Below are 40,932 nucleotides of genomic sequence, written 5' to 3'. Positions count from 1 at the left end.
GGAAAAGCCGCGTCGTCAATCCATCACGACGAAGAATGCGATCGCGAGACCTCCAAGGACAAAAAGAGTTCCGATCGCGACGCCGGTGCAAATATGCCTCGTTTTCCCGTGCGCGTACATCCCGATTGCGCCAGCAAGAAACAGAAGTATGTCGAGGACCAGTCCCGGCGCCCAAAGGAGCGTGTATGCGAGTAGAGATACCGCTGATGCTGCGACAGTGACGAACGGCGTCACAGGTCCGAAGAATCGCTTATCCATCAGTCAAGACTCCAGGACGGTCAACAGAACAGCGCTGGCGAAAACTGTTCCTGAGATGATTGCAGGCCATTCCCGCCACGGCTTCCCGATCGCCAGGAGGGCGCACGAGATAACAAGGGTTCCCGCCAGAAGAAGTAAGCGCGAGGCGACAGCTGGCCATGCCGGGATGACGTTGGGTATCAGGAATGTCACGTACATCAGTAGGACGGCCATGAACGTTTGCACCACGAAGGTGGTTTGGGGTGCGTGACGGTTCGAGTCGTTTTGACTCTCCTCTGGAGTCATCGGCCGAAGGGGTGATAAGAGTCGGAGAAAGAAAACCTCGTCAGACCGAGAACGTCTTGGCGATTCATCGCGCTCCTTCAAGCTCAGGAGGATCGTCCGCGCTACCCAGGTCGGTCATGCCGGTAATGTTGCCTAGGTCAATCGGATACGAGTGATTGCCAGGTGACGTGTACTTCTCCGTCGGAAAGCGATCGAGGTCATTGTCGTAGTCTCCGTAGTCGTGATGGAACTTGAGGTTCAACATAGGTCCGGTCTTGTCGTGGTCGCCCGCGTCGTCGCGGTGAAGGACCTCAGTGCGGCCGTCAGGTAGATGCTGGTACGTCTCCATCGACGGATAGTCTGTGGCCTCGCCTGAAACGCGAGCGCCGCCGGCCTCAGGTGTGACAATGGTCTGGCCATTCACGGACCAACCGAGGTCCGCTGCGATCTCAGGGGCCAGTGGATCTGAACCTTCGTAGACGATTGCGACCGTTCCGTCAGCCAGTTGGCTGGCCTTGACCGAGGGCGTCCCGGTCTTCACATTGCCGTGCTCATCGACAGATGGATTTTGGCGTGCGACGATTACGCCATTCTCATAATCGATGAAGTATGACACGCGGGTGTCTTCGGGTGCGAAGTTGACATCGAATTCGCGATTGTCGCCTAGATTCCTAGGGAGTGGCAGCGGTTTGTCCGCTTTCATGCCGGCGATGACCTCGTCAATAGGAATGAACAATCCAGTGGCTACAACGCCTTGCCCGGGGACAGGTCTTATCTTTATGACACTGATAGCCGGCGGCACGCCCTTGTTCTTCGGGTCGTAACTGTGCGGATCGAGGGCGGCGGCAATGCGCCAGTCGTTCGCCGTGGCGGGCATGTAGCCGTATACCTGCTCAAAGGCCTTCGCCTGATTGGTTGTTCGCGTCATGGTGCCGCTGGCGGTAGCGATGGACGCAGGGGTGATTCCACCGATTTCGCTGAGCGCCGATTCAATCGCGTTTTTGGTGTCGGTAACTGCCTGGTCGGATGCCGTGCCGTGAGCAGGCAAAGCCGTTTGATGTTGGAAGGCGAGATCTGCGCTGTACTCGGCGCCGGACGGGGCCGTGTTCGGGTCGAACGTAACGGTGTACTCGCGGCTTCCGCGGTCGAGGATATAACCTTGGTCGCCCGCCGCCTCCGTAGCGTTCTTGAGTGTGGTAACAGCACTCTCTATATTCGCCGCTCCGGAAGTGGCGGCGGATGCCAGATCGCCATACTCGTCCGCGACGTTCCTCAGCCATCGCGTGACCGATTCTGCTCTCGAATCAGCTGGTCCTCGGGCCTCGCCTGTCCATTCAGCGGGGGTGAGGTCGAGGACTGGGTTCCCGGCTAGAGGTGCTTCCAGGTCGAGGCTCGCTTTGAGCGCGAATATCCCGTTCGCGATGGAGACGAGGTTTGAGGGCTTCCATGACGTGACTTCGTTGTAGCTAGGCGGCATCTAACGTGGCGCCCTCGTGAGTACGTCCATCAGGATTGGCACCGGAACCGGGTGGTCTGTCGCAGGTCCGACACGTGCGGGGTACGCGACCGCGTCGCGGATGAGCTTCCCGCTGCTCTGATCCGTTTCGACGGTGGTGTTTCGGCATGCCATCACCAGCTCTGCGAATGCTGATACAGCATTGGAGGCAGTCGACAAGGAGCTTTGGATTAGACGATCACCGTGCGCAGCGATACCTGACATGTCGTCAGTCGCGCCTCGGAAAGAGCCAGCGAGTGTGCTGAACGTTTGAGTCATAAAGCTGGTTCCGAGGCCAGCATTGAGGCCGAGTTCGCCGATACGGGTCGCACAGTCGTGAATCTGGGTGGCGGCCGAAACCAGCGACGGCGGCTCTACGATCAGTTCTGACATCATCTCCCCCGAATGTTCCGGTCGAAGCTAGCACGCACAACGCAGTCCTGGCGTTTAGCCGTCTTCGACGTCGTTCACACTAGTGGTGACCAGTGGGTTCGCGGGGGAACGATCCACATGCAGCGGCAGGATCGCGGGCACAGGCGCCCCACAAACCCACCCCTTTTCCGTAAATCCGCCCCGTTAGCGAGGGGCGGGTTTACGGAAAAGGGGAGGGTTTGCGTCAGGGGCGGTAGGCGCGACCGTCACGAACCCACGTCGGCGGGGTGGGGTCCGACGCGAGCAGTCGCTTCACGGTCTTGAACGTCGCAGTCTCGGGAAGCGATTCGACGATCCGCACACGGTGCGGCCATTGCTTCGGGCCGAGATCGTCCTGCGCGGAGAGGAACTCGGCGAAGTCGTCGGGGTTCAGGCTTCCGTCTACGACGACCACCGCCTCGATCTCGTCGCCGATCTCCACCGGAACCCCGTGCACCGCGGCCTGTCGGATCGCGGGATGCCGCAGCAGGATTCGTTCGATGGGCCCGGTGCCGAGGTTCTCGCCGTCGACGCGCAGCCAGTCACCGAGTCGGCCGGCGAAGTGCAGGTAGCCGTCGTCGTCGACCCAGGCCAGGTCGCCCGTGTGGTAGATGCCGCCGTGCATGCGTTCGGCGGTGGAATCGGGATCGTTGTAGTAGCCGGCGAACAGTCCCGGCCCGGAGGAGTTCACGATCTCGCCGATCACACCGGTCGGCACGGGTTGTCCGGTCTCGACGTCGACGACGGCCGTCGGTTCACGCAGGGGACCCAGCGCGTCGTGCGGGGTGTCCGGCGTACGCGTGATGGCGACACCGCCTTCGGTGGAACCGAATCCGTCGACGACGCGGCAACCGAACCGCTCGGCGAATCGCTTCCGGTCCACCGCCGACGCCTCGTTGCCGTACATGATCCGCAGTGAACTCGATGCGTCGTCGGGATGCGGGTCGGTGGCGAGGATGTAGTTGAGGGGCTTGCCGACATAGTTGGCGTAGGTCACGCCGTAGCGGTGGAGGTCGGCGACGAAGCCGCGCGCGGAGAAGCTGCGGCGCAACGCGATCGACGCACCGCTGGCCACTGCCACACTCCAGCCCGCGATCATCGCGTTCGAGTGGAACATCGGCATCGACAGATAGACGACGTCGTCGGCGCCGATCTCGAAACGCTCGGCGAGCATCGGTCCGCTGACCGCGAAGGTGCGATGGGTGCAACGCACGGCCTTCGGATCGCCGGTGGTTCCCGACGTGAAGATCAGCATCAGCAGATCGTCGGGTGAAGCCTCGGCAAGCGGCGCCGCAGCAGCGGCAGAGACCGCCGACGACCACTCCCGCCCGTCGACGTCGACGACGCGGACATCGCCGAGGTCGACGTCGGTCAGCAACTCGCGGGTGTCGTTGCCGTACAGCACGATCTGGCAGTCGGCGCGTGCGACATCGGCCGCGAGCGCGGCTCCTCGGCGGGTCGTGTTCAATCCGACGAGGACGAATCCGTGCCGTGCCGCGGCCGCGAACAGGGCGGCGAATTCTGCTGTGTTGGAGAGCAGTACGCCGACGTGTGGAGGTCGCTCCGGCGACAACCACTCGAGCAGGACGCCGGCCCGGACCGCGGCATCGTCCAGATGACGCGCCCAGGGGGTGAATTCGTCCTCGAAGTGCACACCGCGATCGGTCACGGCGGACAGGTCGGCCAGCAGGCCGGCGACCGTGGACCGCTGGGTCACGGCTCCCGAGACGCTCACGCCGGGGTGGCGGCCAACTCGGTGCCGATGGCGCGCACCGACGCGGTCGCCGAACCGTAGGCGAACTCGTTGTGCTTGGCGCGCAGGAAGTACCGGTGGACCGGGTGGCTGGTGTCGAGGCCGACGCCGCCGTGGACGTGCACCGTCGTGTGCGCGACCCGATGACCGGCTTCAGCGGCCCAGAACTTGGCGGTGGCGATCGCATTGTTGATCTCACCGGCATTGTCCGAGTTGGCCAGCAGCCAGGCGGCCTGCGTGGTGGTCAGGGCGAGACCCTGGGCATCGATGTACCCATCGGCCAGACGCTGGGCGACGGCCTGGAACGAGCCGATCGCGCGACCGAACTGCTCACGCTCACGGGCGTATTCGGCGGTCAACTCGAGTGCGCGCCCCACCACGCCCGTCTGCTCGGCGCTGCAGGCCAGCGTCACCCGGACCCGAAGCGCGTCGGCCACGTCCGAACCCGCCAGCACGGCGTCGGAATCGACGGGAACGTCGGCGAACTCGACGTGTGCGGTGGGGATCAGGCCGGTCGCCGGGGTGGCGGTGATCCGGATGCCTTCCGCGGTGGTGGGAACCGCCACCACGACGACTCCGTCGGGGCCGGTTGCGTTGACCAGCAACAGATCCGCTGCCTCGGCGTAGGGCACGCCGACCTTGACGCCGGACAGTCGGGAGCCGTCGGAGGAGAGCGTCGTGGTGGGGGAGTCGGTCGGCGAACCCAGGTCCTCCTCGATGGCCACCGACACGACGAGACCACCCGACGCGGCGGACGCCAGCACCCGGTCGCGCAGACCGGACGAACCGTGTGCGGCGATCACGGGCAGCGCGGCCACCGCGTGCTGGCCGAACGGCACCCGTGCGAGCACCCGGCCGAGTTCGGTTGCGACGAGGGCGTTCTCGATGACGCTCAGGTCGCCACCGGCATCGCCGACGGCCGCCGACGACAGTTCGAGTCCCAGCAGACCGGCGCTGCCTAGTTGCTGCCAGAGATCGGAGTCGATCGGCGCGCGGGTCGACTCGAGGTCGGCGACGCGTTCGGGCGTGCTGACGGAGGTGGCGATGTCGCGGGCCAGGCCGCGGACGTCGTCACCGGATTCGGGGAGGGAGAAGTCCATGGTGGAGAGCCTTTTCGAGGGTGGGGTCAGCGACGCTGGTGCGGCAGGCCGAGGGCGAGCATGGCGATGATGTCGCGCTGGATCTCGTTGGTGCCGCCACCGAAGGTGAGGATCAGCGAGGTGCGCTGGAAGCGTTCGAGGCGACCGTTGATGTGGGCGCCGGGGCTGCCGGCGCGCAGCGTCGCGGCCGGGCCGACGACTTCCATGAGCAGGCGGTAGGCCTCGGTCGCGAACTCGGTGCCGTACACCTTGGTCGCCGAGGCGTCGGCCGGCGACGGCGCGCCGCCGGAACTGGCCGCCGAGGCGATCTTCCAGTTGATGAGCTTGAGGAACTCGACCTTCGCATGCACCCGGGCCAGGTTCTGCTGAACCCACGGGGCGTCGATGACGCGTTGGCCGTCGCCGGTCTTGGTCTGCTGCGCCCAGGCGATCGTCTCGCGCAGAGCGGTCTGGATCGGTGCCGCGCTGCACAGCGCGACCCGCTCGTTGTTGAGCTGGTTGGTGACCAGGGGCCAGCCGCCGCCCACCTCGCCGACCACCGACGATGCCGGCACCCGCACGTCCTGGTAGTAGGTGGCGCTGGTGTCGACCCCGGACATCGTGTGCACCGGCGTGTAGCTGAAGCCCTCGGCGGTCGTCGGCACGATGAGCACCGAGATGCCCTTGTGCTTCTTGCCGCCCTCCTGCAGCGTCGACGGGTCGGTGCGGCAGGCGAGCCAGATGTAGTCGGCGTACGGGACCAGGCTGGTCCACATCTTCTGGCCGTTGATCACGTAGTCGTCGCCGTCGCGGACCGCGGTGGTGCGCAGGGCGGCGAGATCGGTACCGGCGCCCGGCTCGGAGTAGCCGATGGAGAAGTGCAACTTGCCCGCGGCGATGCGCGGCAGGAAGAAGGACTTCTGCTCGTCGGTGCCGTAGTGCATGATCGTCGGCGCCACGGAGTTGATGGTCAGGAACGGTACGGGCGCACCCGCGATGGCGGCCTCGTCGGTGAAGATCAGCTGATCCATCATCGAACGGTTCTGGCCGCCGAACTCGGTGGGCCAGCCCAGGGTGAGCCAACCGTCGGCGCCCATCTGCTCGACGACGTCGCGGTAGGCGTCACCCTCGCCGAGCTCGCCACCGTCGCCGCCGGACAGAGCGGCCCGGCGGTCCTCGGTCATCAGGTTCGAGAAGTACGCGCGGAGCTCCCGCCGGAGCTCGGACTGTTGATCGGTATAGGCGATTCGCATCGAAACTCCATGGGTGGGTGGCTAGCGTCCGGACCCCGCTTGTGGTCAAGTTATGGGGGTAAGGCTCGTCTAGTTTCTGAAACACGTTCTAACCTGTTCTGGCAGCCCCGTCAACAGGCGACGAGCCGGTGAGGAGAAGGTTCTGATGCGTATCAAGGCAGATTTCGACCTGTGCGAGTCCAATGCCATCTGTGTGGGGATGGCGCCGGACTTCTTCGACCTGGACGATGACGATTACCTGGTCATTCTCCAAGAAGAGATCCCCGCGGACCGCGTCGAGGAACTGCGACAGGTGGCGGCGAACTGCCCCAAGTCCGCCCTCACGGTCGTGGAGGACTGACCCAGCTGGAACTCCCGTTCGGTTCCATCCGACGGGGAATCATGCTAGAACAGGTTCTAGTTTCAGCTCAGGAGGAATGTCGGGTGGGTTACTCGTTGGACGGTCGCGTCGCGGTCGTCACCGGTGCAGGTGCAGGTCTCGGGCGGGCGGAGGCCATCGGCCTCGCGGCGGAAGGTGCCACGGTCGTGGTGAACGACCTTCCGGCAGCGCTCGATTCGAGTGATGTCATCGACACGATCACGTCGGCCGGTGGCCGCGCGGTCGCCGTCGGGGGTGACATCAGCGACTCGTCCACCGCCAGTGCCATCATGGCCGCGGCCACCGAGCAGCTCGGCTCACTCGACATCGTCGTGAACAACGCAGGCGTGGTCCGCGACAAGATGCTGTTCAACATGACCGACGACGAGTGGGATCTGGTCATCCGCGTTCACCTGCGGGGCCACTTCCTGCTCAATCGCAATGCGGCGTCGCACTGGCGTGCGGCGTCGAAGGCCGCTGGTGGCCCGGTCTACGGCCGGATCATCAACACCTCCTCGGAGGCCGGGCTGCTCGGCCCCGAGGGACAGGCCAATTACGGTGCCGCCAAGGCCGGCATCACCGCGCTCACGCTGTCCGCGTCGCGAGCACTCAAGCGTTACGGCGTCCGCGCCAACGCCATCTGCCCGCGTGCGCGGACCGCGATGACCGCGGACGTCTTCGGAGACGCGCCGACCGACGGCGTCGATCCGCTCGATCCAGCACATGTGGTCCGGCTCGTGAACTACCTCGCCGGACCCGATTCCGACGGCGTCACCGGCCAGGTGTTCGTCGTATACGGCCCCAAGGTCACCCTCATGGCGGCGCCCACGATCGACGAGGTGTTCACCGCCGACGGCGACGCATGGTCTTCCGACGACCTCGCCAAGACCCTGACCGGCTATTTCGCCGACCGCGATCCGGGACGCACGTTCTCGGCGAGCGCTCTGGTCAACTGAGCATTTCGTCGAGTTTCTGCGTGATAGGTTTCGCGATGGTTCGAGGGTGAAGGGGGTCCGCTGGTGCTGAGCAAACTGGCCACGCCCCTTGGGGGGATCGGCGACTTCGTGGCGCTCGGCGTCGAATCGGCGCGCGAGTTGTTCCATCGCCCGTTCCAGTGGCGGGAAACAGTAGAACAATCGTGGGCGATCGCCCGTGTTTCGATGGTGCCGACGCTGCTCGTCGCCATCCCCTTCACGGTGCTCGTCAGCTTCACGTTGAACATCCTGCTGCGCGAGATCGGCGCGCAGGATCTGTCCGGGGCCGGCGCCGCCCTGGGAACGATCACCCAGATCGGTCCGATCGTGACGGTGCTGATCGTGGCGGGTGCGGGTGCCACCGCGATCTGCGCGGACCTCGGTGCCCGCACCATCCGCGAAGAGATCGACGCGATGAAGGTGCTCGGCATCAACCCGATCCACCGGCTCGTCGTGCCGCGCATCGTTGCGTCGACCTGCGTCGCGCTGCTGCTGAACAGTCTCGTCTGCACCATCGGCATCGGCGGCGGCTTCATCTTCTCCGTCTATCTGCAGGACGTGAACCCGGGCGCCTTCGTGGCCAACCTGACGCTGCTCACCGGCTTCGGTGAGCTGATGATCTCCATGGTCAAGGCCGCCTTGTTCGGCCTCTTCGCCGGCATGGTCGGCTGTTACCAGGGACTCAACGTCAAGGGCGGTGCGAAGGGTGTGGGCGACGCCGTCAACGAGACCGTCGTGTATTCGTTCATGGCGCTGTTCGTGGTCAACGTCGTCGTCACCGCGGTCGGACTCAAAGCGACGGCGGGCTGAGCGATGGTACTTCCTTTCACAACCCGATTCCGGACCGCGCGCGTCGCGGTGAAACGAGCCGGCGAGGACTGGGACCAGATCGGCGATCAGGCACTGTTCTACTGGGACAGCGTCGTGTCGATCCCCCGCGCGATCAAGCACTACAAGAAGGAGACCCTGCGGCTCATCGCCGAGATCTCCATGGGTACCGGCGCGCTCGCCATGATCGGCGGAACCGTCGTGGTCGTCGGCTTCCTGACGCTGTTCACCGGCGGCACGATCGCCGTCCAGGGTTACAGTTCGCTGGCCAACATCGGCGTCGAGGCGCTCACCGGCTTCTTCTCGGCCTTCATCAACGTGCGCATCGCGGTGCCGGTGATCTCCGGTATCGCCCTCGCGGCGACCATCGGTGCCGGAGCCACCGCGCAGCTCGGCGCCATGAGGGTCTCGGAGGAGATCGACGCCCTCGAGACGATGGCGATCTCCTCGATCCCGTATCTGGTCAGCACCCGCATCATCGCCGGCCTGATCGCGATCATCCCGCTCTACGCGCTGGCCTCGCTCGCCTCGTTCCTCGCGAGCCGCTCGGCGACGGTGTTCCTCTACGGACAGTCACCGGGTGTGTACGACCATTACTTCGACACCTTCCTGATCCCGTCGGACATCCTCTGGTCCTTCGTGCAGGCCATCTGCATGGCCGTCGCGGTGATGCTCATCCACACCTATTACGGGTACAACGCCTCCGGCGGCCCGGTCGGCGTGGGCGTCGCGGTCGGCAACGCGGTCCGCGCGTCGCTCGTCGTGGTCGTCGTGATCACCCTGCTCACCTCCCTCGCCATCTATGGCGCGGACGGCAAGTTCAACCTGGCGGGCTAAACCATGAGCAGAAAACAAGAACGGACACGGAGAACCCGTCGCCTGGCCGCCGTCGCGATGGTCGCGGCGCTGCTCGCGCTGATCATCGGCGCCAGCGCGTCGTTCCTCGGCGCGTTCAAGGGCACCCAGCAGATCACCCTGGTCGCGCCGCGTGCCGGCCTGGTGATGAATCCCGACGCCAAGGTCAAGCTGCGCGGGGTCGAGGTCGGTCGCGTCGGCAAGATCGACGAGCAGGGCGGCAACGCGATCCTCACCCTCGACATCGCGAACGACTCGATGTCGAAGATCCCGGGCAACGTGGTCGCCGACATCAAGTCGAACACCATCTTCGGTGCCAAGGCCGTGAACTTCGTCGTGCCGGGCGAGGCCGAGGGACAGCTCAGCGCGGGCGACGAGATCTCGGCCGACCGCGTGGTCGTCGAACTCAACACCGTCTTCCAGCAGCTTGTCTCGGTACTCGCCGACCTGCAGCCGGAGAAGCTCAACGCGACGCTCGGCGCGGTCGACACCGCGCTGTCGGGTCAGGGAGAGGACATCGGTGTGGCGCTCGAGCAGCTGACCACCCTGTTGGGCAAGACCAATCCGCATCTGCCGGCGCTGAACCGGCTGTTCCGCGAGGGCGCGACGGTCACCAACGTCTACGCCGACTCGATGCCCGACCTGATGCGCACCGTCGACAACTTCACCACCGTCGGGAACACGTTGGTGGACAACACCTCCAACCTCGACGCGCTGCTGATCAACGCCACCGGGATGGCCAACACCATCGACGGCGTCATCGCACCGACGAAGAAGACCCTCATCGGTGCGCTGTCGGATCTGAATCCCATTGCGGCGCTGCTCGGTTACAACTCGCCGGGCATCAAGTGCTTCCTCACCGCGGGCGCCATCGCCTCCGAGGTCGCCGCGCCGTTCATGGGCGGCCGCAACGGTATGCTGATGCTCGACGCCGGTCTGCTGCCCGGTAGGGACCCCTACGCCTACCCGTACGACCTGCCCGAGGTCGGGGTCGAGGCACCGCCCACCTGTGCGGGTGGCCTGTCCGACCCGGGCACCACCGATCACGCCCCGTTCTTCGTGGGCGACAATGCACCTCAGCCCTACCAGCCCAGGACCGAGCCGAAGGCGAACTCGAAGAAGCTGTTCCAGATCTTGTTCGGGGAGCCGCCCCGTGGATAACCGCGCACGCGCATTCCGCGCGATCCTCATCAAGCTCGGCGCGTTCACCGTGGTGATGATCCTGGTGTTCGTCGCGCTGGTCGTGGTCTTCAGCCGCTACCGCTCCGGGGCGTCGAACGAGTTTTCCGCGGTCTTCACCAGTGCCTCGGCCATGAAGTCGGGCAGCAAGGTCAAGATCGCCGGCGTCGAGGTCGGGGCCGTCGGCGACGTGGGGCTGAACCGTGCCAACGAGGCAGTGATCACCTTCTCCGTCGACGAGCAGTACCCGCTCCCGAAATCCGTTCGGGCACTGATCCGTTACGAGAACCTCACCGGTGACCGCTATCTCGAGCTCCAGCAGGGGGCCGGCGACACCTCGACCTTCCTCGGCGGCGGCGCGCAGATCCCGGTCACCCAGACCGAACCGGCGCTCGATCTCGACAAGCTCGTCGGTGGCTTCAAGCCGCTGTTCCGCACCCTCAACGCCGACGAGGTCAACGCGCTCACCAGCTCGCTGATCGCGGTGTTCCAGGGACAGGGCGGGGCGCTGAACACCCTGCTGTCCAACACCGCGTCGTTCACCGATGCCCTCGCCGACCGGGATCAGCTCATCGGTGACGTCATCGACAACCTGAACACCACGCTCGCGACGCTCGACGGCGACCGCGCGGGACTCGACACCAGCGTCGACCTGCTGCAGCAGCTGGTGACCGGGCTCGCCGAGCAGAAGGGCACGATCGGCAACGCTCTCACGCAGACGTCTCGGGTCACCAACGGTCTCTCCGACCTCCTCTCGACGACCCGGCCCACGCTGCAGTCGATGGTCACCAACACCGGCCGGGTGTCGGAGGAGCTGCTGGCTGCCGAGCCGTTCGTCCGGAACCTGCTCACGCGCCTGCCGGAGGACTACAAGACCCTGTCCAACCTCGGTTCCTACGGGGCGTGGCTGCAGATCTACTTCTGCCGCCTGCGTCTCCTGCTCCCCGCACCCGGTGGGCAGACGATCATCTACACCTCGAACAACGTGATGGGTGACACCACCCGTGCGGGCGGAAGGTGTGACGGCTCATGAGCCTTCCCTTCGGCGGCATGTTCTCCAGCCGCAGAACAGAATCGGACCAGGCCGACATCGCGCGCGAGGAGAAGCACGGCGGACGCACCCGCGCCCAGGTCGGTGTCATCGGCATCGTCGTCATCGCCTTGGTGGTCATCACCGCGATGCAGATGGACAAGCTGCCCTACCTGGCGCCCATCAGCACCTACAGCGCGTACTTCGACGACGCCGGCGGGTTGGCCAAGGGCGACATCGTGTCGGTCTCCGGTGTGCAGGTGGGGACGGTCGAGGGCATCGAACTCGCCGGCACCGACCAGGGCACCAAGGTGAAGGTGTCCTTCCGGATGGACGACACCATCGAGATGGGCGACGAGACACAGGCCGCCATCCGCACCGAGACCGTGCTGGGCCGCCGCAACCTGACGGTCATCCCGCACGGCGGCGAACGCATCAAACCGGGCGGATCGATCACGCTGGGCAACACCATCGCGCCGTACTCGCTGCAGGACGCGCTCGAAGGTGCCACCGACACGATCTCCGGAACCGACACCGACCAGCTCAACACCGCGCTGAACACCCTCACGGTCACCTTCTCCGAGACCCCGGATCAGGTGCAGGGCGCGGTCGACGGCGTCGCCCGACTGTCGAAGGCCGTCGCCGACCGCGACGACGAACTCCGGGCCCTGCTCGCCAAGGCCAACCAGGTCAGCAAGATCGTCGGGGACCGCAACGACCAGATCAACCGACTGCTCATCGACGCCAACGCACTCGTCGGCGAGATCGAGATGCGCCGGTATGCGCTCGATCAGCTGATCAAGGGGATCGGCGACGTCACCACGCAGCTGCGCGGCTTCATCGCCGAGAACAACGCCCAGCTGACACCGGTGCTCGAGAAGTTCGACCGCGTGGCGAACATCCTCACCGACAACGAGAAGAACCTGAAGGAGACGATCGACCGGTTGGGTCCGTTCGCCAACACCCTCGGTGAAGCCGTCGCATCCGGTCCCAACTTCGATTCCCTGGTCGGCCTGAACACCTTCGGCGACTACACCGCCATCTTCCTGAACGCGCTGCGCGGCCGGTACCCGCAGGTCTGGCAGTCGCTGATGTACTCGGCTTTCCCGCTGATCCCGGACAACTACAAGCTGGGCCCGCCGGACAACACCGACACCCCGCGCGGTCCGCTGCCGTCCCCGACCTATCCCAAACCGGCACCGACCACGAGAGGAGGACGGTGACCATGACCATCGGACGCAAAGTCCTGCTCGGCGTGCTCGCCGTCGTGCTCGCCATCGCCCTGGTCGTCGTCGGGCGGACGGTCTTCCTGAAGTCCACGACCAACACCTTCACCGCCTACTTCGGCTCGGTCGCCAGCCTCTACGAGGGCGACCCGGTGCGGGTGCTGGGCGTCAACGTCGGCAGCGTCTCGAAGATCACGCCGCGCGAGAACGACGTCAAAGTCGAACTGCGCGTGGACAAGAGCATCGACATCCCCCAGGACGCGAAAGCGGTCATCGTCGCGCAGAGCCTGGTGTCGGGGCGGTTCCTCCAGCTGACCCCGGTCTACTCGGGCGGACCGACCATGCCCGACGGCCACGACATCCCGATGGATCGCACCGCCGTCCCGATGGAATGGGACGACATCAAGGCCCAGCTCACCAAGCTGACCGAGGCAATCGGTCCGGAGGGACCGGATCAGGGCTCGGCGGCCAAGGCGGTCAACGTCTTCGACGAGAACCTCGCGGGCAACGGTGCCGCGATCAACAAGTCGATCCGTGAGGTGTCCGATGTGATCGGCACCCTCGCGGCCGGACGCGGAGATCTGTTCTCGACCATCCAGAACCTGCAGAAACTGACCGATGCCCTCGCGGGCAGTCACGAGCAGCTCGTGCAGTTCAACGGCCGGATCGCCTCGGTCAGTTCGGTTCTCGCCGACAACACGACCGAACTCGACGAGGCGCTCAAGGGTCTGGACTCGGCCATGACCGACGTACAGGTCTTCATCGACACCAACAAGGATTCGCTGTCGTCGTCGGTGGAGCGTCTGGCGTCGACGACCAAGATCGTCGCCGACAAGAACGAGCAGGTCGAGGGTGTGCTGCACTCCGCACCCAACCAGCTCGCGAACTTCTACAACATCTACAACCCGCTCTCCGGTTCCCTGTCGGGTGTCTTCGGCCTCGCGAACGGCACCAACCTGATCACGCTGCTCTGCGGCTCGATGGATGCCACCAACCGGCCGGGGACGTCCAAAGTGGACATCGACAAGTGTGTGGAGATCCTCGCGCCGGTGCTGTCGTCGATCTCGATGAATTACCCGCCGTTCCTCGCCAACCCGGTGCAGGGAGCGAATGCGTTGCCGAGCCAGCTGCAGTACCAGAACGCGGACGTGAAGGCCCGCGCCCAGGCCGGTGTGCGTCGCATCGACAACGAGACCCGGCGGGACAACGCCGGCTCTCCGCTCGGAAACCTGCTGGTGCCGTTCGGGGGTGACCGATGATGTCGTCCCGCCTGCGGGGCGGACTCGCGGCGGGCGCGGTGGCGCTCACGACGCTGCTCGCCGGATGTTCCTTCGACGGACCGAATTCGCTGCCCGTCCCCGGTGCGGCCGGAACCGGCAGCGGGTCGTACCAGATCACCGCGCTCATCCCGTCGGCCGCAGGCCTTGTCAACAACGCACCGGTCCTCATCGACGACTCGACCGTCGGCAGCGTCGGCGACATCGAGGTCCAGGACTGGAACGCACTCGTGACGATCCGCCTCAACGAGGGCGTCATCATCCCGCGCGGATCGCATGTGATGGTCGGGATGACCAGCGTGCTGGGGTCGACGCACCTCGAGATCGTCCAGCCCGCCGAACCGGAGGGCGGACGCCTAGAAGAGGGCGACGAGATCCCGCTGACCAAGTGCCCCGAGCAGTCCAACATCGTCACCGATCCGAAGGTGCCGGCGGTGCCCGACATCAACGCCGCACAACAGGTTGCGGCCTGCACCTACCCCAGCACCGAACAGGTACTCAGCTCGCTGTCGGTGGTCCTCAATGGCGGCGGACTGTCGCAGGTCGGCGACATCGTGCACGAGATGAGCGAGGTGTTCGGCGGACGCGAGGACCAGATCAAGAAGCTCATCCCGCGACTGAACACCCTCGTCGCGGATCTGGATGCGCAGAAGGACAACATCATCCGCGCCACCGAAGGACTCGATCGGTTGTCCCGCACGATGAACGAGCAGAAGGACACAATCGAACGCGCACTCGACGCCAGCCCGCAGATCCTGCAACTGCTCGTCGACCAGCGTCAGCAGTTCCTCGACACCCTCGCCTCGGTGTCGAAGCTGTCGAAGACCGCCAACGACATCCTCGACGCCAACACCGAGGACATCGTCACGATCGTCGAGGGTATCGAACCCGCCCTCGACCAGCTGCAGGCCTCGGGACCGGCGATGACGCAGTCGCTGAACATCCTGCTGACCTTCCCGTTCTACGAGCCGACCATCCGGACGATCGTCAAGGGCGACTTCGTGAACTCCGACCTCGTACTCGATCTCACGGTGGACCGCCTGAGCGAGACCATGTTCGCCAGCCTCGGCGTCACCGGACCCGAAGGCGTCTTCGGTAAGCCGGCCGGTGCGGCCGCCCGCGGACTCAATCCGTTCACCGCGCCGCTGATCCCCGGCGGGGAAAAGCTCCCGGACACCGCGGAACCGGTTCCGGCGAACCTCATCCCGCCGGTGCAGGTGCCTTCGCCCACCGCCCCGCCGACGGTGCCCGCCGATCAGAAGGGCGGCCGCTGATGAAGATCACCAGATTCGTCCGGATGCAGCTGATCATCTTCTCGATCGTCACCGTGGTCGCGATGGTCGTGATGGCGCTGTTCTACATCCGCATCCCGTCGATGTTCGGCGTCGGCAGTTATCGCGTGCAGCTGAACATGGAGACCAGCGGCGGGCTGTACCAGAACGCCAACGTCAGCTACCGCGGCGTCTACGTGGGCAAGGTCGACTCGGTGAAGCTCACCGACGACGGCGTGCAGGCCACGCTCGTCATCGACTCCGGCACCGACATCCCGGCATCGGCCAAGGCATCGGTACGCAGCGTCTCCGCGATCGGCGAGCAGTTCGTCGAGTTCACCCCGAACCCGGATCCGCCTGCCGATGCCCCGACCGGTTACCTGCACAACGACTCCGAGGTCACCGTCTCCGAAGTGCCCGTGGAGATCTCGACGATGCTGGACCAGGCCGATGCGCTCCTGAAGGAGATCGGCGACACCAAACTCCGCTCGCTCGTCGACGAGGCCTTCGTCGCTTTCAACGGCACCGGTGAGTCGCTGCAGCGCCTCCTCGATTCGATGACCCTGTTCATCGGCGAGGCCAACAAGAACACCGACACCACGATTTCGTTGATCGAACAGGGTGCACCTCTGCTGGGCACACAGTCCCGCACGGCCGACGACATCCGGGCGTGGACCCGCAACGTCACCGCGTTCACCGATCAGCTCCGGGCCGACCGCCCCGAGATCGGCGACATCCTCCGCAAGGGACCGTCGACGACGTCGAAGGCGCAGGACCTGTTCGAATCGCTCGGCGGGTCATACCCGCTGCTGGTGTCGAACCTGGGCACGATCGCCCACACCCAGGTGGTCTACCTGCCGAACTGGAAACAGATCCTGGTGCTCTACCCGCGCCTGATCAACTCGTTGATCACCGCCCTGAACACCGGCACCAACAACTTCGGGCCGAACGTGAACTTCTCCCTGAGCTTCCAGGACCGGCCAGGGTGCAACATCGGCTTCCTGCCCAAGGAGGAGTGGCGGTGGCCGTCCGAACAGACCGCTCGCGAGCTGCCCCCGGGCATGCTGTGCCGCGTCCCGCAGAACTCCAACATCGCCGTGCGCGGCGCCCGCAACTACCCCTGTGCCGAGTTCCCCGGCCGCCGTGCGCCCACGCCGGCGGAATGCCGGACCGGGTACAAGCCGAACCCCGGCTCGGTGGATCCCTTCCAGAACGGCCTGCCGTTCGGCCTGAAATGGGAGCCCGCGTCCTCCGGTACCGTGACACCGGGCACACCGAAGGACTTCGAGGCAGAGCCTGCGGTGTACGCCACGACATACGATCCGGAGTCGGGCAACTTCATCGGACCCGACGGCAAGACGTACAACGCCGGCACGGGGCGTGAAGGGCAGGGACAGAGCAGTACATGGCAGACGATGATCAGCGGGACGGTCAGTCCGTGACCCCTGAGGGCACCGGCACCACCACCCCGGTCACCAGGAACCCGACCGACACCACACCGAACCGCACCGGCTCCACCGACCGTCGGGCGGCCAAGCGTCCGGTCCGATCGGCACCCATTCGCCGCGGCCGCTCGGGGGGAAAGAAGCCGTCACAGCGCTCAGCGGCAACCCCGGTGACCGAGACGGCCGTCGAGGACACAGCCACCCCGAATGCAGCCGCCCCGGATGCCGTGGAGACCCCGGCCGACCGGAACGCGGAGACCGCGACCGGTGCGGTGTCGCTCACGAAGCCGGACGCCGGGGAGGAGATCGCCCCCGATCCGTCAGAGGTCGAGAAAACCGTCAGCTACCGGGAGCGGCGTCGCAACCGACTGGCGTCGAAGACCCCGGAGAAGACGGGCAAGGGCAAGGTCCGCTACCGCGGCTCCGGCCGGCGGTCGTCGCGGACCGTGGTCGGCGTCGTCGTCGGGATCGTGCTCATCGCCGTCTGCGCGGTGGCGTCGGTGGTGTTCGCCCTCGGCATCGCCCGCCAGGACCAGCAGAACGACCTGCGGGCCGAGTACTCGGCATTCGCCTCGCAGGTGTTGATCAACCTGACGAGCATGAACCCCGACACCGTAGACCAGACACTGAAATCGGTGCAGGACGACACCTCCGGCAAGGTCAAGCAGGAGGTCCAGAACAACATCCAGCAGGTCGCCTCGCTCGTCCGCGACGGGAAGCTCGAGACCAAGTCGATCATCCTCAGCTCGGCGGTCACCAAGTCCGAACCCGACGAGGGATCGGTGATCATGGTGTTCGGCTGGCATCAGCAATCGCTCGACGGCCAGACCCCCGCCCAGGACAAGGTGTTCCGCTGGCGCGTCGACATGACCCGCATCAACGGTGAGCTGAAGATGACCGACTTCGAGTGGGTGGCGTGATGGCCGACAAGAAGCCCGGAACCGACAAGGGACGCCTCGGACTGATCGTGCTCACGGTGCTCGTCGTCGCGGCTCTCGCGGCCACCGCGTTCCTCGGCTACCGGTACATCGAGGGTCGATCGGTGGAGGATGCGCGCGAGTCCTCGCTCGCCGCCGCACGCGACTACGCGAACACCATGTTCGGCTACAACGCCGAGAACGTCAGCGACCACATCGACCAGTCCATGAGCGTGCTGACCGGCCCGGCCAAACCCGAGTACACCAAACTGATCACCGAGAACAACCTCGCCGCGGAGGTCCGCAAGCAGCAGGTCGTGTCCGAGGTGACCATCCAGGACGCCGGCGTGGTCACCAACACCGCCGACACCTCGAACGTGCTGATCTTCATGAACCAGTCGGTCACCCGCGGTCAGAAGGAACTCGTCAGCATCAACCCGTCACGGCTGACCTTCAACATGGAACTCCAGGGTGACCGCTGGATGATCAACAACATCGAGGTCATCACCGACGACACCTTCCGCTCCAAGCTCGAGGTCGTCGAGTCCCTGCCCCCGGACGCCAAGCCGTTGCCCGGGCAGTCACCGGCCCCGTCTCAGGCGCCGTCCGCACCGCCCGCGGCTCCGGCCCCCGAATCGGGCGCACCCGCGGTTCCCGTGCCCTGACACTCCTCCGAAATCCCGTTGCGGGACGCCGGAATCGGGCGTACTTTCGCGGGTACACAGGGAAGGAGGTGGTCTGATAGTGATATCTCATCGGACATGTGAGGTGACCATCCGTTAGCAGCTGACCGTGTGGCATTCGTGTCGCCGGAGGTGGATCCCCGCCTCGTCAGCGCCGACGAATACCAGGTGGTCACCCGGCCCCCGCATCCCGACCCGGTCCGGTCGGCACGAGGCTCGTATGAGCGATGCGGGGGCCGTTCCATGTCCGGGCATCGTGTCCGGACATTGTCGTTCGGGTGGTGGACTACTCGAGAGTTCGGGGTGCGGGCGTTATGAACCGGAGCAGTCCGGCGATGTACCTGTCACGAATACCTGCCACAGGGGACACCCGCCCGAGGAGAGAACGATGGTCGCCACGAACGCAGTCCGCGAACAGTCGGTCGGTCCTGGTCTCGGAGGTGCTGTCGCCGACGACGCCGCTGCTCGCGACGGCCGGTGGGACGATCTGTACTGGGGTCCCGGCGATCCCGACTTCGGAACCACGACGCCGCCCCGCTTCACCTTTGCCGACCCCCACGAGGCCGGACTCTTCCATGCCGACGACGAACACGTGTCCATCCACAACCGGGGTGCCGGCCCCGCGGCCGCGCTGATCTTCTTCGTCGACGGCCGCGTCGAGCTCCGGCGTCTCGGACCCGGCGAGATGATCATCCTGCCCGACGAGGATTCGTTCACCTACGTGCAGGCGCCTCGACGCGCCGACGGTCGTCCGATGGTCTATGGCGGGGTGTGGGTCCAGCAGGGGAAGGCGAGGCCGGTGACCATCCCGATCCCGACCGAGCGGGAGTTCCTCGCTCAGCGTTACCTGACCCCGTGGAGCACGGATTGGGTCGGCGGACTCGCCGGCTGCCGCCTACGGGACCCGGCGGAGGATCGGATCTCATACCAATACCGGTCCGGTGGAACGACTTTCACTGTTCGCAATGCCGGCGACAGCTGGGTTGCGGTCGTTCATCGGGCCGGGACGGAGTACAGCGTCGTCGAATGTGGTCCGCGTGAGCGGGTCGACTTCCCGGTCTCCCCGCACTCAGCGCAGAGCGACGTGTTCTCGGTGGTGGGACAACGGCAGACCGGTTCGCCCGGACGTGGCCCCTACGTCTCGGCGTCGGGAACCGTGCACCCCGGATGGGCGGGTCGCCCCGGAGCCGCCACGGCATACGGATCGGTTGTGGTCATGCTCGGATCGCTGGTGTACAGCGCGCTACCGAAGCGCAACCTGTACGTGGCGTTCTCGGATCGCCGACGCGGCTGCAGCCGGGTGCATCGCTGAGCGACGCCCAGGAAGCGCGTCGAGAAGAGTGCGGCCGGGCTCAGCCGACGTGGCGTCGTAGTTTGGCCGACAGTCGGGGGAAGAGGTCACCGTCGGTGCCGACCCGTTCTTCGACGTAGGCGAGGTCGCCGTCGGGAACCAGACCGTAGAGCCGCTTGGCACCGTCGGCGCGACGTCCGGACTGGGACTTGATGACGACGTCGGTCGCAAGTTCCCACGAGGTCTGATTGAGAGGCGTGCCGTAGAAGAGTTCGACCGACCCTTCGGCGTGGGCGAGGAGCAACTCGATGGTGTCGTCCTCACCGATGCGCCAGAATCCCGATTCGCGAAGGTCGGGCCGCACGAAGGCGGCGTCGTCGTCGATGACCCACGAGCGGGACTCCCAGGTGAGGAAGTTCTGGCCGTCGTGCGAGACGACGATCTGCTGCGCGAAGTGGTAGTCGGTGTCGGCGTCGACGTCGTGGCCTTCGCCCTCGCCGCGCCATACACCGACCAGCGGCAGCAGTGCCAGCAGGCCGGGATGGAGGTCGGCGCCGAGACGGAGGTTCGCGGTGTCCGCGGGCAGCGGGAGGTCGTCCCACGTAGGGATGTTGCGCTCACGGCTACCGGACTCGACGGCGCGTGCCTCGGCCTGGTTGATCGCCTCGTCGCCTGAGCGATGGGCGCCACCGTCGGCGACGACACCGTCGCCAGAAGGCACACCGTCCCCGGAGGAGGCGGCGCCGACTGGCTCGTTGCCGGCGTCACCGGCTCCCGGGTGGGACGTCACGACTCGTCGGTGACCAGGCGGTAGAGGGTGTAGACACCAAACCAGGTGATCAGCACGGCGGCCAGGATCAGCAGGATTTCGAAGAAGAGGACCACGACGCAAATTCTAACCCGGGGATGTCCGGGAAGTTCAGGGGGTCACCCTTCGAAACGCTTCGCTCCTCAGGGGACGGAAGGGGTGGACACCCACCCCTTCCAACCCTCGGAAACGACGAACCCGGTCACCGCAATGCGGTGACCGGGTTCGTCGTGGGGTGTCAGACGCCCACGATCAGGATTGCATCACTTGGAGACGATGATGTCCTGCTCGTGGATGCCGGGACCCTCGGGGCTGATCGACGCATCGCCGTTGCCCACGGAAGACAGGGCGCGAACCGTCCAGGTTCCGGGAGCGGCGAAGAACCGGAAGTCACCGGTGGGCGAGGCGACGACCTCGGCGGTGAATTCACCGGTCGAATCGAGCAGACGCACGAAGGCGCCGGCAACCGGGTTGCCCGAGCCGTCGGTGACCTGTCCGGTGAGGACGGTCTCCTTCTCCACGTCGACGCCCGCAGGCAGCTTCTGTCCCTGCTTGGGTGCAGCACACATAGTTGTTACTTTCCTTCTCCGAGTTCGATCGGGGCGCCGACCAGCGAGCCGTACTCGACCCAGCTTCCGTCGTAGTTCTTGACGTTCTTCTTGCCGAGCAGCTCGGTCAGCACGAACCAGGTGTGGCTCGAGCGCTCGCCGATGCGGCAGTACGCGATGGTCTCGCGGCTGTCGTCGAATCCCTTGTCCGCGTACAGAGCGGTGAGCTCCTCGTCGGACTTGAAGGTGCCGTCCTCGTTCGCGGTGGTCGACCACGGGATGTTGATGGCGCCGGGGACGTGGCCACGCTGCTGCGCCTGCTCCTGCGGGAGGTGCGCCGGCGCGAGGATCTTGCCGGAGAACTCGTCAGGGCTGCGCACGTCGACCAGGTTCTTGGTGCCGATGGCGTCGATGACCTCGTCGCGGAACGCGCGGATGCTCAGGTCGGGCGAGGAGGCCTTGTACTCGGTGGCCGGACGGGTGACCGCATCCGAGGACAGCGGACGGCCGTCGAGCTCCCACTTCTTGCGGCCGCCGTCGATCAGCTTGACGTCGTTGTGGCCGTACAGCTTGAAGTACCAGTAGGCGTAGGCCGCGAACCAGTTGTTGTTGCCGCCGTAGAGGATCACGGTGTCGTCGTTGGCGACGCCACGCTCGGACAGCAGCTTGGAGAAGCGGTCGGCGTCGACGAAGTCGCGACGGACGCCGTCCTGCAGATCCTGCTTCCAGTCGAGCTTGATCGCGCCCGGGATGTGGCCGCCATCGTAAGCCGAGGTGTCTTCGTCGACCTCGACGAAGACCGTGTTGTCGGCGTTGAGGTTCTGCTCAGCCCACTCGGCGCTGACCAGGACGTCGGAACGTGCCATGTCTGGTTCCTTTCGGATGAATAACTGGTGATGGATGGATCGGATGGTGCGGAATAGCGGCGAGGCGCGGACGGCGCCCGCGGCTCTGTCTGTGATGAACGAGGAGGCGCATGGAGAAGACACTCAGGCCTCGGGAGAAACGCACCCCGTCGTCATCGGCGGTGCGCATGGCGCGGCTGCGGGGCAGCGCTTGTCATGGCACACCGTCAGCGGTGCGTGCGACAGCAACAATCGGCGACACGACAGAGGTCGATCGCCCGGCGACGTGTGAGCAGGCACTCACGGCGCTGTTGCATGCCCACGAGGGTACAACAGTGCCGATCAAGTTCCGAAACCCCGGGCGGATTGCGCTCTGACCTGCGCAAAAAGCCTCGGATGTCGGCGTCGTGCGACTGGGCCCCGAGGGTGGTCTCAGAACCGGTCCGGGCGCACGTCGGTGCCCCCCGACTCGGAGACCAGCTGGACGTCACCGCCGAAACTCTCCGCGCGCTGCGCGACGAGACCCCAGGCCATCGGGAGTCGGGGGAGGACCATGCTGAATCGGTCGAGTACGGCGGCGCGCATGTCCTCGGGGACTTCGGCATCCAGGTGGCGTTCGGGTCCGGTGTAGAAGTCTGTCGCCCGGATCTCCAATGCGCCGTAGGTCACCGAGAGGTCGACCGCGACGCTGACCCGGACCTTCGGACCGGTGTACGCCGACGCCGACGGCGGATCGTCGGCGTCGAGGCCGTCCTCGGGCGGCAGTGCCACCGTTCCGGTGAAGACGACTCCCTCCGAACGTGAGACGACACCGTCCTGGGGGCCACCGCCGCCGGCTCTGCCGTCGGGGGCGGGCGTGCTCACGGTCAGGTCGGTGATCCGGAGATAACGGGCGAGGGTGACCGCGTCGAGGCGGGTGTACGCCGAGATCGACGCGGTGTGCAGAACATCACTCCCGGTGAAATCGCCCCGATCCGCGCCCTGAAAACGCCCCAGGGTGGCGCCGAGTTCGCCTCGGCAGACGCCACGCGCGGGCTCGCAACCGGGCATTTCGACACCGCGCGCGGAGATCGTCGCTCCCGAGTACTCACCGTTCGCGGCCTGCGTGAGAAAGGGGAACCCGGCGAGCGTGACCTCGGGATCGAATGGGACGCGGGGGGATTCGGCGAGGGCCCGGGACAGTCGGTGTTCGCCGCGGATTGCCGCGCCGACGTCGACGAGAAGCGCGGCCGCTGCGGCGACGACCGCCACGGTCACCGCCACGACGAGGATCTTCCGCATGCCCGGCATATCGGACGACCACCCTCCCCGTCATCTGCAGCGTTGCCCCGGCCGGCTTGTTAACAGCGAAGTGCGGCGGTGGCGCTATTCTGTCATCTATCTCGCACACGTTGGTAAGGCAGCGTAAACAATCCTCGGTGACGTGTGCGTAGTCGTTCACAGCGTGGTGAGCAGATCGGAAGGTCCGGGACGGGACGAACGAGATCGGAGTTCTAGGTGGATCTCTTGTTGTTGACGGCCGACCCCAATCCGGAGTCGGTCCTGCCGTCGCTGTCGCTGCTCGCCCACAACGTGCGTGTCGCTCCGACGGAGGTGTCCTCCCTCATGGAGGCGGGCAACGCGGATGTGGCATTGGTCGATGCGCGCGCAGACCTCGCTGCGGCGCGGGGACTGTGCCGACTGTTGGGTAGCACCGGTTCGTCGGTGCCGGTGGCGGCTGTACTGACCGAGGGTGGGCTGGTCGCGGTCAATGCGGACTGGGGCATCGACGAGTTCCTGCTGCCGGGTACGGGGCCGGCGGAACTCGACGCGCGATTGCGTCTGCTGGTGGCACGCACCCGTGGCGTGGCGGCAGAGGAGACGTCGGGCAAGGTCACGCTGGGGGAGCTGGTCATCGATGAGGGGACGTACACCGCGCGACTGCGTGGACGTCCCCTCGACCTCACTTACAAGGAGTTCGAACTCCTGAAGTACCTGGCGCAGAACGCGGGTCGCGTGTTCACGCGCGCCCAGCTGCTCCAGGAGGTGTGGGGGTACGACTTCTTCGGTGGCACACGCACGGTCGACGTGCACGTGCGTCGTCTGCGTGCCAAGCTCGGCAGCGAACACGAGTCGCTCATCGGTACGGTTCGCAACGTCGGATACAAGGCGGTGCGGCCGACGCGCGGCCGGGCATCGGCTGCCGAAATCGCGGACACGGCGGAAGGTGTTGCGGCGGATGTCGACTCGGCCGACTTCGACCACGATCTCGACGGACCCGATCCCTTCGACGAGGAGTTCAGTGCCAGCGCCGGAAACTGACGAGATGCAGGTACGACGAGGCGCCGCTCCGGCGGAGGTGGCCGCCGAAGCGCACCGCATGGTGTGTGCGGCGACGTCCGCCGACGGTGTCGGACCGCTGTCGGACGACGCGGTCAAAGCGATTGACGCAGCACCGGATTCGCCTGTCGTCCACGTGTGGTCGAAGGGTGCCTACGCGAACATCGTGCCCGGTCGTGACGGCGAGCCGTCGATGATCGAGGTGGTCGTCGACCCGGAGCGGCGACGGCGGGGGCTGGGCCGATCGTTGCTCGACACCGCGTTCGCCGCGGCGCGACAGGACGGCCTCGAGGCGCGGGTGTGGGCGCACGGCGATCTTCCCGGTGCGGTGGTCCTCGCCTCGGCGATGGGGCTGCAGAAGCGTCGGGAACTGCTGCAGCTACGACGCCCCGTCGGGGAGGGACACGAACTCCCCGAGCTGGCAGTCGATCCGGGACTCACACTCCGGACCTACGCCGGGCCGGCGGACGATGCGGAGATCCTGCGCGTCAACAACGCCGCCTTCGACTGGCATCCCGAACAGGGCGGCTGGGAGCTGGATCAGATCACCGAGCGGGTTGCGGCCGACTGGTTCGACCCGGAGGGTCTCTTCCTGGCGTTCGACACCGAGGACCCGACACGGCTTCTCGGCTTCCACTGGACCAAACAACACGACGCCGATCTCGGCGAGGTGTACATCGTCGGCGTCGATCCGCAGGCTCAGGGGCGCGGGCTCGGTCGGCTGCTGACGCTGGCCGGACTCCACCACCTCGCACAGCGTGGTGTCGCCGAGATCAACCTCTATGTCGAAGGCGACAACACGGCGGCGTTGCACACGTATGAACGCCTGGGCTTCACCAGGTTTGCCGTCGACGTCGCCTACGGCTGAGTCGCGATCTCCCGCGCGCGGTGCTGCGCTGTGTGCTGATGCCGACCGTTCCGTAGCGCAGATCACTCCGGGGCGGGGTGCCGAGGTCACGGAGATATCCGCACCGGACTGCCTTGGTCGGTTCACCTGTCGTTCACCTTCTGGCGGGGATTCGGCCACCCGGCGCGCATAGCTTTCCCTTCGGACACTCCGGACACCCGAGCCTCGGGACGGAGCACGAGACGGAAAGGCAACACCTGCGGTGAGAATCAAGCGGAACGGCGCTCTGGCGGCGGTGTCGACGATCGCGGCATTGACCCTGGTGACGGCGTGTGGTGGGGGAGACACCCAGACGGTGAGTGGAGAGGGTTCCACTGCCCAGCAGAAGGCCATGGAGCACTTCAGCCAGATCCTCTCGGACGACAGCGACATCGTCCTCGACTACACCGGCAGCGGCTCCGGTGACGGCATCAAGAAGTTCATCGCCGGCGACGTCGACTTCGCGGGTTCGGACTCGGCCCTGAAGGGCGACGAGATCACCCAGGCCAAGGAACGCTGCAACGGTAACGATCCCTGGCATCTGCCGCTGGTCGTCGGACCGGTTGCGATCGCCTACAACCTCGAGGGCGTCGACAACCTCAAGCTCGACTCCGCCGTGATCGCCAAGATCTTCAACGGCAAGATCACCAAGTGGAACGATCCGGCGATCGCCGCACTCAACCCGGGTGTGCAGCTGCCCGGTGGCGACATCGTCCCGGTCTACCGCTCCGACAGCTCGGGCACGACCGACAACTTCCAGCGGTTCCTGCAGAACTCGGCGCCGAACGACTGGCCGTATGAGCACAGCAAGGAGTTCGCTCCCAAGAACGTCGGTTCGGGTGCGTCCAAGTCGACCGGAGTCGGTGACACCGTCAAGAAGACCCCCGGCTCGATCACCTACGTCGAGTGGGGCTTCGCCACCGAGAACGACCTCGGCGTCGCCGACATCGACTTCGGAGCAGGTCCGGTGGAGCTGAACGCCGCCAGCGCCGGCAAAGCCCTCGACGAGCTGGCCTTCAAGAACCCGGACAGCAAGGACCTGGTCGTCGACACCGACGCGCTGTTCGCGTCGAAGGCCCCGGGTGCCTACCCGCTGCTGCTGACGCCGTACTCCATCGTCTGCTCGGCGGGCTACTCCGACGATGCGACCAGCACCACCCTCAAGGACGCGTTCACGAAGATCCTCGGCGACGGCCAGACCGGCCTCGAGGAGATCGGCTACGTGCCGGTGCCGCAGAACTTCAAGGCCAAGCTGCAGGGCAGCATCGACGCGCTCGCCGGCAGCGGCAACGCCTGACGTGACACAACTGAACAGCGCGTGCGGGGCCGCCACGGTTTGCGGCCCCGCACGCGCGGTTGACACACTGACACGACTCTTCGCGTGTTGCACGGACTGTGAGCGGTGGACCGGGAAGTGGCCCCAATGACCAGAGCGGAAGCACAAGAGGGACGCATGACGTCGCTGAGCAAAGAGGATGGCGCGGTCTCGCCGGATTCGGACGGGCCGGCCCTTCACGGGCCGCCGGACGGAGCCGCACCCGGCGGCCTGGATTCGGCCGCCCGTCACCGCGTGGCCGACCAGGTCTTCCGCACCCTGGCGGTCGGTTCGGGATTCGTGGTCTCGCTCGTCATCGGACTCATCGCACTGTTCCTCCTCGCACAGGCCGCCCCGTCGCTGGCGAAGAACGAGGAGAACTTCTTCACCTACACCGGTGACTGGATCACGAGCGGCAGCCAGCTCGCATTCGGCATTCCGCAGCTGTTCTACGCGACGGTCGTCGTCGCCGTCATCGCTCTCCTGATCGCGATGCCGGTCGCGCTCGGGATCTCGATCTTCCTCACCGAGTACGCCCCCAAGCGCCTGGTCGGACCGATCACCTACACCGTCGACCTGCTGGCCGCGGTGCCCTCGATCGTGTACGGCCTCTGGGGCATCCTCGTTCTTGGTCCGGCGTTGGTCCCGGTGAACGAGTGGCTCGTCGGCCACCTCGGCTTCCTGCCGTTCTTCCAGCAGCCCACGCAGGTCGCGAACATGTCCACCGGCGGCACGCTGCTCACCGCGGGCATCGTGCTCGCCGTCATGATCCTCCCGATCATCACCGCGGTCACCCGCGAGGTCTTCATGCAGACGCCGAAGGGTCACCGCGAGGCGGCCCTCGCGCTCGGCGCGACGAAGTTCGAGGTCGTGAAGCTCGCGGTGCTCCCGTTCGGCTTCTCCGGCTACATCTCCGGGTCGATGCTCGGCCTCGGTCGCGCGCTCGGCGAGACCATGGCGCTGCTGCTGATCATCTCCACGGCCGGCCCGATGAACTTCAACCTCATGGAGAGCGGCGAGACCTTCGCGACCAAGATCGCGAACAACGCGGCCGAGTTCGACTCGCCCGCCAAGACCGGCGCCTACATCTCCGCCGGCCTCACCCTCTTCGTCCTGACCTTCGTCGTCAACGCCGCCGCCCGCGCGGTCGTCGCCGGAAAGAAGTGACCATGACCGTCACCACCTCGTCGCCCACGGCCGACCCGGTAAAGAAGCCCTCGGGCTTCACCCCGCTGGCCAAGCGTCGGCGCCTCACCGATCACGTCGTGCGCGTGACCGTCATCGCCGCGCTGCTCGTCGCGCTGGTGCCCCTGGTGTGGCTGGTCTCGACACTGGTCATCCGGGGCATCGAACCGCTGCTCGACATCGACTGGTGGACGCTGCCGGAACGCAAGGGCGGCGCCGCGAACGCCATCGTCGGCACGCTCATGCAGACCGCGCTGGCGGCCGTGATCTCGATCCCGCTCGGCATCTTCGTCGCCATCTACCTCGTCGAGTACGCCACCAAGAAGTCGGTGCTGGCCCGGGTCACCACCTTCATGGTCGACATCCTCTCCGGTGTCCCGTCGATCGTGGCGGCCCTGTTCGTCTACGCGGTCTGGCGCACCACCCTCGGCCTCCCGCGCTCCGGTTTCGTCGTGGCGATCGCGTTGGTGCTGCTGATGGTCCCGCTGGTGGTCCGCGCGACCGAGGAGATGCTCAAGATCGTCCCGCAGGACCTGCGTGAGGCGTCGTATGCACTGGGCATCCCGAAGTGGAAGACCATCGTGAAAATCGTGCTGCCGACGGCACTCTCGGGAATCGTGACCGGCGTGATGCTGGCCATCGCCCGCGTGATGGGGGAGTCGGCACCCGTGCTCATCCTGGTCGGCTCGACGCGAGCGATGAACTGGAATCCCTTCGACGGCAATCAGGAATCGCTACCGCTGATGATGGTGCAGCAGTACAACAACGGGCCCGGCGCCTTCGACAAGGTCTGGGGCGCGGCCCTGTGCCTGGTCATCCTCGTGGCCATCGTCTACTTCGGGGCCAAGATCGTCTCGAAGATCTTCGCGCCCAAGACCTCCTGAACACCTCTGTAGAAACGGAAAAGTCATGGCGAAGCGCCTCGACATCAAAGACCTGAACATCTACTACGGCGACTTCCACGCGGTGAAGGACGTGACCCTCGAGGTGCCGCCGCGCTGCATCACCGCCTTCATCGGCCCGTCCGGCTGCGGCAAGTCGACGGTGCTGCGCACCCTCAACCGCATGCACGAGGTCACCCCGGGGGCGTACGCCGAGGGCAGCGTGTTGCTCGACGGCGAGGACATCTACGGGCGCAACGTCGACCCGGTGAGCGTCCGGGCCACGATCGGGATGGTGTTCCAGCGGCCCAACCCGTTCCCGACGATGTCCATCAAGGACAACGTGGTCGCCGGTCTGCGTTTGCAGGGCGTGCGCAACAGGGCCGAGCTCGACGAGGTCGCGGAGCGCAGCCTGCGTGGTGCGAATCTGTGGGAAGAGGTCAAGGACCGCCTCGACAAGCCGGGCGGCGGCCTGTCCGGCGGTCAGCAGCAGCGCCTGTGCATCGCGCGGGCCATCGCGGTCTCGCCCGATGTGTTGCTGATGGACGAGCCGTGCTCAGCGCTCGACCCCATCTCGACCCTCGCGATCGAGGACCTGATGGGTGAACTCAAGAAGGAGTACACGATCGTCATCGTGACCCACAACATGCAGCAGGCCGCGCGCGTGAGCGACCAGACCGCTTTCTTCAACCTGGAGGGCGTCGGCCAGCCCGGGCAGCTCGTGGAGATCAGCGACACCGAGACGATGTTCTCGAATCCGTCGAAGAAGGCGACCGAGGACTACATCTCGGGTCGTTTCGGCTAGATCTGCGGCGATTTCACTCCGACAGGGTCCTTCCCGCCACGGGAGGGGCCCTGTCTGCATCTCACATGTTGATCAGAAGGATGACGAGCAGAGCGGCGAGCGAGGCGATGACACCGAGGTAGGTGATGATCTGCCGGCGGTGAGCGGCGGCCGCGGCGTCCTCGTCGGTCATCGCATTGAAGTCGGGTTCGATCGGCTGATGCTGGCCCATGCCCGCCACCATAACGGGGACCTGTGTGGCTGCGAAATCGTTTCCGGGCACAAACGGCCCCAGATGTTCACTGATATGAAGAGAGGCCGAGTTCAGTTCGTCGAACTGAATTCTCGGCCTCTCGAGATGTGTGCCCTCGCTCGCCCCGGGGAGGTGAGCGAGGAAGATCACCCGACGTTCTGGAACTGCTCGGGCGTCTTGCCGGTCGCGGTGAACACCACCCGGCGACCGATCAGCACGGCGTGATCGGCGAAGCGTTCGTAGTAACGGCCGAGCAGGGTCACATCGACGGCGGCGGCGACGCCGTGCTGCCATTCGCGGTCCATCAGGACGGTGAACAGGTGGCGGTGGAGGTCGTCCATCGCGTCGTCGTCCTCCTGCAGGCGCAGCGCGGCCTGGGGATCGCGGGTCTCGAGGACCTCGTGAGCGCTCTTCGCGAGGGACACCGCGAGCCGGCCCATCTCCGCGAAGTACCCGTTGACCTCCTCGGGGAGGGCCTTCGCGGGATGGCGTCGACGGGCGACCTTGGCGACGTGCAGGGCCAGCGCGCCCATCCGGTCGGCGTCGGCGACGATCTGGAAACCGCTGACGACGCCGCGGAGGTCCCCGGCGACGGGCGCCTGGAGTGCGAGAAGGGCGAAGGACTGCTCCTCGGCGCGGGCCGACAACTGCGTCATCCGCTCGGCGTCGCCGATGACCTCTTCGGCAACGGCGAGGTCGGCTTGCAGCAGTGCCTGGGTGGCTCGCGACATCGCGGTGCCCGCGAGTTCACACATCTCACCCAGGACGTGGGTCAGCGCCTCGAGTTGCTCTTGGTAGGCGGTACGCATGTTCCCAGGATACGTCGGGAATCGGTCCAGCCCGCCCACGGCCGATGAACGCAGCGTGAACGCCCGGTGCAGAACCTTCGATGTCGGTTCGTCCGGACCGGCCGGACTAGGTGCAGGTGGTGTCGCCCGCGTTGGTGACGGCGAGGTCGTTGGGCAGGTCACCGGAGTTCTCGGCCGGCGCGAGCTGCTCGACGTTCACTGTGGCGCCGGCGTCGGGCACCGACCCCAGCTCGCCGGTGAAGTCGGACCCGAGGATGAGTTCGACACCCGACTTGACCGTCCGGTCGAGCTGGATCTCGGCGCCGGGGAACATCGCGGCCAGCGTGGCGGCCGCGTTCTGCTGTCCCGGGCCGTACCGCACGACGGTGTCGTCCCGGTCCTCCGACGCGTCGGCGACGCCGCGGACGTCGAAGCCGTACGGGGTGAGCTGCTCGGAGACCTCGGCGGCCAGACCGGTGGTGGAGGTGCCGTTGAGCACGCGGACACCGACGTTGCCGGGGTTCTGCGCGGTGGCGTTGATCCGTCCCGGGGTCTCGGTCGAGTTCCGCGAACTCGGAGCCCGTGAGGGGGCCTTCGATGTCGGCTTCTTCTTCTCGACCTTCTCACCGGGCAGTGGGAGGTCGTCGATGATCGCGTTGAAGATCGCGTCGATGTCGTCGGTGCGCGGGATCTCGTTGTTCTGACCGTCCTCGGAGGTGCCGGAGGTGGGGATGGTCAGGAAGGAGACGCGGCCGGCCTCGATGCCCTGCATCGACTCGGCGAGATTGATCAGCGACTGGGTGTCCACACCGTCGACGTAGCTGTACTCGATGAAGGTGTTGACGATGCTGTTGAGCTTGTTCGGGTTGGACAGCACGTTGCCCGACAGTGTCGACCGCAGCAGCGACGACATGAACAGCTGCTGGCGCTTGATGCGGCCGTAGTCGCCGTTGCCCTCCGAGGCGATGTTGCGGGCGCGGACGTAGTTGAGCGCGCGGCGACCGGTCAACTTCTGCTTGCCGGGCTTACGGAGGATGTGGCCGATCTCGTAGTCGTAGAGCGGGACGGTCGAACAGACCTCCACGCCACCGATCGCACGGACGACCTTCTCGAAACCGTAGAAATCCATGCCGATGAAGTGGTTGATGTTGAGACCACTCATCTGGGTGATCACGCGGACCAGGCACTGCGGGCCGCCGTAGAAGTAGACGCTGTTCAGCTTCACGCCGGTCTGTGCCGGCATCTCCGCGCCGTACTCACCGGATTCGTTGTCCCACGAGTTGCAGGCGGGCTGGTCCACTTGGAGATCGCGCGGAAAGGACACCGCGACGACGCGCTCGCGGTTGGCCGGGACGTTGACCAGGATGACGGTGTCCGAACGCGCACCCTCGGCGTCGGCAGTGGTTCCTGCACCCACCTTCGCGTTGTTGCCGCCGCGCGTGTCGGTGCCGACGATCAGGTAGGTCTCGTCACCGTTCTGGGCGTCTTTGTTGCGGATGTTCTTGTCTTCGGCGTCGACGGCGGTGACGTTGCGCCAGTTGCCGTTCCACGACTGCAGGTAGTTCCAGACGAAACCGGTGCCGACCAGGGCGGTCACACACGCGATGGCCACCAGGATGCGTCCGGTGGCGGTGGTCTTGCGGACGAGTGAGCCGCGGCGGTCGCCGTCGCCGCGTCCCGGATGGCGGCGAGGGGTCTGGCGGAGTTGCAGCGGACCGGTCAGGTCGGGGGTTCGTTCGAGCGGTTCACGCCGGGCGGGCGGCTCGCTCGGGGTGGCGGGCGGCACCATGGCGTCCTGGGCGCGCGACTCCTCGATGGCCCGCTTCGCGGTGGCCCGGTCCGACAGGTCGGGTGCCGGGTCGCCGGGCTTGTCACCGATCGTGGGGATCTTCTGGGTGACGTCGTTGCCGAAGTGATGGATCTCGGTGGGACGATCGTCGCCCGCGGGCTGGCCCCGGTCGCTCCGTCCGAGCGGGGGACGCGGGGGCGGGACCTGGTCGGGTTGCGCCGGGTCGAAGCGACGCGACCGGCCGCGGGTGGTGGGCGGGATGGACGCGGATCGACCGGCCGGGGGTGCCTGGTCGGGGGCGTCGGCGCGGGAACGTCCACGACGCGGGGTGTCGGTCGGAGGTGTCCGCGGCTCCTCCGCGTTCATCTGCTCCATGAGCTCGCGGACGGTCAGACGCGTCCGCCCGCGGACGAAACGATCGCTGGCACGCGGTTCACGGAGACTCGGGTGCGCACTCGACGCGGAGGCATCCTGGGCGCGTGGTTCCAGCGGGGGACGGCGGTCGTTCGCATCGTCCGGGCGCCCGGCACGACGGCCACGACGAGACCTGTTGGCCTCGTCCCCCGCCTCCGGTTCGTCCGGGCCCGATGTCCAACGACTCAATGCACGTTCCTCATGCCCCGAGGTCTACAAAGCGCCAACCGCGCGTCGGGGCTGGTCGACGCGGTGCGCACGCACGTACGGACCCGGCAGGCCGGGACCTCCGCGCCATCTTACTGATCACACCTGAGAAGAGGCCTCAGCCAGAGGTGCGTTGTGACGGTTTTCGCAGAACGTGTCAGCCGCCGGAGTGCATGATCTCCGCGCCGGCGGGCACGACGTCCTCGTCGGGATCGTCGAGCCAGCCGTCGGGCAGCGCGACCTTCGCCGGCGAACCCTGACGGCCTCGCGGACCGTGGCCGTCGCTGGGGAACGGCGCGTCGGCGGGCAGTTCGGACAGCAGTTCCCGTAGCTCGTCGACGCTGCCGACGAGTGCCATCCGCCGCCGGATCTCCGAGCCGGCCGGGAATCCCCGCAGGTACCACGCCACGTGCTTGCGGATCTCGCGGCAGCCCTTCATCTCCCCGTGGTGGTCGACGAGCAGCTGGCAGTGCCGGACCATGATCTCGGCGACCTCGCCCAGGTTCGGAGGAGTGGGTGCGTCGAATCCGTTGAGCTCGGCGGCGAGTTCGGCGAACAGCCACGGGCGTCCGAGGCAGCCGCGGCCGACGACGACACCGTCGCAGCCGGTCCGGTTCATCATCGCGACAGCGTCGGCGGGCTCGAAGATGTCACCGTTGCCCAGGACCGGCACCGAGGTGACGTGCTCCTTCAGACGGGCGATCTCGTTCCAGTCGGCCTCGCCGGAGTACCGCTGTGACGCGGTCCGGGCATGCAGGGCGACCGCCGCGGCACCCTCCTCGGCGGCGATGCGGCCGGCGTCGAGGTGCGTGCGGTGGTCGTCGTCGATGCCGATGCGGAACTTGACGGTGACCGGGATGTCGGTGCCCTCGGTGGCCCGGACGGCAGCCGCGACGATCTTGCGGAACAGCGTCCGCTTGTAGGGGATGGCCGAGCCGCCGCCCTTACGCGTCACCTTCGGTACCGGGCAGCCGAAGTTCATGTCGATGTGGTCGGCGAGGTTCTCGTCGACGATCATCTTCGCGGCCTCGTATGTGTACTCCGGATCGACCGTGTACAGCTGCATCGACCGCGGGTTCTCGTCGGGCCCGAAGGTGGTCATGTGCATCGTCACCGGATGGCGTTCGACGAGTGCGCGAGCGGTCACCATCTCGCAGACGTACAGGCCGGAGACGGTTCCGGTGCGGGCGAGTTCGAGTTCACGGCACAGTGTGCGGAACGCGACGTTGGTGACACCGGCCATCGGGGCGAGCACGACGGGGCTCGCGAGTTCGATGGAACCGATGCGGAGTTTCGCGGACGACGCAGAACCGGCGCCTTCGGAGGTCGAAGGCGCCGGGCTGCTCAGGGTCGTGCTCAGGATGCCTGCTGCTCCCGCTTCTTGGCCTCGCGGGCGAGCGAACGATCGCGCATCTCCTCGAAGCGGATGGTGTCCTTCTCGAGCTGCTCGAGGAAGGCGGCCAGCTCCTCGCGGACCTTCTCGCCCTCGGCGGTGAAGTCGTCGCGCTCGAAGACGTTCCACTTGCGCAGAACCGGCATGACGACCTCTTCGAGGTGCTGGCGGAGGTCGTAGATGCCGTGCTTGGCCATCAGCACGCCGTGCCGACGGAAGTTGGGCATACCTGCGCCGGGCATCTGGAAGTTGGTCACGATGTCGGTGACCGCGCGCAGCGTCTGGTCGGGGGCGATGTCGAAGCCCGCGCCGCAGATGTTGCGGTAGAAGATCATGTGCAGGTTCTCGTCGGCCGCGATGCGCTGCAGCATCTTGTCGGCGATGGGGTCGTTGCAGGCCTTGCCGGTGTTGCGGTGGCTGACGCGGGTCGCGAGCTCTTGGAAGGTCACGTACGCGACCGAGTGGAGGAGGCCCAGTTCGTCGGCGTGCTCCTCGAGTTCGTCGACGCGGCCGGCGTCCGCCAGCATCGGGTCGTAGCCGTTGGTCATGTGGATCATCCGGGCCTCTTCGAGGGCGACCGGATCGACACCGCGGGTGACCACGAGGTAGTCGCGCATGACAATGCCGTGGCGGTTCTCCTCGGCGGTCCAGCGACCGACCCAGTGGCCCCACGCGGAGTCCATCGAGAAGTTGTCGGCGATGACCCGGTGGTACGAGGGCAGGTTGTCCTCGGTCAGCAGGTTCGTGATCATCGCGGCCTTGGCGACCTCGTCGAGGTGCGACTGCTCGGGGTCGTAGTCGACGCCGCCGAGGGCGGCGAAGTTGCGGCCCTCGTCCCACGGGACGTAGTCGTGCGGGTTCCAGTCCTTGGCGGTCTTCAAGTGGCGGTTGACGTTGTCCTCGGCAACGGGGGCGAGCTCCTTGAGAAGCTCGAGTTGCGTCAGCTCGCGTGCCATATAGATGTCCTCCGAAACGGTGTCCGCGTGTGTCGTCGTACGTGTGTCGTCATTGTCAGCCTCGCGGCGGTGCCACGAGTGTGATCGCGACATCGTCGTGGGCGGGTCGCGCCCACCCGGGCGGATCTTGGGTGGTCTCGGACACGCGGCCGCGCAGCCCTACCCCCACTGGTCAAAGCTCTAGCCTACGGCACTCGGGACCGCGTCCCAAGTCCGTCAGTGATGCTGTCGTGTCCTGCTGGTGCCGACGTTACGACCGTCCCCGGTGGTTTCGGTCACGGTCGTCGTGGCCGGCCGCCCGGCGGTCTCGTCGCAGGTGGGCAGGGTCCCTGCCGGTGTCAGTCCTTGCTGCGGGGCCGGGCGAAGAAGGCGCCGGTGGTCGTCATCCACTGTTCGGCGGCCTCGTCGAGGTTGCCGAATTCGCGGGCCTTCTCACACCACCGCATCGCCGCCCGGCCGAACTCCATCGGGTTGTAGACGTCTTCCTCCTTGTTCCACAGGCCGTCGCCCGCATAGGTGAGGATGGTGATGTTGGTGGCGGTGATGAGGCTCTGGTCGCCGGGGTCGCGCATCGGGTTGTCGACCTCGCAGATCACCCGGCTCGTCGGGGCGTCGACGACGTGCCACAGCGAAGGAAACGACGTCATGTGGCTGCCGGGGAAGGCCGTCATGGTGCGCCAGGCCCAGGCCCGGATCTCCTCGCGGCCCCGCATCGTGCCCAGCGCGTGCTCTACGAAGTCGGCGTCCTCGGTGAACATGTCGGCGTAGCGGTCCCAGTCTCCGCCGGCCGCGACCTCGGCGACCGTGCGCTGGAACCCTGCAAACGCCTCGTTCAGTTCGTCGGCGCTGAAGGTCCCGGTGGTGTCGGTGACTTTCTCGGTGGATTTCATCGTCGCCGATCCTAGGGTTCGGATGGTGTCCTCCGGCCGCGTTTCGCGACACTCGGTAGCATTCGGTGCCTACGCATCCGCCCGAAGGCATGGGTGCAAGGGCCGATGAGGACGACATGTACCAGGTAGGGGACCTGATCGCGGGGTACCGCGTCCTCGACGTGCTCGGACGAGGCGGCATGGGCGACGTCTACAAGGCGGCCCATCCCCGGCTCCCACGGTCGGACGCTCTCAAGGTCCTGCGGTCGGGTCATGCCACGGACCCGGTCTTCCGCGCCCGGTTCGAGCGGGAGGCCGACATCGTCGCGCCGTTGCACCATCCCAATGTCGTGACCGTCTACGACCGCGGTGTCTTCGACGGGCAGCTCTGGATCGCGATGGAGTACGTACCCGGTATCGACGTCGCGCGGATGCTCGCGGCCGACTCGCCGCTCGACCCCCGGCTGGCGTGCACGATCGTCACCGGGGTGGCGGCCGGACTCGACGCCGCCCACCGTCGCGGGATCATGCACCGCGACATCAAACCCGCCAACATCCTCGTCACCCCCGGCGTCGGTGGCGGTCCCGGCAACACCGGGTCGCTGCCCCCGGAGGCGGTGAAGGTCACCGACTTCGGCATCGCGCAGGTGCTCGACGAGGTCACGAACCTGACCGGCACCGGCATCACGATCGGGACGATGCACTACGCGTCGCCCGAGCAGATCGAGGGTCGCCGAGTCGACGCCCGCAGCGACATCTACTCGCTCGGGGCGACCGCCTACGAACTCCTGACCGGTGCACCGCCTTTCGACTCCCCGTCGTTGCACGGCCTGATGACTGCGCACATGTACCACGAGCCGCCGGCGGCGAGCAGTCGCAACGGGGCGTTGCCGACCGCGGTCGACGGGGTGCTCGCACGGGCGATGGCCAAGAACCCCGACGACCGGTATCCGGCCGCGGGTGAGTTCGCCGACGCCCTCCGCGATGCCTTCGACACCCGCCAGACCCTCGTCGGGTCGGGTCTGCAGCCGACTCCCGGTGGCTATCGGTCTTCTTCGGGGCAGGCCCCGGTGGCGCCGGCCACCGGACACCCGACATCGTCTGCGGCGCCTCATGATCAACCGACCGATCCGACGACCCGAGCGCGATTGGGGCCACCGCGGAGCGTCTCGGCAGAGACCCTGCACGGATGGTCGCCCGCGCCCGCCGCGGAACCGGCCCGGCCGGCCCGCCGTGGTGTCGCCACGGTGGTCGCGATCGGGGCGTCGCTGGCGCTGATCGCCGGAATCCTCGGTGCCGGAGCGGCATTCGTGAGCACCTCCGCGGGGAATCTGGAGACCCCCAGTCCGCCCGATGCGGAGGTGTCGACGACGGCGGTCGAACTGTCCTGGAGCCACGTCGACGATGCGACGAACTACGTGGTCACCCAGAACGACGAGGTGATCTACTCCGGTCCGGGCACCAAGTTCACCGCGCCGCGTCCCGTACCGGGGACCTACACCTATCAGGTCGCCGCGCAGGACGAGGACGGCCGGACCTCCGAGTTCTCCCGCAACTCCGAGGCGGTCGACGTCTTCATGACGTGGGGCGAACTGCAACCCATCGCCGACCTCTACCACGACCTGGTGCCGGCATCACCGTTGAGCACCAACGGTTTCGACGGCATGCGGTGCTGGGGCGAGGACGGCGACCTCGCGTTCGAGTCGTCCAAGCGCACGGTCTGGTGCACCCGCTACCTCGACGAGGAGGCCAAGAACGCCGACTACCAGGTGATCATCGACGTGTACGACACCCCCGAGGAGGCGCGGGCCGCGGCCGACGTGACCGCGTACAACCTGCGCGGGACCGGTTACACGACGGCCCAGGGCCACACCGGCACGCTGTATCTCTCGGACAAGCAGCGCGATCAGGGGCAGGCCATCCTCGCCCACGACACCGGTGACCGCGCGCAATCGGTTGTGTGGGTAGTGGTTCCCGGCAAGACGGCCGCAGCCGCGGCCGATCTGCTGAAGAGGCTGCCGATCTGATGGCGCAACCGGTCACCACCCAGCCCGCGGGGCCGCCCACCACCCCGCCGCGTACGCCGACCCTGCGGCCGTGGACCATCGCGTTGATCGTCCTCGCCGTGCTGTTGACGGCGGTCGGCTCGTTCTTCTCCGTGCGGGCGTTCACCAGCGTCGACGTGCCGGACACGCCCACCGGTCTGACACTCGACGCCGGTACGGGACGCCTCGTCGCGACCTGGGAACCGGTTCCGGGGGCGACGGGTTATCAGCTCGTCCGCGACGACGGGTTCGTCGTCTACCGCGGTACGGAGACCGAGGTCCTCGACGCGGCCGTGCCCGCGGGTGAGCACACCTACCGGGTGGCCGCACTGGACGGGAACGCCGTCTCGCCGCCGAGCCCGCCGCAGTCGGTACGGACCGGCGCGAGCTGGGGTGTCTACGCGCCACTCGTCGAGCAGTTCCCCGAACTCCTCCCGCAGACGCCGGACACCGCCGCGAAGTGGAACGACACCGAGTGCGTCCGCCGATACGCCGGTGGCCGCGACGAGGTCGGCCCGTCGGAGACCGGAAACGGCAAGGTGCGCACCGTGTTCGTGGTGCGCTGTGCCGCCGGGGCCGTCGACCGCCCCTTCGGCGTGTTCTGGTTCGCCTCGAGGGATGCGCTCAACGCCGAGTACTCCCGGTCGTCGGCGACCTCGCGTCCGGTGCGGTGGAGGCACGGCACCGGCCTGATCGACGAGAACGGTCGCGGCGTCTTCAAGATCACCGACGACCCGGCCCGGGAACTGGCGATGATCGTGGTGTTGCAGACCCCCGCCCAGAACGTCCTCGAGATGGTCGATTCGATGCCGATCTGAGTCCTCCTCGAGGGGATCGGTGGCAACCTGGACGAGCGACTGAGACGAACACACATCCGGGGTCTCCCGCGTGCGGCATGATGGCGTGGGGGCCCGGGGCCGGGACGGAAAGGCTGGTGTCATGCAGCGGTTGAGTGGTTTGGATGCGTCGTTCCTCTACCTGGAGACCCGCAGCCAGCTGATGCACGTCATCGGTCTCGTGGAGATCGATCCGAGCACCATGCCGGACGGGTACGACTTCGCCAAGCTGCGTGCGGAGATGGAGCGGCGCGTCGCCGCGATCCCGGCCTTCCGCCGCAAACTCGACAACTCCGTCTTCAACATCGACCACCCCGTGTGGATCGAGGACGAGGACTTCGACATCGAGCGTCACGTCCATCGGGTGGCCGTGCCCGCACCGGGCGGTGCCGGTGAGGTCGCCGAACTGTGCGGTCATCTCGCCGGTCAGACCCTCGACCGGGGCAAGCCGCTATGGGAACTGTGGATCATCGAGGGACTGTCCAACGGCCGTATCTGCGCGATGCTGCGCATGCACCACGCCGGCACGGACGGTGTCACCAGCGCCGAGATGCTCGCCCAGATGTGCACCCTCACACCGGAACCACCTGAACTCGACTCGTCGAAGATCCGCGAGTCGGCCGGTCCGCCGTCGCGCGCGACGATCGCCGCGACGGGGGCGCTCAACTACTTCGTCCAGCGCCCGCTGGCGATGGCCAAACTGCTGCCGCGAACGGTCAGCGTGCCGGTCGGGTGGCTGCGCCGCGCCCAGCACCAGTCGGCCATGCCCGCTCCGTTCATGGCGCCCCGGACGCGGTTCAACTCGACGATCACGCCCCATCGCAGCATCGGCCTCAGCCAACTGTCGCTCGACGACGTCAAGCGGGTGAAGAACCACTTCGGGGTGAAGATCAACGACGTCGTCCTGGCCTTGGTCGGCGGTGCGCTGCGCACCTACCTTCTCGAACACGACGAACTGCCCGACAAACCGCTCGTCGGGATGGTGCCGGTGTCGGTGCACGATGCCGACGAGAAAGATCTCGTGGTCGAGGGGACCAACAAGGTGACCGGGATGTTCACCCAGTTGCCCACCGACATCGAGGATCCAGTGGAGCGACTCGAGAAGCAGGCGGAGTTCAGCCGTACGTCGAAGGAACACCACGCCGAGATCGACGCCAACATCCTGCGATCCTGGGCGCAGTTCGCGCCCGGGACCACGTTGTCGACGGCGATGAAGGTCTACGGCAACCGGAAGCTGGCGTCGGCGCATCCGCCGATCTTCAATGTCCTCGTGTCGAACGTCGCCGGTCCCGACTTCCCGTTGTACTTCCTCGGTTGTCGGGTCACCGCGGTCTACCCGCTCGGACCGATCTTCCACGGACTCGGCCTGAACATCACGGTGTTCTCCGCCGACGGGAACCTCAACATCGGCATCCTGGCGTGCACCGATCAGACCCCCGACCCGTGGGAGATCGCCAACGCGTTCGACGATCAGCTCAAGCAGCTGCTCGCCGCCTGCGACTGAACGTCTACTCTCCCCGTCCGCCCGCGAGCTGGTCCAGCCAGACGCGTGCGGACGCGTCGGACGGCGACCGCCAGTCGCCGCGGGGCGACAACGAACCGCCCGAACCGATCTTGGGGCCGTTGGGCATCGCGGTGCGCTTGAACTGGTTGCCCATGAAACGCTTCAGGAAGACGCCGAGCCAGTGCTCGATGGTCGCGGCGTCGTACTCGTTGCGCTTGTCCTCGACGAGCAGCTCCGACCACGGCCCGCTCGAGCGGTCACCCCAGGCCTGCCGGGCGAGGTAGACGACCTTGGTCGGCCGGTACCCGAATCGAGTGACGTGGTAGAGGAAGAAGTCGTGGAGCTCGTACGGCCCGACGGTGTCCTCGGTGGACTGGATCTTGCCGTCGTCGCCGGCCGGGACGAGCTCGGGGGAGATGACGTCGTCGAGGATCTCGGCGAGCACCTCGGTGGTCTCCGC

At 66.5% G+C, this 40,932-nt stretch carries 38 protein-coding genes (1 of these 38 cut by a window edge); 23 read left to right on the top strand and 15 right to left on the bottom strand.

The genetic code is table 11. From position 1 onward, the window contains the following. The coding region (locus GOALK_RS24210) for a hypothetical protein (protein ID WP_232283154.1) at positions 1 to 195 on the top strand (195 nt) is incomplete at its 5' end. A 412-nt stretch (positions 196 to 607) separates the two neighbouring features. Here GOALK_RS24210 and GOALK_RS09990 read toward each other — a convergent pair. The 4 genes from GOALK_RS09990 to GOALK_RS09970 all read right to left on the bottom strand — a co-directional run bounded on the left by GOALK_RS09990 (position 608) and on the right by GOALK_RS09970 (position 6,513). Continuing rightward, on the bottom strand, positions 608 to 1,999 hold the full coding sequence (locus GOALK_RS09990; protein WP_006358688.1) for a hypothetical protein: 1,392 nt from the start codon (positions 1,997 to 1,999) through the stop codon (positions 608 to 610). Positions 2,000 to 2,633: 634 nt separating this feature from the next. Continuing rightward, entirely contained in the window at positions 2,634 to 4,163 is a 1,530-nt protein-coding gene (locus GOALK_RS09980; RefSeq protein WP_006358686.1) for an AMP-binding protein, read from the bottom strand. Continuing rightward, a complete protein-coding gene (locus tag GOALK_RS09975) occupies positions 4,160 to 5,281 on the bottom strand; it encodes an acyl-CoA dehydrogenase family protein (RefSeq protein WP_006358685.1) in 1,122 nt (373 codons plus the stop codon). Before GOALK_RS09975 ends, GOALK_RS09980 begins: the two co-directional genes overlap by 4 nt. Positions 5,282 to 5,307: 26 nt before the next feature. Next, positions 5,308 to 6,513, bottom strand: coding sequence for an acyl-CoA dehydrogenase family protein (locus GOALK_RS09970; RefSeq protein ID WP_006358684.1), 1,206 nt, complete (start codon positions 6,511 to 6,513; stop codon positions 5,308 to 5,310). Between the two features lie 145 nt (positions 6,514 to 6,658). On the opposite strand from GOALK_RS09970, the gene GOALK_RS09965 reads away from it, so the two are divergent. The 13 genes from GOALK_RS09965 to GOALK_RS09905 all read left to right on the top strand — a co-directional run bounded on the left by GOALK_RS09965 (position 6,659) and on the right by GOALK_RS09905 (position 19,868). Next, positions 6,659 to 6,853 carry a ferredoxin gene (locus GOALK_RS09965; protein WP_006358683.1) on the top strand — a complete coding sequence of 65 codons (195 nt, stop codon included), beginning with the start codon at positions 6,659 to 6,661 and terminating at the stop codon, positions 6,851 to 6,853. Between the two features lie 83 nt (positions 6,854 to 6,936). After that, positions 6,937 to 7,827 (top strand): 3-oxoacyl-ACP reductase, encoded by an 891-nt coding sequence (locus GOALK_RS09960; RefSeq protein ID WP_006358682.1) that lies wholly within the window; start codon positions 6,937 to 6,939, stop codon positions 7,825 to 7,827. Between the two features lie 63 nt (positions 7,828 to 7,890). After that, positions 7,891 to 8,655 carry an MlaE family ABC transporter permease gene (locus GOALK_RS09955; RefSeq protein WP_005201556.1) on the top strand — a complete coding sequence of 255 codons (765 nt, stop codon included), beginning with the start codon at positions 7,891 to 7,893 and terminating at the stop codon, positions 8,653 to 8,655. A gap of 3 nt (positions 8,656 to 8,658) precedes the next feature. Further along, the gene (locus GOALK_RS09950) at positions 8,659 to 9,510 is read left to right on the top strand and encodes an MlaE family ABC transporter permease (RefSeq protein WP_004022039.1); all 852 of its coding nucleotides are present in this window, start codon (positions 8,659 to 8,661) and stop codon (positions 9,508 to 9,510) included. A gap of 57 nt (positions 9,511 to 9,567) precedes the next feature. Beyond that, positions 9,568 to 10,689, top strand: coding sequence for an MCE family protein (locus GOALK_RS09945; protein WP_006358680.1), 1,122 nt, complete (start codon positions 9,568 to 9,570; stop codon positions 10,687 to 10,689). After that, the gene (locus GOALK_RS09940; RefSeq protein ID WP_006358679.1) at positions 10,682 to 11,740 is read left to right on the top strand and encodes an MCE family protein; all 1,059 of its coding nucleotides are present in this window, start codon (positions 10,682 to 10,684) and stop codon (positions 11,738 to 11,740) included. The genes GOALK_RS09945 and GOALK_RS09940 overlap by 8 nt, the downstream gene beginning before the upstream one ends. Then, on the top strand, positions 11,737 to 12,960 hold the full coding sequence (locus GOALK_RS09935) for an MCE family protein (RefSeq protein ID WP_006358678.1): 1,224 nt from the start codon (positions 11,737 to 11,739) through the stop codon (positions 12,958 to 12,960). The genes GOALK_RS09940 and GOALK_RS09935 overlap by 4 nt, the downstream gene beginning before the upstream one ends. 2 nt (positions 12,961 to 12,962) lie before the next feature. Continuing rightward, complete coding sequence (locus tag GOALK_RS09930; RefSeq protein ID WP_035754644.1) at positions 12,963 to 14,222, top strand: MCE family protein; 1,260 nt, start codon at positions 12,963 to 12,965, stop codon at positions 14,220 to 14,222. Next, positions 14,219 to 15,514, top strand: a complete 1,296-nt coding sequence (locus GOALK_RS09925; protein WP_006358676.1) for an MCE family protein — start codon at positions 14,219 to 14,221, stop codon at positions 15,512 to 15,514. The genes GOALK_RS09930 and GOALK_RS09925 overlap by 4 nt, the downstream gene beginning before the upstream one ends. Next, a complete protein-coding gene (locus GOALK_RS09920; RefSeq protein WP_006358675.1) occupies positions 15,514 to 16,953 on the top strand; it encodes an MCE family protein in 1,440 nt (479 codons plus the stop codon). The genes GOALK_RS09925 and GOALK_RS09920 overlap by 1 nt, the downstream gene beginning before the upstream one ends. After that, complete coding sequence (locus tag GOALK_RS09915; RefSeq protein ID WP_006358674.1) at positions 16,950 to 17,876, top strand: Rv1363c family protein; 927 nt, start codon at positions 16,950 to 16,952, stop codon at positions 17,874 to 17,876. The genes GOALK_RS09920 and GOALK_RS09915 overlap by 4 nt, the downstream gene beginning before the upstream one ends. Next, positions 17,876 to 18,538, top strand: coding sequence for a hypothetical protein (locus GOALK_RS09910; protein WP_006358673.1), 663 nt, complete (start codon positions 17,876 to 17,878; stop codon positions 18,536 to 18,538). The genes GOALK_RS09915 and GOALK_RS09910 overlap by 1 nt, the downstream gene beginning before the upstream one ends. 406 nt (positions 18,539 to 18,944) lie before the next feature. Further along, on the top strand, positions 18,945 to 19,868 hold the full coding sequence (locus GOALK_RS09905) for a hypothetical protein (protein ID WP_006358672.1): 924 nt from the start codon (positions 18,945 to 18,947) through the stop codon (positions 19,866 to 19,868). Between the two features lie 40 nt (positions 19,869 to 19,908). On the opposite strand, the gene GOALK_RS09900 is transcribed toward GOALK_RS09905, so the two are convergent. The 4 genes from GOALK_RS09900 to GOALK_RS09880 all read right to left on the bottom strand — a co-directional run bounded on the left by GOALK_RS09900 (position 19,909) and on the right by GOALK_RS09880 (position 23,338). Beyond that, positions 19,909 to 20,637, bottom strand: coding sequence for a heme-binding beta-barrel domain-containing protein (locus GOALK_RS09900; protein WP_006358671.1), 729 nt, complete (start codon positions 20,635 to 20,637; stop codon positions 19,909 to 19,911). Between the two features lie 281 nt (positions 20,638 to 20,918). Beyond that, on the bottom strand, positions 20,919 to 21,224 hold the full coding sequence (locus tag GOALK_RS09890; RefSeq protein WP_006358670.1) for a DUF1416 domain-containing protein: 306 nt from the start codon (positions 21,222 to 21,224) through the stop codon (positions 20,919 to 20,921). A 5-nt stretch (positions 21,225 to 21,229) separates the two neighbouring features. Then, positions 21,230 to 22,069, bottom strand: a complete 840-nt coding sequence (locus tag GOALK_RS09885; protein ID WP_006358669.1) for a sulfurtransferase — start codon at positions 22,067 to 22,069, stop codon at positions 21,230 to 21,232. A 411-nt stretch (positions 22,070 to 22,480) separates the two neighbouring features. Further along, a complete protein-coding gene (locus tag GOALK_RS09880) occupies positions 22,481 to 23,338 on the bottom strand; it encodes an LmeA family phospholipid-binding protein (RefSeq protein WP_006358667.1) in 858 nt (285 codons plus the stop codon). A 207-nt stretch (positions 23,339 to 23,545) separates the two neighbouring features. Here GOALK_RS09880 and GOALK_RS09875 point away from each other — a divergent pair, with 207 nt between their 5' ends. The 6 genes from GOALK_RS09875 (at position 23,546) to pstB (ending at position 29,439) form a co-directional block, all read left to right on the top strand. Then, a complete protein-coding gene (locus GOALK_RS09875; protein WP_006358666.1) occupies positions 23,546 to 24,349 on the top strand; it encodes a winged helix-turn-helix domain-containing protein in 804 nt (267 codons plus the stop codon). A gap of 4 nt (positions 24,350 to 24,353) precedes the next feature. Beyond that, entirely contained in the window at positions 24,354 to 25,235 is an 882-nt protein-coding gene (gene mshD, locus GOALK_RS09870; RefSeq protein ID WP_006358665.1) for a mycothiol synthase, read from the top strand. Between the two features lie 241 nt (positions 25,236 to 25,476). Next, positions 25,477 to 26,550 (top strand): phosphate ABC transporter substrate-binding protein PstS, encoded by a 1,074-nt coding sequence (gene pstS, locus GOALK_RS09865; protein WP_006358664.1) that lies wholly within the window; start codon positions 25,477 to 25,479, stop codon positions 26,548 to 26,550. Positions 26,551 to 26,706: 156 nt separating this feature from the next. Continuing rightward, positions 26,707 to 27,735, top strand: a complete 1,029-nt coding sequence (gene pstC / locus GOALK_RS09860) for a phosphate ABC transporter permease subunit PstC (RefSeq protein ID WP_006358663.1) — start codon at positions 26,707 to 26,709, stop codon at positions 27,733 to 27,735. Positions 27,736 to 27,737: 2 nt separating this feature from the next. Next, entirely contained in the window at positions 27,738 to 28,637 is a 900-nt protein-coding gene (gene pstA / locus GOALK_RS09855) for a phosphate ABC transporter permease PstA (RefSeq protein ID WP_006358662.1), read from the top strand. 25 nt (positions 28,638 to 28,662) lie between these two features. Further along, positions 28,663 to 29,439, top strand: a complete 777-nt coding sequence (gene pstB / locus GOALK_RS09850) for a phosphate ABC transporter ATP-binding protein PstB (protein WP_006358661.1) — start codon at positions 28,663 to 28,665, stop codon at positions 29,437 to 29,439. Between the two features lie 61 nt (positions 29,440 to 29,500). Here pstB and GOALK_RS24030 read toward each other — a convergent pair whose 3' ends face one another. From GOALK_RS24030 to GOALK_RS09825, 6 genes are all read right to left on the bottom strand, one after another. Next, positions 29,501 to 29,650: a hypothetical protein gene (locus GOALK_RS24030; RefSeq protein WP_164905310.1), complete on the bottom strand. Its 150-nt coding sequence runs from the start codon at positions 29,648 to 29,650 to the stop codon at positions 29,501 to 29,503. 167 nt (positions 29,651 to 29,817) lie between these two features. Then, a complete protein-coding gene (phoU, locus tag GOALK_RS09845; protein WP_006358659.1) occupies positions 29,818 to 30,480 on the bottom strand; it encodes a phosphate signaling complex protein PhoU in 663 nt (220 codons plus the stop codon). A 106-nt stretch (positions 30,481 to 30,586) separates the two neighbouring features. Continuing rightward, positions 30,587 to 32,851, bottom strand: a complete 2,265-nt coding sequence (locus tag GOALK_RS09840) for an LCP family protein (protein WP_006358658.1) — start codon at positions 32,849 to 32,851, stop codon at positions 30,587 to 30,589. A 175-nt stretch (positions 32,852 to 33,026) separates the two neighbouring features. Beyond that, positions 33,027 to 34,112: a tRNA dihydrouridine synthase DusB gene (gene dusB / locus GOALK_RS09835; protein ID WP_006358657.1), complete on the bottom strand. Its 1,086-nt coding sequence runs from the start codon at positions 34,110 to 34,112 to the stop codon at positions 33,027 to 33,029. 113 nt (positions 34,113 to 34,225) lie between these two features. Then, entirely contained in the window at positions 34,226 to 35,218 is a 993-nt protein-coding gene (locus tag GOALK_RS09830; RefSeq protein WP_035755837.1) for an acyl-ACP desaturase, read from the bottom strand. Positions 35,219 to 35,556: 338 nt separating this feature from the next. Next, entirely contained in the window at positions 35,557 to 36,108 is a 552-nt protein-coding gene (locus GOALK_RS09825) for a nuclear transport factor 2 family protein (RefSeq protein ID WP_006358655.1), read from the bottom strand. 116 nt (positions 36,109 to 36,224) lie between these two features. On the opposite strand from GOALK_RS09825, the gene GOALK_RS09820 reads away from it, so the two are divergent. From GOALK_RS09820 to GOALK_RS09810, 3 genes are all read left to right on the top strand, one after another. Next, positions 36,225 to 38,114, top strand: coding sequence for a protein kinase domain-containing protein (locus GOALK_RS09820; protein WP_006358654.1), 1,890 nt, complete (start codon positions 36,225 to 36,227; stop codon positions 38,112 to 38,114). Further along, positions 38,114 to 38,950, top strand: a complete 837-nt coding sequence (locus GOALK_RS09815) for a fibronectin type III domain-containing protein (RefSeq protein WP_006358653.1) — start codon at positions 38,114 to 38,116, stop codon at positions 38,948 to 38,950. The genes GOALK_RS09820 and GOALK_RS09815 overlap by 1 nt, the downstream gene beginning before the upstream one ends. 121 nt (positions 38,951 to 39,071) lie before the next feature. Beyond that, on the top strand, positions 39,072 to 40,472 hold the full coding sequence (locus GOALK_RS09810; RefSeq protein WP_006358652.1) for a WS/DGAT/MGAT family O-acyltransferase: 1,401 nt from the start codon (positions 39,072 to 39,074) through the stop codon (positions 40,470 to 40,472). A 4-nt stretch (positions 40,473 to 40,476) separates the two neighbouring features. Here GOALK_RS09810 and GOALK_RS09805 read toward each other — a convergent pair whose 3' ends face one another. Next, positions 40,477 to 40,932, bottom strand: partial view of an NAD(+) synthase gene (locus GOALK_RS09805; RefSeq protein WP_006358651.1) — the 3' end only. 1,578 nt of this gene lie beyond the right edge of the window; the window shows 456 of its 2,034 coding nt (coding positions 1,579-2,034); its start codon lies off the right edge, out of view — the gene reads right to left on this strand; its stop codon occupies positions 40,477 to 40,479.

It is taken from the genome of Gordonia alkanivorans NBRC 16433 (assembly GCF_000225505.1).
Lineage (GTDB): Bacteria > Actinomycetota > Actinomycetes > Mycobacteriales > Mycobacteriaceae > Gordonia > Gordonia alkanivorans.
Note: the sequence above shows the minus strand (reverse complement) of the source record. Positions and strands in the feature narration are given on the sequence as shown.

Bases quoted from the DNA above. Each gene is read 5' to 3' on its own strand.
- GOALK_RS09990 (WP_006358688.1), bottom strand. From the start codon at position 1,999: ATGCCGCCTAGCTACAACGAAGTCACGTCATGGAAGCCCTCAAACCTC.
- GOALK_RS09975 (WP_006358685.1), bottom strand. From the start codon at position 5,281: ATGGACTTCTCCCTCCCCGAATCCGGTGACGACGTCCGCGGCCTGGCC.
- GOALK_RS09970 (WP_006358684.1), bottom strand. From the start codon at position 6,513: ATGCGAATCGCCTATACCGATCAACAGTCCGAGCTCCGGCGGGAGCTC.
- GOALK_RS09965 (WP_006358683.1), top strand. From the start codon at position 6,659: ATGCGTATCAAGGCAGATTTCGACCTGTGCGAGTCCAATGCCATCTGT.
- GOALK_RS09950 (WP_004022039.1), top strand. From the start codon at position 8,659: ATGGTACTTCCTTTCACAACCCGATTCCGGACCGCGCGCGTCGCGGTG.
- GOALK_RS09945 (WP_006358680.1), top strand. From the start codon at position 9,568: ATGGTCGCGGCGCTGCTCGCGCTGATCATCGGCGCCAGCGCGTCGTTC.
- GOALK_RS09935 (WP_006358678.1), top strand. From the start codon at position 11,737: ATGAGCCTTCCCTTCGGCGGCATGTTCTCCAGCCGCAGAACAGAATCG.
- GOALK_RS09930 (WP_035754644.1), top strand. From the start codon at position 12,963: ATGACCATCGGACGCAAAGTCCTGCTCGGCGTGCTCGCCGTCGTGCTC.
- GOALK_RS09925 (WP_006358676.1), top strand. From the start codon at position 14,219: ATGATGTCGTCCCGCCTGCGGGGCGGACTCGCGGCGGGCGCGGTGGCG.
- GOALK_RS09920 (WP_006358675.1), top strand. From the start codon at position 15,514: ATGAAGATCACCAGATTCGTCCGGATGCAGCTGATCATCTTCTCGATC.
- GOALK_RS09910 (WP_006358673.1), top strand. From the start codon at position 17,876: ATGGCCGACAAGAAGCCCGGAACCGACAAGGGACGCCTCGGACTGATC.
- GOALK_RS09905 (WP_006358672.1), top strand. From the start codon at position 18,945: ATGGTCGCCACGAACGCAGTCCGCGAACAGTCGGTCGGTCCTGGTCTC.
- GOALK_RS09890 (WP_006358670.1), bottom strand. From the start codon at position 21,224: ATGTGTGCTGCACCCAAGCAGGGACAGAAGCTGCCTGCGGGCGTCGAC.
- GOALK_RS09885 (WP_006358669.1), bottom strand. From the start codon at position 22,069: ATGGCACGTTCCGACGTCCTGGTCAGCGCCGAGTGGGCTGAGCAGAAC.
- GOALK_RS09880 (WP_006358667.1), bottom strand. From the start codon at position 23,338: ATGCCGGGCATGCGGAAGATCCTCGTCGTGGCGGTGACCGTGGCGGTC.
- mshD (WP_006358665.1), top strand. From the start codon at position 24,354: ATGCAGGTACGACGAGGCGCCGCTCCGGCGGAGGTGGCCGCCGAAGCG.
- pstC (WP_006358663.1), top strand. From the start codon at position 26,707: ATGACGTCGCTGAGCAAAGAGGATGGCGCGGTCTCGCCGGATTCGGAC.
- pstA (WP_006358662.1), top strand. From the start codon at position 27,738: ATGACCGTCACCACCTCGTCGCCCACGGCCGACCCGGTAAAGAAGCCC.
- pstB (WP_006358661.1), top strand. From the start codon at position 28,663: ATGGCGAAGCGCCTCGACATCAAAGACCTGAACATCTACTACGGCGAC.
- GOALK_RS24030 (WP_164905310.1), bottom strand. From the start codon at position 29,650: ATGGGCCAGCATCAGCCGATCGAACCCGACTTCAATGCGATGACCGAC.
- phoU (WP_006358659.1), bottom strand. From the start codon at position 30,480: ATGCGTACCGCCTACCAAGAGCAACTCGAGGCGCTGACCCACGTCCTG.
- dusB (WP_006358657.1), bottom strand. From the start codon at position 34,112: ATGGCCGGTGTCACCAACGTCGCGTTCCGCACACTGTGCCGTGAACTC.
- GOALK_RS09830 (WP_035755837.1), bottom strand. From the start codon at position 35,218: ATGGCACGCGAGCTGACGCAACTCGAGCTTCTCAAGGAGCTCGCCCCC.
- GOALK_RS09825 (WP_006358655.1), bottom strand. From the start codon at position 36,108: ATGAAATCCACCGAGAAAGTCACCGACACCACCGGGACCTTCAGCGCC.
- GOALK_RS09820 (WP_006358654.1), top strand. From the start codon at position 36,225: ATGTACCAGGTAGGGGACCTGATCGCGGGGTACCGCGTCCTCGACGTG.
- GOALK_RS09815 (WP_006358653.1), top strand. From the start codon at position 38,114: ATGGCGCAACCGGTCACCACCCAGCCCGCGGGGCCGCCCACCACCCCG.
- GOALK_RS09810 (WP_006358652.1), top strand. From the start codon at position 39,072: ATGCAGCGGTTGAGTGGTTTGGATGCGTCGTTCCTCTACCTGGAGACC.